We start from the raw sequence: 57,671 nt of genomic DNA, 5'->3' as shown, positions 1-57,671 counted from the left end.
GTTGCGCTCGTGCAGCACCTTGTTGTGCTTGAGGTTGTGCAGCAGCGCGTGCGGCACCACGCCCTTGTCGGCGGTGAGGAAGATCGCCGTGCCCGGCACGCGCGTGGGCGGCGCCAGCAGCAGTCCGGGCAGGAACGTGTCCAGATGGATGCCTTCCTTCTGGATCTCCTCGTGCAGCAACTGGCGGCCGCGCCGCCAGGTGCGCATCAGCGTGAACGCGGTGATGCCGATGAACAGCGGCACCCAGGCGCCGATGCCGCTGAACAGCTTGGCGCCGTTGGCGAACAGGAAGGCGCAGTCGATCAGGAAGAACAACGCGCACAGCGGCAGCACCCAGCGCCGCGCCTGCGGCCAGCGCGTGTAGGCCACGACCGCCAGCAGCAGGGTGTCGATCAGCATGGTGCCGGTGACCGACAGCCCGTAGGCGGTCGCCAGCGCGGTCGTGCTCTGGAACGCGAGCACCAGGATCACCACCGCGCCGAACAGCATCCAGTTGATCGACGGCACGTAGATCTGGCCGATGGTCTCGCGCGAGGTGTAGCGGATCGCCAGCCGCGGCAGGTAGCCGAGCTGGATCGCCTGCCGCGTCACCGAGAACGCGCCGGTGATCACCGCTTGCGACGCTACCGCCGCCGCGGTGGTGGCCAGCACCAGCATCGGCAACTGCGCCCAGCCGGGAATGGACATGTAGAACGGGTTGGCCACCGCGGACGGATCGCGCAGCAGGATCGCACCCTGGCCGTAGTAGTTCAGCACCAGCGCCGGCAGCACGAAACCGAACCAGCCCCAGCGGATCGGCGTCTTGCCGAAATGGCCGAGGTCGGCGTACAGCGCCTCGCCGCCGGTGACCGTCAGCACCACCGCCCCCAGGATCAGCACCGCGTGCCAACTGTGCGTGGCGAAGAAGTGCCAGGCCCAGTACGGGTTCATGGCCTTCAGCACGATCGGGTTGTGGGCGATGTTGTAGATGCCGAACACGGCCAGGACCACGAACCAGGCGATCATGATCGGCCCGAACGCCTTGCCGACCTTCGCCGTGCCGAAGCGCTGGAATGCGAACAGGCCGCCGAGGATCACCAGGCTGATCGGCACCACCCACTGCTTGAACAGCGGCGAGATCACCTCCAGACCCTCGACCGCGCCCAGCACGGTGATCGGCGGGGTGATCATGCCGTCGCCGAAGAACAGCGCCGCGCCGAAGATGCCGAGGATGCCGACCACGTAACTCAGCCGCGAACCCTTCTGCAGGCTGCGCTGGGCGAGCGCGGTCAGCGCCATGATGCCGCCCTCGCCCTCGTTGTCGGCGCGCATGATGACGATCACGTATTTCAGCGTGACCACCAGGATCAGCGACCAGAACCCGAGCGACAGCAGCCCCTTCACCGTGGCCGCATCGGGCGTCAGTCCGAAATGCGGGTGGAACATCTCCTTGATGGTGTACAGCGGGCTGGTGCCGATGTCGCCGAACACCACGCCGATCGCGCCCACCACCAGGCCGGCCAGACCGGCCTGCGCATGCCCGGGGCCGGAGTGCGCGCCGGAAGCGGAAACGGATGAGGATGAGCCCATGGCGCCCATGCGAGTCGTCGGGAAAGGGATCAGCGAAGCGCGGATTTCAGCGCTTTGCGGATGATGGCGGCGGCATCGTCGCCGGCCGCGGCGGCGTCGCGCACCATGCGCTGCGCCTCCGCGGGCTTGTAGCCGAGCTGCTGGAGCGCGACGAGCGCCTCGCTCTGCGGATCGGCCGGAACGCCGGCGCCGATCACGGCGACGCCGCCGCCGGCCAGATCGGCGGCGCGGTCGCGCAGCTCGACCACCATGCGTTCGGCGGTCTTCTTGCCGATGCCGGGAATGCGCGTGAGCGCGGTCACGTCGCCGGCCTGCACCAGACGCGCGAACTCGTCGACCGGGACGCCCGAGAGCACCGCCAGCGCGATCTTGGCACCGATGCCGCTGACCTTCTGCAGATCGCGGAACAGACGCCGCTCGGACTCGCGCAGGAAGCCGTACAGCGCGACGCTGTCCTCCTTCTGCGCGTAGTGGGTGAACAGCACTACCTCGCGCCCGACCTCGGGCAGGTCGTAGAACGTGCTCATCGGCGCTTCCAGCTCGTAGCCGACGCCGTGCACGTCGATCATCAGCCACGGCGGCTGCTTGTAGACCAGGATGCCCTTGAGACGGCCGATCATGCGCGCAGCTCCGTGCTCGGCGCTCGCGGCCATCGCCGCGACGGGGACGTGCCGGGCGCCGCGTGGGCGACCGGCCGCTCGGGACGCCGCATTCCGTCGTTCCCGCGAAAGCGGGATCCCTTGAACGTTGACTGCCGCCTGTGCGACGTCCATGGATCCCCGCTTGCGCAGGGATGACGCCGCGGGAAACGCGTCGCGGATGCGGAGGAACGATCGGTCACGCGATGCAGCGCCAGGCGCACCATCACCGCCTCCTCAACGCCGCCACCGCCACTCCCGCGCGCTGCGCGGTGGCGGACATGTGGGCGTGGGTGAGCGCGATCGCCAGCGCATCGGCGGCGTCGGCCTGCAGCTTGGCCTCCGGCATGTTCAGCAGCAGCCGCACCATGTGCTGCACCTGCGGCTTCTCCGCCGCGCCGCGGCCGACCAGCGACTGCTTGACCACGCGCGGCGCGTACTCGCTCACCGGCAGGCCGCGCCTCACCACGGTGGCGATCGCCGCGCCGCGCGCGTGACCGAGCTTCAGGGCGGACGTCGCCGACTTGTCCATGAACACGCTCTCGATCGCCACCTGCTGCGGCTGCCAGGCATCCAGCAGCGCGTCCAGCCGCTCGCACAGCAGGCCGAGCCGGCGGCAGAAATCCTCCGCGTCGAGCAGCTTCAGCGCCTCGGCATGCACGAAGGCGCAGCGGCCGTCCACGGCGACGTCGATGATGCCCACGCCGGTGCGCTGCGAGCCGGGGTCGATGCCGAGGATGCGGGTCATCGGGCGGGAATCGGGAATCGGGAATCGGGAATCGACAAAGCAGAAGCGGAAACGGGAACCGCGCATGCGCGATTCCCGATTCCCCGTTCCCGGTTCCCCGCCTTACGCATACGCCTCTTCCGGCAGATCGGCGTTGGAGTACACGTTCTGTACGTCGTCGAGGTCTTCCAGCCAGTCGAGCAGCTTGGCGACCTGCTGCGCGGTCTCGCCGGTCACGGCCACGGTGTTGTCGGCGCGGAACGTGACCTCGGCCTCGTCGGGCTTCAGGCCGGCGGCCTCCATTGCCTTGCGGACCGCCTCGAACGCGTCCGGGGCGGTCAGCACCTCGATCGAGCCGTCGTCCGGATGCACCTGGATGTCGTCGGCGCCGGCCTCGATCGCGGCCTCGGTGATGCGGTCCTCGTCGGCGCCGGGCGCATAGCTCAGCACGCCGAGTTTCCTGAACATGAAGGCCACCGAGCCGTCGGTGCCGAGGTTGCCGCCGAACTTGCTGAAGGCGTGGCGCACGTCGGCCACGGTGCGCACGCGGTTGTCGGTCAGGCAGTCGACGATCACCGCCACCCCGCCGGGCGCGTAGCCCTCGTAGCGCACTTCCTCGTAGGCCACGCCTTCCAGCTCGCCGGTCGCCTTCTTGATCGCGCGCTCGATGCTGTCCTTGGTCATGTTGGCGGACAGCGCCTTGTCGATCGCCGCACGCAGGCGCGGGTTGCCGGCCGGATCGCCGCCGCCCTGGCGCGCGGCGACCGAGATCTCACGCACGAGCTTGGTGAAGATCTTGCCCCGCTTCGCGTCCTGCGCGTTCTTGCGGTGCTGGATGTTGGCCCATTTGGAATGGCCGGCCATAGGCGTCGAACACGGGTTTTGCTGCGGCGCGCAAGTATACGCCCGCGCCGCGCTCAGGGTCGGAACCGTCCATTGCGCAGGAACCGGACGGTCAGCGCGGCGGCTTCGGGCGAGAGCACCAGCCCGCTGTGGCTGGCCGGCACGGTGGCGTGGTCGGCCAACCCCGCCAGGCGCGTCTCGGCCACGGCCACGGTGCCGTCGTGCGGGCCGTCGAACGCCGCGAACCAGCGGCCGAGCCCGAGCGGACGGGTGCCGGCGATCGATCCCACCTGCGCGCGCCCGCGCCACGGCCGGCAGCCGCGCTGCAGCGGCTCGGCGGCGCGGCCGAGCAGGCGCCGGGTCGGCCCGTGGCGCGCCAGCCCGCGCGCGGCGACGCTGCCGCACAGCGGCGAGCCGAGGCAGACCACGCGCGCGACCGGCAGCTCGGGATGGGCTTCCAGCACGCCGAGCGCGACCAGCCCGCCGAGGCTATGCGCGACCACGTGCGCCGGTCGCTGCAAGCGTGCGGCCAGCCGCGGCAGCGCGTCCTCCAGGCCGCCGCGCGCGCCGAAGTAGCCGCAGATCTCCGGCGCGAAGCCGGCGGCGCGCAAGCGGCGCGCCAGCGGCGTCATCACCGCGCCCGGCATCCACAGGCCGTGCAGCAGCAGGACGCGTTCGGCGACGGCGGACGGCATCGGCGGATCCCGCGGCCGTCCGCTCAGGACGCGCGCGGCGGGCGGCGCAGGATGAACTCCAGATCGCGCACCCGTCCCACCGGGAACAGGTACTCGCCCGCCTTCTCGAACCCGTAGCGCGCGTAGAAGCGCTGCGCGCCGAAGTTCTCGCTCCACACGCCGATCCACAGCGTGCGCGGGCCGTCGCGTTCGAGCCAGTCGAGCGCGGTCTGGAACAGCCGCGCGCCCCAGCCGCCGTTCTGGCACTCGCGCAGCACGTACAGGCGTTTGAGCTCGCCGTCGCCGGCGGCGACGTCGGGATGCGGCAGGCCGCACGGACCGGTGGCGGCGTGGCCGACCGCCTCGCCGTCGCGCTCCAGCAGCCACACTGCGTAGTCGGGATGCGCGAGGATGGCGCGCTGCTTGTCGATCGCGTAGGCGTCCTCGAGGAACGCCTGCAGATCTTCCGGCGGATACAGATGGCCGAAGGTTTCGGTGAACGTGCGCGCGCACAGGCGCGACAGCGTCTCGGCGTCGGCGGGCGTGGCGCGGCGGATGGTCAGGAGCATGGCGCTGGACACGAGACGGTACGGCGGGTTCTGTTTCGCAAACCGCTCACGTCTTCGGCCGCACCTGCACGTGCACTTCGGCGAGCTGCTCGTCCGGGATCGGCGACGGCGCGCCGGTCATCAGGCATTGTGCGGTGGTGGTCTTGGGGAAGGCGATGACGTCGCGGATCGACTCGGTGCCGGCCATCAGCGCGGCAATGCGGTCGATGCCGAAGGCGATACCGCCGTGCGGCGGCGCGCCGTAGCGCAGCGCTTCCAGCAGGAAGCCGAATTTGAGCTCGGCCTCCTCGCGGCCGATGCCGAGCAGGTCGAACACCGCGCTCTGCATGTCCGACCGGTGGATGCGGATCGAGCCGCCGCCGATCTCGTTGCCGTTGAGCACCATGTCGTAGCCGCGCGACACCGCCGTCGCCGCGTTCGCGCGCAGGTCGTCGATGTCGTCCACCGCCGGCGCGGTGAACGGATGGTGCAGCGCCACGAAGCGGCCGGCTTCCTCGTCCCATTCGAACATCGGGAAGTCGGTCACCCACAGCGGCTTCCAGCCGTCCTCGACCAGGCCGAGGTCCTTGCCGAGCTTCAGGCGCAGCGCGCCCATGAAGTCGCTGGCCACCTTGTAGCTGGCCGCACCGAAGAAAATCGCATCGCCGGTGTTGGCGTGGGTGGCGCGCAGGATGGCATCGAGCGTGGCGTCGTCCAGGAACTTGGCGATCGGCGAGCTGATGCCCTCGCGGCCCTTGGCGGCATCCTCGACCTTCATCCACGCCAGGCCCTTGGCGCCGAACCTGGCGGCGTACGCGGCGTAATCGTCGATCTGCTTGCGCGAGAACTGCGCACCGCCCGGCGCGCGCAGCGCGACCACGCGGCCGTCGGCGGCATTGGCCCAGTCGGCGAACACCTTGAACTCGCAGCCCTTCACCAGCTCGGCGATGTCGGTGAGCTCCAGCACGATGCGCAGGTCCGGCTTGTCGGAACCGAAGCGGCGCATCGCCTCGGCGTAGGTCATGCGCGGGAACGGGTCGGCGAGTTCGACCCCGATCACCTCGCGGAACACGTCGCGGATCATCGCCTCGACCGTGTCCTGCACGTCGCGCTCGCTCACCCACGCGAACTCCATGTCGAGCTGGGTGAATTCGAGCTGGCGGTCGGCGCGCAGCGCCTCGTCGCGGAAGCAGCGCGCGATCTGGTAGTAGCGGTCGAAGCCCGCCATCATCAGGATCTGCTTGAACAGCTGCGGGCTCTGCGGTAGCGCGTAGAACTCGCCCGGATGCATGCGCGCCGGCACCAGGAAGTCGCGCGCGCCCTCGGGCGTCGCCTTGGTGAGGATCGGCGTCTCGATGTCCTGGAAGCCGCGCGCGTCCAGCCAGCGGCGCAGCGCCTGCACCAGCCGGATGCGGGTACGCATCATCCGCTGCATCTCCGGACGGCGCAGGTCGAGATAGCGGTACTTGAGGCGGATGTCCTCGCCCGGGTTCTCGTGGGCGTGGAACGGCAGCGGCTCGGCCTTGTTCAGCACCTCGATGCGGGTGGCGACCACTTCGACCTTGCCGGTGCGGATCCGGTCGTTGATCGCATGGCGCGCGCGCACCACGCCGGTGACGCGCAGGCAGTCCTCGTAATGCAGATGCGCGGCGGTGGCGAGCACCTCGGCGTTGCCTTCGGCGTCCGACGGCTCGGCGACGATCTGCACGATGCCTTCGTGGTCGCGCAGGTCGACGAAGCACAGGCCGCCGAGGTTGCGGGCGACATCCACCCAGCCGCACAGGGTGACGGTCTGGCCGATCAGCGCCTCGTCGACGAGGCCGCAGTAATGGGTGCGCATCAGGGGAAACTCCGTGGGATCGCGGACGCCGCCGGGCGGCGACGGGCCGCCCGGGGATCGCGGGGAAGCGCGTATGGTAGCCGCTCGCGTCGTCGCGGCGGGCTCAGGCCGCGGCCGCCTCCAACTGCTGCCATTCGCTTTCGCCCAGTCGATCGACCAGGTCCAGCGCGGCCAGGTTCTGCAGCAGTTGCTCGACCCGGCTGGCGCCGAGGATGACGCTGGAGACGTGCGGGTTGCGCAGGCACCAGGCGATCGCCAGCGGCGCCGGCTCGTGGCCGAGCGCGCGGGCGGTCTCGGCGAAGCGCTGCGCGCGCCCGAGGCGGTCGGCGTCTTCGTCGCCCACCACGATCCGCCGCAACCAGCCCATGCCCTCGCGGTTCAGGCGCGAATCGGCCTCCGCCGCGCGCCCCTCCGGCCGGCTGTACTTGCCGGTGAGCAGGCCGGAGGCGAGCGGGGAGTACGTGGTGGTGCCGAGTCCGACCTCGGCGTACAACGGCGCGTACTCCAGCTCGACGCGCTCGCGGTGCAGCAGGTTGTACTGCGGCTGCTCCATGGTCGGCGCGTGCAGGTGGTGGGCGCGTGCGATGCGGTGCGCCTCGCGGATCTGCGCCGCGCTCCATTCCGAGGTGCCCCAGTACAGCACCTTGCCCTGGCGGATCAGCGCGTCCATCGCCCACACCGTCTCCTCCACCGGCGTGGCCGGATCGGGACGGTGGCAGAAGTAGAGATCGAGATACTCGACCCGCAACCGCTTCAGCGCCGCGTGGCAGGCATCGGTGACGTGCTTGCGCGACAGCCCGCGCTGGGTCGGCCGCGGATCGGCCGCCGAGCCGAAGAACACCTTGCTCGAGACGCAGAAGCCGTCGCGCGGCAAGCGCAGGTCGGCGATCACATCGCCCATCACCCGCTCGGCCTCGCCGTTGGCGTAACCCTCGGCGTTGTCGAAGAAGGTGATGCCGTGGTCCCAGGCGGCGGCGATCAGCTCGCGCGCGGTCGAGCGGCCGATCTGGTTGCCGAAGGTGACCCAGGCGCCGAACGACAGCGCGGACACGTGCAGGCCGGACGAACCGAGGCGGCGGTAGTGCATGGCGGCTCCGGGGGTGGGATGGGAACGGGGAACGGGGAACGGGGTGCGGGGAACGGGGAACGGGAACGGGAACGGGGAACGGGGAACGGGGAACGGGGAACGGGGAACGGGGAACGGGGTGCGGGGTGGGGTGTGCGGGGTGCGGGGTGCGGGGTGCGGGAAATGGCGCATGCTAGCCCGCGGCGCGTCGCTTGCACGGCGCGCGCTCGTGTTCCCTGTTCCCTGCTCCCGCTACAATGCCGCCCCTTCCTCCGGGGAGTAGCCCGCCGTCGCACGACGGTGCCGCGCGTCAACACACTTGGCCGGCCGGCCATGGCGCGCGGGAGTGTCAGCTCGGGCGAGACCGAAGGCGGACGCCGCGTCCCGGGCCGGGCCGCGCGCGTGCGCCTTCGCGTCCACGCGAACGCCCGGCCCCGGAGTTGCGATGAACACGTTCCTGCTCGCCACCGGCACGGTGGCGCTGGCCGAGATCGGCGACAAAACCCAGTTGCTCGCGCTGCTGCTGGCGGCGCGCTACCGCCGGCCGTGGCCGATCGTCGCCGGCATCCTGCTCGCCACCCTGCTCAACCACGCATTGGCCGGCTGGCTGGGGACGCTGGCCGCGCGCTGGCTGCAGCCGCCGCTGCTGGACTGGCTCGTCGCGCTCAGCTTCCTGCTGGTGGCGGTCTGGACGCTCAAGCCCGACGCGCTGGACGACGACGCGCGGCTGCCCGCACGCGGCGCGTTCCTCGCCGCCACGATCGCCTTCTTCCTTGCCGAGATCGGCGACAAGACCCAGGTCGCCACCGTGCTGCTCGGCGCCCAGGTGCAGCCGCTGTGGCAGGTGGTGGTCGGCACCACGCTCGGCATGCTGGTGGCCAACGTGCCGGTGGTGGTGCTGGGCAGCCGCTTCGCCGCGCGCCTGCCGCTGAAGGCGGCGCGGACCGGCGCCGCGCTGCTGTTCCTGCTGCTCGCGCTGTGGGCCGGCGGGCGCGCGCTGAACGGCTGAACCGGGCGTGGCGCTTGCTGGTCGTCGGGCCGCTGCTCTAGGCTGCGGCGACTTTCGGGGATGCCTTGGGGCGAGATGATGGAAGCGATCGGCCGCATCGGGTTCGGCCTGTTCGGTCTTGCGGTGCTGGTCGGCATCGCCTGGCTGTTCTCCAACAACAAGCGTGCGGTCGACTGGCGTCTGGTGCTGACCGGCATCGCGCTGCAGGTCGGCTTCGCGGCGCTGGTGCTGCTGGTGCCGGGCGGCAAGGACGTGTTCGACGCGATCGGCCGCGGCTTCGTGAAGATCCTCAGCTTCGTCGGCGAAGGCTCGAACTTCATCTTCGGCAGCCTGATGGACACCTCGAAGTTCGGCTTCATCTTCGCCTTCCAGGTGCTGCCGACGATCATCTTCTTCGCCGCCTTCATGGGCGTGCTGTACCACCTCGGCGTGATGCAGGCGGTCGTGCGCGGCATGGCCTGGGCGATCACCCGGGTGATGCGCGTCTCCGGCGCGGAGACCACCAGCGTCTGCGCCAGCGTGTTCATCGGCCAGACCGAGGCGCCGCTGACGGTGCGCCCGTACATTCCGCGCATGACCGAGTCCGAGCTGATCACGATGATGATCGGCGGCATGGCGCATATCGCCGGCGGCGTGCTGGCGGCCTACGTCGGCATGCTCGGCGGCGGAGATCCGGCGCAGCAGGCGTTCTACGCCAAGCACCTGCTGGCGGCTTCCATCATGGCCGCGCCGGCGACGCTGGTGATCGCCAAGATCCTGGTGCCCGAGACGCAGGAGCCGCTCACCCGCGGCACGGTGAAGATGGAGGTCGAGAAGACCACCGCCAACGTGATCGACGCCGCCGCCTCCGGCGCCGCCGACGGCCTCCGGCTCGCGCTCAACATCGCCGCGATGCTGCTCGCCTTCATCGCGCTGATCGCGCTGATCAACTGGCCGCTGACCTGGCTGGGCGAAGTCACCGGCATCGCCGAACGCATCGGCCGCCCGACCGACCTCGCCACCCTCTTCGGCTTCCTGCTGGCGCCGATCGCGTGGGTGATCGGCACGCCGTGGCAGGACGCGCAGGTGGTCGGCTCGCTGATCGGGCAGAAGGTGGTGATCAACGAATTCGTCGCCTACATGGAACTCGCCAAGGTCCTGCACGGCGAAGTGCCGGGCGTTTCGCTCAGCCGCGAGGGCGCGCTGATCGCCACCTACGCGCTGTGCGGCTTCGCCAATTTCAGCTCGATCGCGATCCAGATCGGCGGTATCGGCGGCCTGGCGCCGGAGCGGCGCGCGGATCTGGCGCGGTTCGGCCTGCGCGCGGTGCTGGGCGGCTCGATCGCCACCTTCATGACCGCCACCATCGCCGGCGTGCTGACCTGGTTCGGCGGCTGAGCGCATGGGCGGCCGGGTCGTCGTCGTCGGCAGCTTCAACGTCGACCACGTGTGGTCGGCGGCCAGCCTGCCGCTGCCCGGCCAGACGCTGAGCGGCGCGTACCGCAGCGGCCCGGGCGGCAAGGGCTTCAACCAGGCGATCGCCGCGGTCCGCGCCGGCGCCGAAACCGCGTTCGTATGCGCGCTCGGCGACGACGACGGCGCGCGGCTGGCGCGCACGCTGGCGCAGGCCGACGGCCTGCACCTGCATGCACTGACGGCGGCGGCGCCGACCGGCACCGCCGGCATCTTCGTCGATGCCGAGGGCCGCAACAGCATCGTGATCGGCCCGGGCGCCAATGCGGCGCTCGGCGCGGACTGCGTCTCGGATGCGTCCGTCTGGAACGAGGTGGCGGTGACGGTGACGCAACTGGAAACGCCCGCCGAAGCCGCGCTGGCCGCGTTCGCGCAGGCGCGCGCACACGCTGCGCTCACCCTGCTCAATCCCGCACCGGCCAACGCGCGCGTGCCGCAGGCGCTGTGGCCGCTGACCGACCTCGCCACGCCGAACGAGACCGAGTTCGCCGCGCAACTGGCGGCGCTCGGGGTGGAGGTCGATGCCGCCGCGGTGGCGACGCTGGACGACGACACCCTGCACGCGCTCTGCCGCCGCCTGCTGCCGCACGGCACGGTGGTGGTGACGCTGGGCGCGGCCGGCGTGTTCGTCTCCCATGCCGATCCGCGCCGCTACGCCGACGAGGCCGGCGCCTACCGCCTGGCCGCGGCGCCGGTGTCGGCGGTGGACACCACCGGCGCCGGCGACGCGTTCAACGGCGCACTGGCCGCGTCGCTCGCCCGCGTGCCGGCGCGGCCGCTGCGCGAGCATGCGCTGTTCGCGGTGCGCTATGCCGGCCTGTCGACCGAGCGCGCGGGCGCGGCCGCCGCCATGCCGCGCGCCGACGACGTGGTGGCCCGCTTCGGCGCCTGAGCGGCGCCCCGTGAGAATGCGAAACCTTCTCAAATGAGATTGCTTCGCATTAAACTGTGCGGGACGTCTCCTTCCGGCCCCCCGCATGCCCCGCCTCGTCCCCCTGGCCGCCGCGCTGGCGGCCCTGCTCGCTCTGCCCGTCGACGGACGCGCCGCCGATGACGCCGTCGAGCTGGACCGCGTCACGGTGTCGGCCAGCACCTCGCGCGTGCCGTTCTCCGAATCCGCGCTGCCGAACACGATCACCGTGATCGACCGCGAACAGCTCGAGCAGCAGCTCGCGCTGACGCAGGACCTCTCGCAGGTGCTGGCGAACCTGATCCCCTCGTTCACGCCGTCGCGGCAGAAGCTGACCAACGCCGGCGAGACCCTGCGCGGGCGCAAGCCGCTGTACCTCGTCGATGGCGTGCCGCAGTCGACGCCGCTGCGCGAAGGCGGCCGCGACGGCCACACGATCGATCCGGCGATGATCGAGCGCATCGAGGTGATCCACGGCGCCAACGCGCTGCAGGGCCTCGGCGCCTCGGGCGGCATCATCAACATCATCACCAAGCGCGCGCCGCGCCAGGACGGCGCGGTGTTCCAGGAGGTCGCGCTCGGCGCCAGCAGCGCGCTGCCGCGCGAGGACGACGGCGCCGGCTGGCGCGCGTCGTACCTGCTCGGCACGCGGCGCGGCGCGTTCGACTTCGTCGGCGGCGCGTCGTACGCCAAGGAAGGGCTGTACTACGACGGCGACGGCCGCGCGATCGCGGTCAACGACGTGCAGGGCGACCTGATGGACGCCGCCAGCCACGACCTGTTCGCCAAGGCGGGCTGGACCTTCGCCGACGGCCGCCGGTTGCAGCTCACCGCCAACCGCTACGAGCTGCAGGGCGACAACGACTACGCCACCGTCGATGGCGACATCCGCACCGGCCGGCTCGCGACCTCGGTGCGCGGGCCCAAGCCCGGCGAAGGCCCGCGCAACCGTTCGACCTCGCTCACGCTCGACTACAGCGACGCCGACCTCGCCGGCGGCAGCCTGTCGGCGCAGCTCTACTGGGTCGATTTCAAGGCGTTGTACGGCGGCAGCTACTGGGGCGACTTCTGGCGCGACGGCCGCGATCCGAACTGGTTCGACCAGTCGCAGAACATCTCCGAGAAGCTCGGCGGCAAGTTCGCCTGGTCGCGCGGCGAGCTGTTCGGCCTGCGCCTGCGCGCGACGCTCGGCCTCGACCTGGCGCGCGACACCACCCGCCAGGAGCTGGTGCGCGCCGGCCTCGACTGGGTGCCGGAAACCACCTACGAATCCGCCTCGCCGTTCGTGCAGGCGGAGTGGTGGCCGAGCGATTCGGTGATGCTGACCGGCGGCCTGCGCTACGAGCGCGGGCGGCTCGAGGTGGACGACTACGTCACCATTCCCGCCAACGCCGGCGGCAGCCGCTTCGTGCAGGGCGGCTCGCCCGAGACCAGCGAAGTGCTGCCGAACCTCGGCGTGGTGTGGGAAGCCACGCCCGCGCTGAAGCTGTACGCCTCCTACGCCGAGGGCTACACGGTCGCCGACATCGGCCGCGTGCTGCGCGGCATCACCGCGCCCAACCAGCGCGTGGACGACCTGGTCGACCTGTCGCCGGTGATCGCCGACAACCGGGAGGTCGGGCTCGACTACGACGACGGCACCTGGCTCGCGCACGTCGCGTACTACCGCTCGGAGTCCGAACTCGGCTCGCGACTGGCGTTCGACTCCGCCACGCGCTCGTACAACGTCGTGCGCGAACGCACCGAGATCGAGGGCATCGAAGCGAACCTCGCCTGGCGCTTCTCCGCCGCGGGCCGCGTCGGCGTGGCCTACGCCGGCACGCATGCGCGCTACGACAGCAATGGCGACGACCGGGTCGACAGCGACCTGCCGGGCATCAACGTCAGCCCCGACCGCGTCACCGCGTTCTGGACCCAGGCGTGGACGCCGACGCTCAGCACGCGCCTGCAGGCCAGCCGCGCGCTCGACCGCGAGTTCGACCTGCGCGGCACGCGGGTGGCCTCCTTCGACGGCTACACCACGGTCGACCTGCAGGCGCGCATCGGCCTGCCGCTCGGCGTGCTGACGGTGGGCGTGGAGAACCTGCTCGGCGAGCAGTACGTCACCTACTACTCGCAGAGCACGCCGCGCAACGACACCTATGTCGCCGGCCGCGGGCGCGTGCTGACGCTGGCCTGGTCGCACCGCTTCTGATGGCCGCCGTCGCCGCGCCCGCCCGCCGTGCCGCCGCCGATCGCGTGCGGCGGCGCGTGCGCGCGGCGCTGGCGTGGCTGCATCTGTGGGTCGGGCTCGCGGCCGGGACGCTGTTCGCCGTGCTGGGGCTGTCGGGCAGCGTGCTGGTGTTCCATGCCGAGCTGCTGCGACTGCAGCATCCGGCGCTGGCGGCGCAGCCGGTGCACGCCGATGCCCGCGTGCTGGAGCGCATCCTTGCCGAATGGGAAGCGCGCGGGCTGCGCGCGATCGACCTGCCGCGCGAGGCGATGCCGGCGTGGCAGGCGTTCTTCGAGGACGGCAGCCGCCGCTACTTCGCCACCGGCGACGGCGCGCTGCTGCTGACGCGCACGACCGGCAGCGATCCGCTGCTGTGGCTGCACGAACTGCACACGCATTTGCTCGCCGGCGAGGCGGGCGAGCAGGCGGTGGGCGTGGTGGGCTGGATCGCGCTGTTCCTGCTGCTGTCCGGGCTGTACCTGTGGTGGCCGCGGCTGGCGCGCGTGCTGTCGCACCTGCGCGTGCACGCCGGGCCGCCGACGCGGCGCTGGCTCACCTGGCACCGCAGTTCCGGCGTGCTGCTGTGGCCGTTGCTGGTGCTGGCGGTGCTGACCGGGCTCGGGATGGTCTATCACGACCTTGCACGTGCGGTGCTCACCGGCCTGTTCGGCGGCGGCCCGGTGCCGAAGGCACAGCCGGCGTCGGCGGTCGAAACCGACTGGCCGCGCCTGCTCGCCAGCGCACGCGCGGCCTGGCCGCAGGCCGAGCTGGTGCGCGTCGCGCCGCCGCGCGAAGGCGTGGTCACGGTGCGCGTGCGCGCTCCGGGCGAATGGCATCCGAACGGCCGCAGCCTGCTGTTCGTGCAGGCCGACGGGCGCCTGCAGGGCCGCTTCGACGCCACCGCGCAGGCGCCGGGCGGGCGCATGGACGCGGCGATCTACCCGCTGCACATCGGCGCGGTCGGCGGCTGGCCGCTGCGCATCGCCACCGCGCTCGCCGGCCTGCTCCCCGCGTTCCTGCTCGTCACCGGCTTCCTGTTCTGGCGCCGCCGCCGCGGGCGCTGAAACCGGCCCGCTAGAATGCGCGCCATGCGCATCGGGCCCCACCTCATCGAACCGCGCGTGATCCTCGCCCCGATGGCGGGCGTCACCGACAAGCCGTTCCGGGTGCTGTGCAAGCGCCTGGGCGCGGGCCTGTGCGTGTCGGAGATGACCACCAGCGATCCGCGCTTCTGGAACACCGCCAAGTCGCGCCACCGGATGGACCACGACGGCGAGCCGGCGCCGATCAGCGTGCAGATCGCCGGCACCGTGCCGGAGGCGATGGCCGAGGCCGCGCGCCACAACGTCGCCCACGGCGCGCAGATCATCGACATCAACATGGGCTGCCCGGCGAAGAAGGTCTGCAACGCCTGGGCCGGTTCGGCGCTGATGCGCGATCCGCCGCTGGTGGCGCGCATTCTCGAAGCGGTGGTGCGTGCGGTCGAGGTGCCGGTGACGCTCAAGATCCGCACCGGCTGGGCCGCGGGCCACCGCAACGCGCTTCAGATCGCGCGCATCGCCGAGGCCAGCGGCATCCGGGCGCTCGCCATCCACGGCCGCACGCGCGATCAGATGTACACCGGCCAGGCCGAGTACGACACGATTGCCGAAGTGAAGGCGGCGCTGCGCATTCCGGTGATCGCCAACGGCGACGTCGATTCGCCGGACAAGGCCGCCCACGTGCTGCGCGCGACCGGCGCGGATGCGGTGATGGTCGGCCGCGCCGCGCAGGGCCGGCCGTGGATCTTCCGCGAGATCGCGCACTTCCTCGCCACCGGCGAGCGCCTGCCGGAACCGACGCTGGCCGAGGTGCGCGACCTGCTGCTCGACCACCTGCAGGCGCTGCACGCGTTCTACGGCGAGCCCTCGGGCGTGCGCATCGCGCGCAAGCATCTGGGCTGGTACGCCAAGGACCGGCCGGAGAACGCCGCGTTCCGGCACGTGGTCGTGCGCGCGGAGACCGCCGAGGAACAGTTGCGGCTGACCCGCGACTACTTCGACGCGCTGATCGCCGGCGTGCGTCCCGATCTGCCCGCGGCGGCCTGAGCCGCGCGCCTGAACGCCGCCCGGCCAGCGAGACCGCGCCGGCCGGTATACTTCGCGCATCCCCGATCCCCTCCGCACCGGCGCCCATCGCGCCGCGCCGCCATGTCCGACGTTTCCACCGAAGCCCAGCGCCGGCGCACGTTCGCCATCATCTCGCACCCCGACGCCGGCAAGACCACGCTGACCGAGAAGCTGCTGCTGTTCGGCGGCGCGATCCAGATGGCAGGCAGCGTCAAGGGCCGCAAGGCCGCGCGCCACGCCACCTCCGACTGGATGGCGCTGGAGAAGGAGCGCGGCATCTCGGTGACCAGCTCGGTGATGCAGTTCCCGTATGCCGGGCGCATCGTCAACCTGCTCGACACCCCCGGCCACGCCGACTTCGGCGAGGACACCTACCGCGTGCTGACCGCGGTCGACTCGGCGCTGATGGTGATCGACGTCGCCAAGGGCGTGGAGGAGCGCACGATCAAGCTGATGGAGGTCTGCCGGCTGCGCGATACGCCGATCATGACCTTCATCAACAAGCTCGACCGCGAGGGCAAGAACCCGATCGAGCTGCTCGACGAGGTCGAGTCGGTGCTGAAGATCCAGTGCGCGCCGGTGACCTGGCCGATCGGCATGGGCCAGCGCCTGAAGGGCGTGGTGCACCTGCTCACCGGCGAGGTGCATCTGTACGAGCCCGGCCGCAACTTCACCCGGCAGGATTCGACCATCTTCCCCTCGATCGACGATCCGCAGCTCGAGGCGCGCATCGGCGCGCAGATGCTGGCCGAGCTGCGCGAGGAACTGGAACTGGTCGAAGGCGCCTCGCACCCGTTCGACCTCGGCAAGTACCTGCGTGGCGAGCAGACCCCGGTGTTCTTCGGCTCGGCGGTCAACAACTTCGGCGTGCAGCTTCTGCTGGACTTCTTCGTCGAGCACGCCCCCGCACCGCGCCCGCGCGCGACCACCACCCGCGAGGTGCAGCCGCACGAGGACAAGCTGACCGGCTTCGTGTTCAAGATCCAGGCCAACATGGACCCGCAGCACCGCGACCGGGTCGCGTTCATGCGCATCTGCTCGGGCCGCTTCACCGCCGGCATGAAGGCGTTCCACGTGCGCAGCGGCAAGGAGATCAAGCTCGCCAACGCGCTCACCTTCATGGCCAGCGACCGCGAGATCGCCGAGAACGCGTATCCGGGCGACGTGATCGGCATCCACAACCACGGCACGATCTCGATCGGCGACAGCTTCACCGAAGGCGAGCCGCTCGGCTTCACCGGCATCCCCAACTTCGCGCCGGAGCTGTTCCGCCGCGCGCGCCTGCGCGACCCGCTCAAGCTCAAGCAATTGCAGAAGGGCCTGGCGCAGCTATCCGAGGAGGGCGCGACCCAGTTCTTCCGTCCGCTGATGAGCAACGACCTGATCCTCGGCGCGGTCGGCACGCTGCAGTTCGACGTGGTCGCCTACCGGTTGAAGGACGAGTACGGCGTCGATGCGAGCTTCGAGCCGGTGAACGTGGCCACCGCGCGCTGGATCCGCTGCGACGACGCGAAGAAGCTCGAGGAGTTCCGCGAGAAGAACGCGATGAACCTCGCGCTCGACGCCGCCGGCGAGCTGGTCTACCTCGCGCCGACGCGCGTCAACCTGCAGCTCGCCCAGGAGCGCGCGCCCGAGGTGCGTTTCCTCGCCACCCGCGAGCACGCGCACGCGGTGACGTTCGACTGATTCAGGCGCCGGGCGCGCTCCGGAGCAGCGGCGCGAGCCACGCGGGCTCGGGTTGGTCGAGGTCGTAGTACTCGAAGATCAGGTGGATGCGGTCGGTGTCGCCGGCGTTGTGCACCGCGTGCACGCCCATGTTGTTGACCTCGACCGCCTCGCCCTCGGCGAAGTGGTAGCCGATGCCGTCGACGAAGAACGTCACCTTGTCGTTGGTCAGCAGCGGCACGTGGATCTTGTGCGGCCATTTCGCCGCCGGATTGGCATCGCGGTGCGGCTTGATGATGCCGCCGGGCGCCATCCGCGCCAGCATCACCCGCGGGAACGCCGCGCGCGCGTAGCCGTAGGGTGCGGTGGCCTGCGCCAGCACCGGCTCGAGCAGGGCGCGCCATTGCGCCCACAGCGGACGTTCGTACGACTGCCGCCAGTCGACGAAGTTGCTGACGAAGCGGAACACGATGTGGCGGGTGCGATCGAGCGCCTCGAAGCGGTTCGGCTTGTCGGCGTTCTCGGCGTCCCACACCTCTTCGGGAATACGCAGCACGGCCTCGCGCAACGCGTCGATGTCCACCCGTCCCAGCCGGCGCACGGTGGTCGTCTTGCGGGGGTTCGCGCCCGGTGCGTGCATGGCCGCCCTCAGAAGTCGTAGCCGAACAGGTCCAGATCGCGCGCGTAGAGCGCGCGCACCCCGGCGATCAGCCTGTCGTCGTAATACTGACGGTAGTCGCCGCGGCGCGAGCTGTTGACGCGCTCCAGCGGCCGCGACGGAATGCCGATCCGGCGACACGCCTCGTCGAAGCTGTCCTGCATCGTCTCCACGCGGCCGACGTAGTCCGCCATCAGCCCGCCGGCCTCGTCCACCAGCAGCGTGTGCTGCGGCTGGAACAGGATGTGCTGCAGCGGCCGCACGGTGAACAGGATGTGGTGCATCACCGCGGTCGGGTTGCGCTCGAACGCGCCGTTCTGGCGGGTCATGAACGAGCAGTAGGAGACGAAGCGGTCGAACGGGTTGCGCACGAAGGCGAATTTGAAATACGAGCGCATCGCCTCTTCGCCGAGGAACGGCGCCACCTGCCGCAGACTCAGATGGCCGTGCCGGATCGCGGCGAGCTCGGGCCAGGGGAAGCGCCTGTCGACGAACAGGCCCACCTGCTCGAGATCGCCGTCGGCCATGCGCTCGCGCAGCGCCTGGCGCACCGAATGCGTCCCGGTCTTGGGGATGGCGACGAAGATGAAGCGGTGGGCGTGCGAGACGATCATGCGGGCTCCCCGGACGTTTGCAGTGTAGCCGCCGCCGACGCCGGTCGAGCAATTGCTCGATGCCCGCTTGCCACGCTCGCGGCCATGCCTGCCCCTGCGCGCGAAGAACTCTGGAACGCCTTGACCCACGGCGTCGGCGCGGCGGCCGCGCTGGCCGGGGGATCGGTGCTGATCACGCTGGCCGCGCTGTACGGCGATGGCTGGCAGCTCGCCGGGGCGATCGTGTTCGGCGCCTGCCTGCTGCTGCTCTATCTGGCGTCCACGCTGTACCACGCGATCCAGCATCCGGTGCTGAAAGGGCGCCTGCAGGTGTTCGACCACTGCGCCATCTACCTGCTGATCGCCGGCACCTACACTCCCTACACGCTGGTCGGCCTGCGCGGCCCGTGGGGCTGGACGCTGTTCGCGGCGATCTGGACGCTCGCGCTCGCCGGGGTGGTGTTCAAGCTGTTCCATACCGGCCGCTTCGAGCGGCTCTCGACCCTGCTCTACATCGCGATGGGCTGGCTGGTGCTGATCGCGATCCGGCCGCTGCTGGCGGCGCTCGACGGCTGGACGCTGGGCTGGCTGCTCGCCGGCGGTCTCTGTTACACGCTGGGCACCGTGTTCTATCACCGGCCGCGCATGCGTTACGGCCATGCGGTCTGGCATCTGTTCGTGATCGGCGGCAGCGTCTGCCACTACGTCTCGGTGCTGGCGCAGGTGCTGCGCTGACGGCGCGCGCACGCCGCTGAATCCCTCACAACCGGTTCACCGGCGCTTGACCGGCCGCGCCCGAAGGTCGGGCCGATGGCCGATCCGACGCCCGCCCGTGGTCCCGTCACGCCCGCCGCGATGCGCCGGCATCCGTGGCGCACGCTGCTGGCCCTGCTGGCGCTGGCGCTGGTGGTGCTGGTTCTGCTGTGGGACTGGAACTGGTTCCGGCGCCCGCTCGAGCGCGCGGTGGAGGCGCGCACCGGGCGCACGTTCGACATCCTCGGCGATCTCGACGTCGATCTCGGCTGGACCACCACGACGGTCCGGCTCGACCGCATCCGCTTCGGCAACGCCGGATGGTCCAGGCAGCCGCTGATGGCGCAGGCCGAGCGCGTGGAGCTGGACCTCGCGATCCGGCCGCTGTTCGCACGGCGCGTGGTGATTCCCGAGCTTCGGCTGACCCGGCCGCAACTCCTGCTCGAGGCGCACCCCTCCGGCAAGGGCGGCAACTGGCAGTTCGGCGAACCCGGCGAAGCGGCGACCGAGTTCCGCCGCCTGCTGGTGGAACGCGGCCACCTGCGGTACCTCAGCGCACGCGATCGCACCGACGTGCGCATCGGCGTGCACAGCATCGCGCCCGCCGCGGGACGCGACGCGGCGATCGCCCTGGTCGGCGGCGGCCGCTTCCGCGGCAACGCGTTCCGCATCGAAGGCCGCGCCGCGCCGCCGCTGCAGTTGCGCGACACCGAGCGTCCGTACCGGATCGACGTGCGCGCGGTCGCCGGCGCGACCCGCGCGCATGCGCGCGGCACCCTGCTCGATCCGGTCCGCCTGCGCGACTTCGACCTGCGCCTGGCCCTGTCCGGCAAGAACCTGGAGGATCTCTACCCGCTGCTGGGCCTGTCGATGCCACCGACGCCGCCGTACTCGGTCGACGGCCGCCTCGGCCGCGACATCCGCGGCGCGCTGACCACGTGGCGATACCACGACTTCACCGGCCGCGTCGGCGACAGCGACCTCGCCGGCGACGTCGACGTCACCACCGGCGGACCGCGGCCGTTCTTCAAGGGCGATCTGCATTCGCGCCGGCTCGACTTCGACGACCTCGCCGGCTTCGTGGGCGGCGCGCCGCGGCCGGAGGAGACCACCAATCCCGAGCTGGCCGCGCTCGCCGCGCAGCGCCGGGCCAGCCCGCGGCTGCTGCCCGACACGCCGTACCGGCTCGACAAACTGCGCGCGATGGACGCCGACGTCCGCCTGCGCGCGCAACGCATCGACGCGCCGAAGCTGCCGCTGGAGCGGATGGACGCGCACCTGACCCTCAAGGCCGGCCTGCTGCGGCTGGACCCGCTCGACTTCGGCATGGCCGACGGCCGCATCCGCTCCACCGTCACCCTCGACGCGCGCCGCAGTCCGATCCGCACCCACGCCGACATCGACGCCACGCGCCTGACGCTCGCCAAGCTGCTGCCGAACGTGAAGCTCGCCAGCGACGCGGTGGGCCGCGTCGGCGGCCACGTCGACCTGACCGGCAGCGGCAACTCGATCGCCGCCATGCTCGGCAGCAGCGACGGCAGCGTCGCGCTCGGCATGGGCAAGGGGCAGATCAGCAACCTGCTGATGGAGTTCGCCGGCATCGACGTGGCCGAGATCGTCAAGTTCAAACTGACCGACGACCGCAAGGTCCCGGTGCGCTGCGCGTTCGCCGACTTCGAGGTGCGGGACGGCGTGATGAAGACGCGCGCGCTGGCGTTCGACACCACCGACACCATCGTGGTCGGCTCGGGCACCATCGATCTCGGCGAGGAGCGGCTCGACCTCACCCTGCGTCCGCGCCCCAAGGACCGCAGCCTGCTGGCGCTGCGCACGCCGCTGTACGTGGAAGGCGCGTTCAAGCAGCCGCGCGTGCGGCCCGACTACGGCCGCCTCGGCCTGCGCGGCGCGATCGCGCTGGCGCTGGGCACCATCACGCCGCCGGCCGCCTTGCTGGCGACGCTCGAACTGGGCCCCGGCGAGAACGCCGACTGCGGCGGGCGGTATGCGAAATGAGGGCGCGGGTTTCGGCCGCGGATTTTCACGGATGAACACGGATCGAGCCGGATTCGATCCGCGCAGGCCGCGCTGAGCGCCACGAAGCGCCACGTGGCGTCAAAGCCGTTGGGCTTCGCCTCCGGCGCAGCCCCACCTACGGTTTCCCCGACACTCCCCGTAGGTTGGGCTGAGCGAAGCGAAGCCCAACATCGCACCGCCAGCCCGACGTCATGCCGCGCGAACGTTGCGCTTCGCCTCCGGCTCAGCCCAACCTACGGCTGCGCGCAGAGGCAGCGACGGTGCAAGCATCCGCCACGGAATCCGGCGACCAACCGCGGATCCGCACCAGGACCGCGTTTTGATCGGCGTTTATCCGTGCCAATCCGTGGCCAAGACGCGTAACGCCGATATGCACGCTCACGCCGCGCCGGCGATGTACCGCTGCAACTGGTCCAGTTCGACCTGCTGGTCCTCGATCACCGCCTTCACCAGGTCGCCGATCGACACCACGCCGACCACGCGCCCCTGCTCCATCACCGGCAGATGGCGGATGCGGCGCTCGGTGACGATCTGCATGCAGCGCTCGACGGTGTCGTTGGGCGTCACCGTGATCACGTCGGCGGTCATGATCGCGCGCACCGGCGTGTCGGCCGACGAGCGGCCCTGCAGCACGACCTTGCGCGCGTAGTCGCGCTCGGACAGGATGCCGACCAGCCGCGCGCCCTCCATCACCAGCGTCGCGCCGATCGACTTCTCCGCCATCAGCCGGATCGCCTCGATCACCGGCGCGTCCGGCCCGATCGCGAAGATGTCAGCGGGCTTGGCCTCCAACAGCTGCTTCACGGTGCGCATCGCCGTGGCCTCCTTCGGGTGAGCCTGGCGCCGAGGATACTCCCCTTGCGGGCCGCCAGGTGTCGACCAGGTAGAGCGGGCGCTGCTTCGACTCCTCGTACAGCCGTCCGAGGTACTCGCCGATCAGGCCGAGCGCGATCAGTTGCACCCCGCCCAGGAACAGGATCACCGCCATCATCGTCGGCCAACCGGCGACCGGATCGCCCCACAGCAGCGCCTTGACCACCACCCACGTGCCGTAGGCGAAGGCGAGCATCGCCGTCGCCAGTCCCAGATAGGTCGCCAGCCGCAGCGGCGCGGTCGAGAAACTGGTGATGCCCTCCAGCGCGAAGTTCCACAGCCGCCAGTAGTCGAACTTGCTGCGGCCGGCCGCGCGCGGCGCGCGCTGGTACGGAATCGACACCCGCCGGTAGCCGATCCAGCCGAACAGCCCCTTCATGAAGCGGTGGCGTTCGCGCAACTGGCGCAGGGCGGCCAGCGCGCGCGGCGACAGCAGACGGAAGTCGCCGGTGTCGGCCGGGATCGGCGTTTTCGACAGCCGCCCGATCACGCGGTAGAACGCGTGCGCGGTGACGCGCTTGAACCAGCTCTCGCCCTCGCGCTCGGTGCGCGTGCCGTAGACGTCGTCGTAGCCCTCGCGCCATTTGGCGACGAACTGCGGGATCAGCTCCGGCGGATCCTGGCCGTCGGCGTCGAGGATCACCACCGCACCGTCGTCCGCCGCGTCCAGCCCGGCGGTGAGCGCGGCCTCCTTGCCGAAGTTGCGCGACAGCCGCAGCAGCGCCACGCGCGGGTCGGCGCCGGCCAATCCGCACAGCACCTCCCAGGTGCGGTCGCGGCTGCCGTCGTCGACGTACAGCACGCGCGCCTCGATGCCGTGCTCGCGCTCGGCCGCCTCCAGCGCCGCGACGATGCGCGGATGCAGCAGCGGCAGGCTGTCGGCTTCGTTGAAAGCGGCGACGACGGCGGTCAGCAGGGGCCGGTTCATGCGCGCAGCATAGCCGCCGGCGGCTTCAGTCGAGCTGCTTGAGATAGCCGGTGCCGCCGATGTAGCGCATCTGCCGCTGGATCGCGCGCGTGCGCCGCTGCACGTAGGGCCCCGGCCGCACGATGCTGTAGCGGCGCGGGCTCGGCAGCACGGCCGCCATGCGCGCGGCCTCGGCCGGCGACAGCCGCGCGGCGTCCTTGCGGAAGTAGCTTCGCGCCGCGGCCTGCGCGCCGTACACGCCGTCGCCGAACTCGGCGACGTTGGCGTAGACCTCGAGGATACGCCGCTTCGGCCACAGCGTCTCGAGCAGCAGGGTGTACCAGGCCTCGATGCCCTTGCGCACCCAGCTTCGTCCGCTCCACAGGAACAGGTTCTTGGCGGTCTGCTGGCTGATCGTGCTGCCGCCACGGATGCGGCGTCCGCGGGCGTTCTGGCGCGCCGCCTTCTCGATCGCCTTCAGGTCGAAGCCGTGGTGGCGCGCGAAGTTCTGGTCCTCGGCGGCCACCAGCGCCACCGGCAGATGCGGCGAGATGTCCTCCAGATCGCGCCAGTCGTAGGCGATCCGGTAGCCGAAATCGCCCTCGGCCCAGGCCTCGGTCATCCGCCAGGTCATGAATGCGGAGAACGGCGGATCGACGAAGCGCAGCACCAGCACCTGCAGCGACGTCAGCAGTACGAACAGCAGCGGCAGGCGCCACATCCAGCGCCACAGCCGCCGCGCGAACGATCCGGTTTTTTTCCCCGCTTGCACGCGCCCGCCCCCGTCCCCATGTCCGCGGACTTCCGATTCATCCGCAGCCCGGCATTATCCGGTACCGCCGCAACCCGCCGCATCCGCATGACCGACACCCCGTCCGCCACCGGCGACCGCCTCACCCGTTTCCTCATCCAGCGCGCCGGCGTGCGCGGGGTGCACGTGCGGCTGCACGACACCTGGCAGCAGATCCGCGAGCGCGCCGACTATCCGCCGACGGTGGTCGAGCTGCTCGGCGAGGCCGCCGCCGCCTCGGCCCTGTTCACCGGGCACGCCAAGGTCGACGGCCGCCTGTCGGTGCAACTGCGGGGCGAGCGCGCCCTGCGCACACTGTTCGCCGAGTGCACCGCCGCCGGCACGCTGCGCGGCATCGCCCAACTGGAGGGGCCCGGCGAGGTCTCGCGCGACCTGCGCGCGCTCGGGCCGTCCGCGGTGCTGGCGATCACCATCGAGAACCACGGCACCGGGCAGCGCGAACCGGTCCGCTACCAGGGGCTGGTGCCGCTGGAGGCCGCATCGCTCGCCGGAGCGTTCGAGGACTACTTCCGCCAGTCCGAGCAGTTGCCCACGCGGCTGCTGCTGGCCGCCGACGGCGAGGCCGCCGCCGGCCTCATGGTGCAGAAACTGCCCGGCGACGCCGGCGACGAGGACGGCTGGACCCGGGTCGGCGCGCTGTTCGACACCCTGCGCGAGGCGGAGCTGCTGGCCTGCCCGGTCGGCGAGCTGCTGCACCGCCTCTTCCACGAGGACGGGGTGGCGGTGATGGGCGACAAGCCCCTGCGCTTCGGCTGCTCGTGCTCGCGCGAGCGGGTCGAGGGCATGCTGGTCTCGCTCGGGACCGAGGAGGCGCGCGCCGCGGTGATCGACGGACAGGCGGAAGTGCGTTGCGAATTCTGCGGCCAGACCTACCGGTTCGACGCCGCCCAGGTCGAATCGATGCTGCATCGTCACGCCAGCGAGCACGAGGCGCCACCGGGCCTGCAGTGAGCGCGGCCGCCTTCACGTTTCCTGCGCACGGGCGCGGATCGCCCGATTGTTAAATAAACATAAACGGGCTATAGTGGCCCCGAACGTCTCACGGGGAACTTCGCCGGCTCCGTGCCGGTCCGTACGCGAGCCATGCACGCGCGCCTGCTCTCGCTTCCGCTTTCGCTCCTGCTCGCCTTCGGCGCGGCAGTGCCGGCGCACGCGCAATCGAAGGCCGACCCGGCCGTGCTGCCCGTGTGGGACAAGGCGAGCGGTCGCCTGCAAGGCGTGCTGCTGCTGCAGCCGACCGGAACCCCGGTCGCCGGCCGGCGCTGGGGCTTCGGCAAGGCATCGCTCGATGCGGCTTTCGGGCTGGACTCCAACGACTCGCTCGGCCTGGTCTGCGACCGCGGCGCCGGCCTGAGCGCGATCGGCAGCCTCGCCAACCACTGCATGCTGGCCGCGTTCGACGGCGACGCCACGCGGCGCGGCAGCGCGGGCGTGAGCCTGACCCAGGGCAGCAACCGCGTCGGCCTGACGGTCGGCAGCGGCCGCGACAACCTCCCCGCCTGGCTCAGCCCGAGCGGTCAGAACAGCCAGGTCGACCAGAACGCGCTGATGCTGATCGGCCAGCGCAACATCGGCCGCGAGGCCACCGTGTCGATCGGCGGTAGCATCGCCCGCGCGCGCCTGTATCCGGCGGGCGAGATCCCCGCCCAGTACGCCGACCGCTGGACCACCAAGAGCCTCAGCGTCGGCGGCTCGGTCGGCCGCTTCGGCGCCAGCGTGATCGGCCGCGTGGTCGAAGTGCCCGGCCAGGCCGGCCAGTGGGAAAGCGCCGGACTTGGCCTGACCTGGCGCACGCCGTGGAGCGGCCAGCTCACCGTGGGCGCGGAGAACATCGTCACCCGCGGCAAGAACCCGTTCTCGCCGGGCAACGCCGACAAGGACGAAGGCACCGTGCCCTACGTCCGCTACGAACAGGATCTCTGAGCCGCCACACGCGCGGCGCGGGCCCCGCGCCTCGTCGTTCGCGCCTTCGTCGCCCTCGCCCGGGTCGCACCCGCCGTGTCGGGCCCGCCTTTCGGTGCGGCGCCTCCTCGCGCTCCGCGCATCCCCTGGAAGCCTCTCTCCCGCCGGCGGGGTGCGGAGGTGCGCCTGCAAGCCGCAAGGCTTGCGCACCGACGAACGCCCGCCACGCCCGGCGGGCCGGACGAGGGGCTGGGGTGAGGGACTCCGCAGACCAATGGCAAGGCCGAGCGCTTCATCCAGACGGCCCTGCGCGAGTGGGCCCATGCCGCGACCTACCAGAGCTCGGCCCAGCGCCGCGACGCCCCGCAGGACTGGCTGCACCACCACAACGGCCACCGGCCACACAGCGCCCGTGGCGGCCGCCCGCCCCTCAGTCGTTTGCCGTTCGGGCGAAACAACCTATCGAAGCTCCACAGCTAGGCGCCCGCCTCGTCCGCGCACAGCGTGCAGCCCGCGCTCCAGACGCTGTCGCCCTCCCGGTAATGCTCCTGCTTCCAGATCGGGGCGCGATGCTTCACCGCCTCGATCGCGTGGCGGCAGGCGTCGAACGCCTCGGCGCGATGCGGCGTCCCGGCGGCGACGATCACCGCGGTGTCGCCGACGCTCAGCCGCCCGTGCGCGTGCGCCACGAACAGCTTCAGTCGCCCGCCGCAGCGCGCGCGCGTTTCCTCGCAGATGCGTTCGAACGTCGCCAGCGCGAGCGGGGCGTGGATGTCATAGCTCACGCCGAGCACGGCGCGCCCGTGGTTGAGATCGCGCACCTTGCCGACGAACAGCGCGTGGCCGCCGAATCCGGGATCGGAGACGAAGCGCAGCGCTTCGGCGATGTCGAGCGCGCCTGCGGCGATGTCGCGTATCGCCAGCGCCCGCCAGTCGTTCGCGTGTTCCACCTCAGCCTCCGCTGACCGGCGGCAGGACGGCGACCTCGTCCAGGCCCGCCACGCTGTCGGACGCGCGCAGCACCTCGCGCTCGCTGGCGAACGCCGACGCCGCCAGCAGCGCCGGGTCGAAGCGCGCGCCCCAGCGCGCGCGCGCCTGCTGCTCGAACGCGCGCCGCACGTCGGCGACCGTGGCCGCCTCGTCGATCTCGATGCGCCACGCGCCCGAGGGTTCGAGCTCGCGGAACGCGCCGAACATCCGCACCGTCAGATGTCGCATCCCTCCTCCACCAGGCGCCATGTGCCGGGCGCCTGTCCGTACACCTCGACCATCGTGCCGGCGGCGAGCACGTCCGCGGCTTCCGGCAACACCGCCCACGCGTTGGCGCGCGCCAGCGGCAGGATGCGGAACGATTCCTGCCCCGGCAGCGGGCGCACGCCCAGCCGCCCCTGCGCGTCCGCAGCGAGCCGCGCCTTCTGGAGATGGCACAGCCCGACCTTCTTGCGCACGTCCACCGCCAGCGGCACCCGCAGCGGGCGCTCGGGCGGCTGGTCGCGCATCGCACGCAGCGCCGGATCGACGAAGAAACGCAGGCCGACCGCCGCCGACACCGGGTTGCCGGGCAATCCGAAGAACAGCGCGCCGGTAGGCAGCACGGCGAACAGCAGGGGCTTGCCGGGACGGATGCGCACCTTGTGGAACACGATGCGCGCCTGCAGTGCGTCGAGCGCGGCCGGCACGAAGTCGAACTCGCCCATGGACACCGCGCCGGTGCTGATCACCAGATCGCAGCCCAGCGCCATCGCCTGCCGCAACGCCTCGGCGTAGTGCGCCGGGTCGTCGGCGATCGTCGCCTGCAGCACGATATCCGCATCGCGCGTGCGGAATTCCTCGGCCAGATAGGGGCCGTTGCTGTTGCGGATGCGGCCGGGCGCGAGCGGCTGCGCCGGGTCGTCGACCAGCTCGCGGCCCGTGCTGACCAGCGCCACCCGCGGCGCGCGGCGCACCGCCACGGTCGACACGCCCAGCGCGGCGAGCAGCATTTGTTCGACGGCGCCGACGCGCGTTCCGGCGTCGAGCACGCGCATGCCGGGGCCGACGTCCTCGCCGGCGCGGCGCACGTGCTGGCCGCGCGCCGCATCCGCGGTCAGCCGGATGCGCTCCGGCTCGCCGCCTCCGCCGCGCGCGAGCACGTCCACCTGCTCCACCGGCACGACGGTGTCGGTTCCGGGCGGCAGCGCCGCGCCGGTCATGATCCTCCACGCTCCGTGCACCGCATGCGCGCGGGCATCGCCCGCCGCCTGCACGCCGGCGACCTCCCACACGCCGCCGGCCGGCAGATGCGTCCCATCGCAGGCGAGCGCGAAGCCGTCCATCGCCGCGTTGTCGAACGGCGGCAGTGCGACCTGCGCGCACAGGTCCTCGGCCAGCACCCGCCCCGGCGCGCGCGCCGCAGGCACGCGCTCGACTTCGAGCCTCCCGCATTCCGCGAGCACGAGCGCGCGCGCTTCGTCGATGGCGATCATGCGGGCCTCCCGACCCGTCGCCGCGGCATCGCCCATCTCAGCCCCCGATCGACGCCAGATGCGGCGTGAGCCCGGTGCGCCCCGCGTGCAGCGCATGGCTCGCCGCCTTGCCGGCGAGCAGCTCCTGCACACGCCCGATCAGCGCCTCGCGCTGGTCGTCGGCCTGCAGCAGCGGACGCAGGGAGACCCCGAATTCGCCGAACAGGCACAGCCGCAGTTCGCCGCGCGCGGTGACGCGCAAGCGGTTGCAGCCGGCGCAGAAATCCCGGCCGTAGGGCGCGATCAGGCCGATGGTGCCGGCGTACTCTGGATGCGCGTACTCGCGCGCGGGACCGGCGCCCGGCACGCGCGGACGCAGCGTCCAGCCGGCCTCGCGCAATTGCTCCTCCCACAGGTCGATGCGCAGGTGATGGCGGTCGAAACAGTCGCCGTTGTCGCCCGTGCGCATCAGCTCGATGAAGCGCACCGACAGCGCGCGCGTGCGCACGTAGTCCAGCCACGCCGGCAGCTCGTCGTCGTTCAGCCCGCGCAGCAGCACCGCATTGAGCTTCAGCGACTCCAGCCCCGCCGCGAGCGCCCGCTCGATGCCTTCCAGCAGCTCGCCATGGCGGTCGTGTCCGGTGATGCGCCGGAAGCGCCCGGCGTCGAGGCTGTCGATGCTGACGTTGAGCGCGGTCAACCCGGCCGCCTGCCAGCGCGGCAGGTGCCGCGCCAGCAACGCGCCGTTGGTGGTCATCGCCACCCGGCGCACGCCCGGCGTGGCGGCGACGGTCGCGATGATGTCGGTCAGATCGCGTCGCAGGGTCGGCTCGCCGCCGGTCAGCCGGATCTTCCACATGCCCGCGGCCGCGAACGCGCCCACCAGCCGGCGGATTTCCTCCAGCGTCAGAAAGCCCGCCCCGCCCTCGGCGCGCCAGCCGTCCGGCAGGCAATAGCCGCAACGGAAGTTGCAGGCCTCCGTCAGCGACAACCGCAGATAGGGGAAGGTGCGACCGTGTCGGTCGGCCAAGGGGGACATCGCGACTCCATACCAGGGGAAACGCCGGACCGGCCCGGGGGCCCGCGACCGCCTTCCGATCCGCTCCGGACCGGATCGGAGGCTCGGTAGGCATGGGCCGCACGGCGTATGCGGCCTACAGGTTACGCGCTGCCGACCGCGCCGGGACGCCGAAGCCATGCCCGGATGCGCGCGAACCCGGATCGGCACGCCCCCGTTCAGCGCGCTCGCCCCGTTGCCGCGGCTTGCCGTTCCATACCCGCCCGCATCTCTTAACGACACTTTAATTTCCGTCAGGATGCCTCTACCATCGGCCTCACCTTTGCCGGACTTGGCGTTTCCTTTGACGCTACCGGGGAGGCTCACAGAGGCATACAAACTTTTCGGAGAGAGAAATGGCCTTCAAGACCAATCCGCTGCGTGACGCGATCACGTACGCGCTCCTGGTCGGCACCTTCACCGGTACCGCCATGGCCCAGGAGAGCGCTACCGGCGATCAGGAGGAAGCGAAGACCCTCGACCGCATCGAGGTCACGGGTACCCGCATCCGCCAGGTCGACGTCGAAACCGCCCAGCCGGTCACCTTCATCACCCGCCAGGACATCGAGCGCCAGGGCTTCCAGTCGGTCGCCGACATCCTGCAGAACATCTCCGCGACCGGTACCCCGCCGATCACCCGCGCGCAGCCGCTCTCGGCCGGTGAGGCCGTCGGCGGCGTCTACATCAGCCTGCGCAACCTCGGTGCTGCGCGCACCCTGATCCTGCTCAACGGCCGCCGCCTGGGCATCACCACGTCGGGCCTCGCGGATCTGGCGACCATTCCGGCCTCGGCGGTCGAGCGTATCGAAGTCCTCAAGGACGGCGCCTCGTCGATCTACGGCTCCGACGCCATCGCGGGCGTGGTCAACGTCATCACCCGCACCAACTACGAAGGCGCGCAGGCGAGCGCCTACTACGGCCAGTACGACGAAGGCGACGGCGCGATCACCCGCGGCGACTTCGTCATGGGCTTCGGCGGCGACCGCGGTTCGCTGACGCTGGCGGCCGAGTGGACGAAGGAAGACCCGGTCTTCGCGCGCGACCGTCCGTTCTCGGCGTTCCCGCGTTCGGACATCCATCCGACCGACCAGTGGACGGCGGTGAGCCAGTACGGCGGTTTCGTGACCACGGCGACTGCCGGCATCCCGGGCATTCCGACCGGATCGCGCGTGATGCTGCGTCCGGGCGGCAATCCGCGCAATCCGGCGGATTACATCGTGCAGAACACCAATACCGGCTCCTGCCCGTCCAACACGCCGGCCGCGCCGGGCCCGGGTACGTGCATCCCCGGCTCGGTCGATGGCAAGTCCAACACCAACGAGCAGACCGACCTGCGTAACCCGCTGGAGTCGAAGTCGCTCTTCGTCGACGGCATCTTCGACATCACCGACGCCATCCGGTTCCGCACCAACCTGATGTACAGCAACCGTCAGGCCAGCCGCGGCATCGCCGGCTATCCGATGCAGGCGACCACCCCGACGCCCTCGCAGGGCGGCGCGGTCGTGCTGTCGGGCCAGAGCTACTTCAATCCCACCGGAGCCGACATCAGCACCTGGTGGCGCCGCACCTGGGAAGTGCCGCGTATCAGCGAGAGCGATCTGACGACCTACCGCTTCACCGGTGTGTTCGAAGGCAGCTTCGACCTGGGCGAGCGCACGTTCGACTGGGATGTGAGCTACCTGTGGAACCAGAACCGCCTGATCCAGGAAACCTACGGCAACCTCAACATTCCGCGTCTGCGCCTGGCGATGGGGCCGTCGTTCCTCAACGCGCAGGGCCGCGTGCAGTGCGGAACCGCCGCCAATCCCCTCTCGTTCGACGCCTGCGTGCCGTTCAATCCGTTCCTGCCTGCCGGCCGCGCCGGCGAAGGCGGCCTGACCGACAACGCGGCGCTGCGGAACTACCTGTTCCAGGCGGAGAAGGCGACCGGCGAAACGGAAACCACGGTCATCTCGGCGAACATCGCCGGCATCCTCGCCACCCTGCCGGCGGGCGACCTGGGCTTCGCCTTCGGCCTCGAGAACCGTAAGGAAGAGGGCGGCTTCACGCCGGACGCGCTGGCCGTCGCCGGTCAGTCCACCAACCTGGCGTCGCTGCCGACCCGTGGCTCGTACAGCGTCGATGAGGCGTACGTCGAGTTCCAGATCCCGATCCTCGCGGATCTGCCGTTCGCCCAGGAGCTGTCGCTGAACGTGGCCAGCCGCTTCTCCGACTACGACACCTTCGGCGAGACGGTGAACAACAAGTTCGCGCTGAAGTGGAAGCCGATCGATTCGCTGATGCTGCGCGCCACCTATGCCGACGGCTTCCGCGCGCCGACGATCGCCGACCTGTACGGCGGCGGCTCGCAGACCTTCTCGTTCTTCACCGACCCCTGCGACACCTCGTTCGGCAGCTCGGCCAACAACCCGACCACCCGTGCCAACTGCACCAACGGCGTGGGTGGCAACGGTGCGCTGGGCGCGCTGGCGGCGACCTACCGTCAGCTGGCCCAAGGCGGCGCGAACGCGGGCGCGCCGAACTCGCAGACGCCGGTTCCGTTCACTTCGGGCTCGAATCCGAACCTGCAGCCGGAAATCTCCAAGTCCCAGACGATCGGCTTCGTGTGGAGCCCCGACTTCGTCGAGGGTCTCGGCGTCGCGCTCGACTGGTGGAAGATCCGCATCGCCGACACCATCGTCGCCGACAGCCCGACGCAGATCCTCAACGACTGCTACGTGCTGGGTGTCGCGGCGCGTTGCACGCCCAACATCTTCACGCGTGACCCGGTGCGCGGCAACGTCAACTTCCTCCAGTTCGCCGGCATCAACGCCGGTTTCCGCAAGGCAGAAGGCTTCGACTTCGACGTCACCTACCGCCTGAAGACGGAGCGGTTCGGCGACTTCATGATCGCGTCGAACAGCACCTACACCGTCCGCGACTACCTGGTGACGGCGACGGCGCCACAGCGTCCGCTCTCCAACGTCGGCCTCGCGGGCTCCGCGTCGACGACGTTCCGCCTGCGCTCGAACCTCAACGTCTCCTGGCAGATGGGCTCGTTCGGCGTCAGCTGGATCGCTCGCTACTACTCGGGCATGAAGGAGAGCTGCACCTACTTCACGCCGACCTCCGCCGCGAACGCCAACCTGGGTGTGCAGCCGGTCACGGTGGATCACCTCGAGTGCGACGACATCGGCTTCAAGCCCAACGGCGCCCTTACCGGCACCACGAGCCAGCTGACCCGCCGTCGCAGCGTGGGTTCGAACACCTTCAACGACGTGCAGTTCCGTTGGGAAGCCCCCTGGAACGCGACGATCGCCGTCGGTGCGAACAACGTGTTCGAGAAGATCGGTCCGGTGATGTACACCCAACCGAGCGCCAACGTGTCCTACTACGGCGGCTTCGACATCGGTCGCTTCTGGTACCTCAAGTACACGCAGCGCTTCTGATCGACGACAGTTCCGCCTGTTTCGACGGCCCCGCAAGGGGCCGTCTTTTTTGGCGAGGCGATGCCTGGTGCGCGTTCGCGGAACCCAGGAGCACGCCTGCCGCACGACAACGAAAGAGAGCGTTCGGGCACCTTCTGCCGGCCGCTGCGCTGGCTCCGCGCGGCGTCGGCGTGGCTTCGCCTGGCCCGGCCGTCCCACTTAACGCCACTTTAATTCTCGACCCGAAGGGGGGTACTATCGGGCCACCTTGCTGACTTTGGCGCGACCGTTTGCGTTTCCGGCGAGGTTCCCATGGGACTACCAAGACCACCCACTTGGAGAGAGAGATGACGTACAAGACCAGCAAGCTACGGGACGCGATTACCTTCGCGCTCGCCGTGGGCGCCACCACGGTGGCGGGCACGGGCCTGGCCCTTGCGCAGGAAGCGCAGGAGGATCCGGCCACCCTCGACCGCGTGGAAGTGACGGGTTCGCGCATCAAGCGTGTCGACACCGAGACCTCGCAGCCGATCCTGAGCCTCGACCGCCAGGCGATCGAGAGCACCGGCGTGACCTCCGTCGGCGACGTGCTGCAGCAGATTTCCACCAGCGGTGCCGCGCTCAACACGACGTTCAACAACGGCGGCAACGGCCAGACCCAGATCGACCTGCGCAACCTCGGCTCGAACCGCACCCTGGTGCTGGTCAACGGCCGGCGCTGGGTGACCGGCCTGGGCGGTGCGGTCGACCTCAACACGATCCCGATCGCCGCGGTCGAGCGCATCGAAGTCCTGAAGGACGGCGCCTCGGCGATCTACGGCTCGGATGCGATCGCGGGCGTGGTCAACATCATCACGCGCCAGAACTTCGAAGGCGCCTCGGCCTCGGCGTTCATCGGCACCACCAACGAAGGCGACGGCACGCAGCAGGCGTACGACTTCATCGTCGGCGGCGGCTCGGACCGCTTCAACGCGATGCTGGGCGCCAACTACGTCAAGCAGGAGCCGGTGTTCGCCGGCGACCGTGAGATCTCGGCGGTGCCGGCGTTCGGCCTGCCGGGCACCAACGTGCTCGCCGGCGCCTCCTCGACCAGCCGCTTCGGCCGCTTCGACTACCCGACGCAGGGCCCCGGTCAGTTCACGCTGATTCCCGGCGCGGCCGGCTGCCCGAACAACCAGGTGTGCGATCCGTCGGTCGTCTCGCAGTTCCGGGCGTTCAGTATCACTTCGGACGGCTTCAACTTCGCGCCCGAGAACTACCTCTCCACCCCGCAGGAACGCATCGGCATCTTCGGCCAGGCGCGCTTCGATCTGACCGACTCGATCGCGGTCAAGGCCGAGGTGATGTACAACGAACGCCGCTCCGAGCAGTACCTCGCGCCCCAGCCGCTGAGCTTCGGCGAGACGCTGCCGCCCGGCTTCAACGCGCCGACCTCGCTGTCGTACACGTTCAACCTGTCGGCGGACAGCATCTACAACCCGTTCGGCGTGGACATCACCCGTGTCCAGATCCGCATGCCGAGCTTCGCGCCCCGCCGCTTCCACCAGGACGTCGACACGTTCCGCTTCGCCGGCGCGATCGAAGGCAGCTTCGAGCTCGGCGAGAAGTACTTCGCTTGGGATGTCGGCACGAGCTACACCGACAACAACGAGACCGATGTCACCTACGGCCTGCAGAACCTCGCGCGCGTGCGCGATGCGGTGGGCCCGTCGATGATCGTCAACGGCGTGCCGGTGTGCGTGCGCACGCCGGGCGACCCGACCACCATCATCGAAGGGTGCGTCCCGCTCAATGTCATGGGCAATGCCGAGGACATGACGCGGGAGATGGTGAATTACATCAACTACGTTGACCACGCCACGATCTACGACGAGCAGAAGTCGTACTTCGCCAACCTGTCGGGCGAAATCGCCGAGCTGCCCGGCGGCATGCTGGCCTTCGCGACCGGCTACGAGCATCGCGAAGTCAACGGCTCGTTCAATCCGGACGCGCTGGCGTCGTCGGGCCTGACTTCGGGCAGCCAGTCGACGTCCACCGCGGGCGGCTACACCGTGGACGAGTTCTTCGCCGAGCTCAGCATCCCGCTGCTGAAGGACGTGGCCGGCGCCGATCTCCTCGAGTTCTCGGTGGCCGCGCGCTACTCGGATTACTCGACCTTCGGCGACACCATGAACCCGAAGTTCGGCTTCAAGTGGAAGCCGTTCGAGGACCTGCTGGTCCGCGGTAACTGGAGCAAGGGCTTCCGCGCGCCGTCGATCAACGAGCTGTTCGCCGGTACCGCCGACAACTTCCCGACCCTGTACGATCCCTGCGACGCGATCAACCTGTACGCGGCGGCCGCGACCGGCCAGTTGAGTTCGGCCGCCCTCGCGGCCGTCACCGCCAACTGCGTCGCCGACGGCGTTCCGGCCAACTACTCGCAGCCCAACCCGCAGATCCGCACCACGGTCGGCGGCAACCCGAACCTGCAGCCGGAGACCTCGACCTCGCGCACGTTGGGCCTGGTCTGGAGCCCCGGTTTCGCGCCGGGCCTGAGCATGAGCCTCGACTGGTGGAAGATCGAGATCGAGGATCCGATCCAGGCGATCGGCATCCAGCAGGCGATCGACGACTGCTATCTGGCGCTGCCGACCGAGCGCGACGCGTTCGCGTGCTCGCTGATCACCCGCGACCCGACCACCGGCGACGTGGCCGACGTGAACGCCACCCTGACCAACCAGGGTAGCGCCGACATCGAAGGCTACGACTTCACCGTCGACTACACCTTCGAAACCGGCTTCGGCAAGTTCTCGGTCAACTGGGATAACGCGTACATCAGCAAGTACGAGACCCGCATCTCCGACGCCTCCGCCCCGGTCTCGCGCGTGGGCAACTACAGCACCAACTTCCCGGTGTGGCGCCTGCGTTCGAACCTGAGCGTGAACTGGGAGCGCGGCGACTGGGATGCCTCGCTCAAGGGCCGCTGGTACTCGGCGCTCGACGAGGATTGCAGCGGCGTGGCGGTGGTCGCGCTGTACACGCAGACGCCGGAGTTCGAGAACCTGTGTTCGGATCCGAACGTGCCGAGCGAGGACTTCACCGGCTCGCCCGTCCGCCGGATCGAGAACACGCTCGAAGCGACGATGTACTGGGACGCCCAGGTCGGCGTGAAGCTGCCCTGGAACGCCCGCGTCGCCCTCGGCGTCAACAACCTGTTCGACGAGGATCCGCCGGTGTCGTACCAGGCCTTCGCCAACAGCTTCGACCCGCAGTACGAGCTGCCCGGGCAGTTCTACTACCTGCGCTACGACCAGAAGTTCTGATCCTGCGCTGGCGTGTCGACGAAGGCCCCGCAAGGGGCCTTCGTTTTTTGACACGGCCTCCTGGCCGGACGCCGCGTTTTGCTAGGCTTGCAGCCCCGGAGAGAGTGACGAATGAGCGCAGTCGCCCTGCTGCAGACGGCACGAAAGTTGATGGAGCAGCGCCAGGTCGCGCAGTCGCTCGACGCCTACCGCACATTGACCGCACAGTACCCGCGCTATGCGGAAGGGTGGTTCCATCGCAGCGGGACCGAGAGCGGCCTCGGCCAGGCGCTCACTGCGGTGGCGTCGGCGAAGGAGGCGGTCGCGCTCGAGCCGAACAACCTGCTCTACCGCGCGCACCTGGCGCAGATGCAGGTGAACTACGGCCTGTGGGGCGATGCGATCGGAACGCTCGCGCCGCTTCGCAGCATCGCGCCGGAGCGCGTCGAGGCGCGCATCGCCAACACTATCGGCTCGGTGTTCTCGCTGACCGGCGAGCACGAACGTGCGCAGCCCTGGTTCGCGCGCGCCGCGGCGGCCGCGCCGGGCAGCGCCACCTATCGTTACAACGAGGCGCAGGGCCTGCTCTACTGCGGCGAAACCGACGCCGCCCGCGAGCGATTCCACACCCTGATCGGCAAGTTCCCCCACTTCGCCAAGGCGCTCTGGTCGCTGAGCACCTTCGAGGGCGCGGCCGGCGGCGAAGCCCGCGTGCGGCAGCTCCGCGAGGCGCTGGTCAACGCCGGCAACCCCATGGACGAGGTGCTCTGCTGCTACGCGCTGTTCAACACGCTCGACGCGCTGGATCGCCGTACCGAGGCGTTCTTCGAACTCGAGAGCGGAATGCGGTTGCAGCGCGCGCGCATCCGCTACGACGGCCAGGACCTCGCCCAGCTCGCCCGCCTTCCGGCGGCGGCGGACGCGCTCTCCGCGCCCGATCGTGCGGATGCCGATGCCCCGGTCCCGATCTTCATCGTTGGCCTTCCGCGCTCGGGCACGACGCTGGTGGAGCGGGTCGTCGGCAACAACGACGACGTCGCGCAGGGTGGCGAGCTGTTCTGCTTTGCCGCGGCGTTGCACGAACACCTGGGCGTGCAGTCGCCGGCCGGTGCGATGCTTTCGATGGCGCCTGCCGAGCTGCTGCAGGACCGCGCCGTCGATTGGCCGGCGGTCGGGCGTCGCTATCTCGAGCTCACCGCATACAGGCGAGGCGGACGACGCTTCCACACCGACAAGTTCCCGTTCAATTTCCTGCTGCTGCCGTGGATCGCCGCGGCGCTGCCGCAGGCGCGGATCGTCCATGTCCGCCGCGATCCGTTGGACACCTGCTTCAGCAACCTCAAGCACCTGTTCGCCCGCAGCTACGGCGCGTCGTATGCGCAGGACGACATGGCGCGGTACTACCGCGGGTATCACGGGCTGATGCGGGGATGGCACGACCGGCTGCGGAACCGCATCCTGGACATCCGGCTGGAAACGCTGGTGGCCGATCCGGAAACGACGACGCGGCGCATGCTCGAGTTCTGCGGTCTGCCGCCCAACCCCGATGCCTGGCGTATCGAACGCAACACCCAGCCGGTGTCGACCGCCTCCGCCGTGCAGGTGCGCCAGCCGATCAACGACCGCGGCATCGGCGCCTGGCGGCGCTACGAGGCGCAGTTGCAGCCGCTGGCGCGCTTCTTCGCCGCCCATCCCGAGCTGACGTGAGGCGAGGCCGATGACGTTCAAGTTGTTCCCGATGTTCGCGGTGCCGATGGCGCAGGCCGTGCATCCGGATGCCAACGCCCTCAACGCCGAACTGAAAGCGCTGCTGCTGGCGCGAGAAGCCGAAGGCGAGCGCTATGCCAACCCGCATCCGTCGCTGAAACTCCAGCCGGGCGTGTTCGAGAGCGACTTCAACCTGTTTTCCTGGCCCGAGCCGTGCGTGCAGCGTCTGCGCCAGTTCTGCTGGGCCATGCTCGGACGTGTCGTGCAGCAGGTGAACGGCTATACGCCGGAGGAGATGGCGCGTCTGCAGATCTACTCGCACACCTGGTTCCACGTGACGCGCCACGGCGGTTTCACCATCCTGCATACCCACCCGATGGCGTCGTGGTCCGGCGTCTACTGCGTCGCACCGGGCGAAATGCCGCCCGACCGCCCGGAGTCGGGCGTGCTGCGCTTCCACAACCCGCACCACTACGCCAACTACTTCCTCGACCCCGGCAATTTGCGCTTCCAAGCCCCGTACGGCCACGGCACCTGGAACATCCGCTTCCAACCCGGCCAGCTGGTGCTGTTCCCCTCCTGGCTGCAGCACGAGGTGCTGCCCTTCTACGGCCAGGACGAGCGCATCACGATCGCCTTCAACTGCTGGTTCGCGATGAAGGAAGATGGCGGCGCCGGTTGATCTTTCCGACCCGGCGTGGTTCCTCCGCGATTACCGCCCGGAGCAGGATGGCTTCGTCTTCTCGCACGTCGCGCTCGAGGACCTGACGCGGCCGGCGTTCCTCGACCAGCGCATGGGTCTTGATGCGGAGGCGGTGCAGATCGCGGCCGCCGACGTGCTCGATGCCACCCGGCCGGCGGCGACGCCGGGGCTGCTGTTCCACACCGCGTTCTGCGGCTCGACGCTGCTGTCGCGCGCATTGGAAGCGCCGCCGCGCGCGGTTTCGCTGAAGGAGCCGCTGGTGCTGCATGCGCTGGCGCGCGTCCAGTTGGCCGGACGCTGGAACGCCGCGGCGCAGGATCGCCTGCGCGCCGCGCTTGCCTTGCTGGCGCGCCCTTGGGCGCCCGGCGGACGCGTGCTGGTGAAGCCGGCCAACCAGGCCAACGGCCTGCTGCCGCAGATCCTCGCCGCCGCCCCGCAGGCGCCGGCGGTGCTGCTCTACAGCGACCTGCGCGAGTTTCTCGTCTCCTGTCTCAAGAAGGGGCCCGAGGCCGAGGTCCCGATCCGGTGGATGGCGCAGGCGCTGCTGCCCTTCACCCGCCTTCCGGCGCGGCTCGGGATCGATCCGCGCGCGCCGTTCAATCTGATCGAGGCCTGCGTGCTGGCCTGGTACGCGCAGATGGAGCTGTACGCGCAGGCGCTCGAGCACGACCACGCCGATCGCCTGCGCACGCTGGACTTTGCAACGGTACTGGCCGCGCCGGTGCCGACCGTCGAGCGTTGCGCGCGGTGGCTCGGCCTCGGGAGCGAAGGCGTCGGAGCGCGCGTTGCGTCGACGTTCGGACGCGAGTCGAAGTCGCAGACGCCGTACGACCCGACGCAGCGCGCCGCCGAGCGCGAGCAGGTGCTGCAGGCGCATGGCGCACTCGTCGAACGCGCCCTCGCCTGGGCCGAAGCGGCGGTGCAACCCGCCGCGATCACCCCGCGCGCCTGGAAGCCGCTGACGGCGCCCGCCTAGGCGATCGCCACCCGTTCGAACTTGATCGCCATCGTGTAGCGCGGCGTGTAGCAGATGCGGTGCGGCGGCCGTCCCGCGTGGCGGATGCGGCCGTCGAACACCACGAGCCGTCCCGGCCGCGGGCGCACGGCGCAGGCGATCTCCTCCTGCGCGTCGTAGAACACCGTCTCGCCGCCCCATTCGACGTCCCAGCGCTCGCACAGGTACCAGAGCGCGGTCAGGTCGTGCTGGTCGGGCAGGCAGTCGGTGTGGGTGAACAGCATGTCGCCGTAGCTCGCGACGTTGGTGTACGCGCGATACGGGCGGTAGCCGCGCCCGTCGGTCGCGAAACCGGCGACCGCGCGGCGCGTCAGTTCGAAGATCGGCTGCCGCACCAGCGCGTCGATCTTGATCTCGGTCGCCCAGTGCCGGTATTCCGCGGTTTCCGGCCGCGCGATCTCGGTGCGGGTGAACGCCGCGCGCGACAGCGCCGCCACGTACTGCTCGACGTTGGGCAGCAGTCCGTCGTAGATGCAGATGCGCCGCCCGTCGACCCGCACCTCGCGGTCGGGCGCGACGACGACGGGCGGCGCGGCGGCGACCATCAGCCGAGCAGCTCCCGGATCCGCCGCTGCTCGTCCTTCAGCGCCTGCGGCATGCGCGCGCCGAACTCGTCGAGGTAGGCGCCGAGGCTGTCGAACTCGGCGCGCCAGCCGTCGCGGTCGAACGTCAGCAGCGTCTGCAGTGCCGCGCCGTCGAGGTCGAGGCCGTCGAGGTTGAGGTCGTCCGCGCGCGGCAGGTGGCCGATCGGCGTTTCGACCGCCCCGGCGCGGCCTTCGGCGCGGTCGAGGATCCACTCCAGCACGCGCATGTTCTCGCCGAAGCCGGGCCACAGGAACCTGCCGTCGGCGCCTTTGCGGAACCAGTTGACGTGGAAGATCGGCGGCAGCTTCAGGCCCGGGCGGTCGAACGAGAGCCAGTGCGCGAAATAGTCGGCGAAGTTGTAGCCGCAGAACGGCTTCATCGCCATCGGATCGCGGCGCATCACGCCGACCTGGCCGGTGGCGGCGGCGGTGGTCTCCGACCCCATCGCCGCGCCCACGAGCACGCCGTGGCGCCAGTCGCGGGCCTGGAACACCAGGGGCACCAGCGAGGCGCGCCGGCCGCCGAACACGATGGCGCTGATCGGCACCCCCTGCGCGGCCTCGGCCGCCGGCGTCCAGCTCGGACACTGACGCGCGGACACGGTGAAGCGGGCGTTCGGATGGGCCGCCGGGCCGCGTTTGGAATCGTATGCATTGCCACGCCAATCAAAGGCGGGCACGCGGTCGTCGAGTCCCTCCCACCACGGCTGGCCGTCGGCGGTCAGGGCGACGTTGGTGAAAATCGTGTTGCGCCGGATCGTGGCGAGCGCGTTCGGATTCGACTTGCTGGAGGTGCCCGGCGCGACGCCGAAGAAGCCGGCTTCCGGATTGATCGCGTACAGGCGGCCGTCCGCGCCCGGACGCATCCAGCAGATGTCGTCGCCGACGGTCCACACCTTCCAGCCGTCGCGCCGGTAGCCCTCCGGCGGAATCAGCATGGCGAGGTTGGTCTTGCCGCAGGCCGACGGGAAGGCGGCCGCGATGTAGCGCGTTTCGCCCTTCGGATTCTCGATGCCGACGATCAGCATGTGCTCGGCCAGCCAGCCCTCCTCGCGCGCCTGCCAGGAGGCGATGCGCAGCGCGTGGCACTTCTTGCCGAGCAGGGCGTTGCCGCCGTAGCCGGAGCCGTACGACTTGATCGTCAGCTCTTCCGGGAAGTGCATGATGAAGCGGCGGTTCGGATCGAGCTCGCCGGTGGAGTGCAGGCCCTTGACGAAGGTGCCCTCGCGCTCGATGCGGGCGAGCGCCGCCGCGCCCATGCGGGTCATGATCCGCATGTTGGCGACCACGTACGGCGAATCGGTGATCTCCACGCCGCAGCGCGCCAGCGGCGAGTCGATCGGGCCCATGCAGTACGGGATGACGTACATCGTGCGCCCGCGCATGCAGCCGTCGAACAGCGCGTCCATCTTGGCGTGCGCTTCGTCGGGCGCCATCCAGGGGTTGTTCGGGCCGGCGTCGTCGCGGTTGCGGCTGCAGACGAAGGTCAGGTGCTCGACGCGGGCGACGTCGTCCGGATGCGAGCGGTGCAGGTAGCTGTCGGGGTGGGTGCGCTCGTTGAGCTTGAGCAGCGTGCCGTCGGTCAGCATCTTCGCGATCAGCGCCTCGTTTTCCTCGTCGCTGCCGTCGCACCAGTGGATCGCATCCGGCTGCGTCAGCGCGGCGACCTCGGCGACCCAGGCCTCGAGGGCCGGCAGCGTGGTCGCCGGTGCGCCGGTTTTTCGCGTCACCTCGGCGACTTCCTTGGACAGTGCGTTCATGGGCGCCTCCTGGGCGTAAGAAGAAAAGGGGGCGTGGTCCGGCCGGTCAGTAGGCCGGAATCAGCGTCGCCATCACGTGTTCGACGTAGGCCTCGAACTCGTCGTGCTGCAGGCGCGCCTGGTGCAACTGGAGGTTGAGCTGCAGGAAGCCGACATAGGCGGCATAGGTGAGCCGGGCGCGATTCTGCGCGTCCTGGCGGCTCATGCCCGCCTGCCGGAACGAAGCGGTCAGGTGATCGAGCCGGCGCTGCGACACCCGGCCGATCACCGGCTGGACCGCCGGATGGTCGAGCGCCTTCAGCAGCTCGGAATAGATGATGTGCGACTTGTACTCGTGCGCCACCAGCTCGAACAGCGAGCGCAGCCGTTCGCGCGGGTCGGCGATGGCCTCGAGCTTGCCGAAGACCTGCTCTTCCTCGAACTTCTCCCAGCGCTCGAGCGCGGCGATCAGCAGCGCATCGCGGGACGGGAAGTGCCAGTAGAAGCTGCCCTTGGTCACCCCCAGGCGGCGGGCGAGCGGCTCGACCGCCACCGCGGCCACGCCCTGCTCGGCGATCAGGTCGAGCGCCGCCTGCGCCCAGTCCTCGGCACTGAGGCGTCCGCTGCGTTCGGCTTTGCCCCCGTCGGGCTGGGTGTCGGCGAGCGTCATGGGGAAATTAAACCATACGCCACCGGCCAAGTCCGTATGCGGTGCAGCACGGCGGCCGTGGCGCGGGCGGCGGCGAGGCGCGGGCGCGGCTGAAGCCGACAGGCGCGGCCGGGCGCCCGCCGCTTGACAGCGGCTCGCCGCGATTTCCATACTCGCCCGTATGTTGAGCCGGCGGCCGTTCCGCCGCGCGTCGCCCTTACCGGCACGCCGCAGCGTCGCGTCCGCCCCTCGACCCCATCGGGAGCGCCGCCATGACCTTCGCCGTGCCATTCCTCGCCCTGCTGCTGATCGGGGCTTTCTGCGCCTACCACCGCCTGCGCCTGCCGGTCTGGGCCGGCCTGACCGCGGTCGCGCTGGCCGCCTGCTGGCTGCTCGGCGCGAACCCGACCGCGACGGCGGTGGCCGCGATCCTGGTCGCCGTCGTCGCCGTGCCGCTGATGATCGGGCCGGTGCGCCGCGCGCTGGTCACCCGTCCGCTGCTGGGCTTCTACACGAAGATCCTGCCGCCGCTGTCGGAGACCGAGCGGGTGGCGCTGGAGGCCGGCACGGTCGGCTTCGAGGGCGAGCTGTTCTCCGGCAAGCCGGACTGGAACCGCCTGCTGTCGCAGCCCAAGCCGACGCTCACCGCCGAGGAACAGGCGTTCCTGGACGGCCCGGTGGAGGAGGTCTGCCGGATGACCAACGACTGGGAGATCACCCACGTCGACGCCGACCTGCCCCCGCACATCTGGGAGTACGTCAAGAAGCACAAGTTCTTCGGGATGATCATTCCGAAGGAGTACGGCGGCCTCGGCTTCTCGGCGCTCGCCAACCACAAGGTGATCCAGAAGCTGGCGTCGGTGTCGAGCGTGCTCAGCTCCACCGTCGGCGTGCCGAACTCGCTCGGTCCGGGCGAGCTTCTGATGCATTACGGCACGCAGGAGCAGAAGGATTACTACCTGCCGCGGCTGGCCGACGGCCGCGAGGTGCCGTGCTTCGGCCTGACCGGTCCGTGGGCGGGCTCGGACGCGACCTCGATTCCCGACTACGGCATCGTCTGCGAGGGCGAGTGGAACGGCCAGCGCGTGCTCGGCGTCAAGCTCACCTTCGACAAGCGCTACATCACGCTCGCCCCGGTCGCGACCCTGATCGGTCTGGCGTTCCGCATGTACGACCCGGACGGCCTGCTCGGCGACAAGCGCGACATCGGCATCACGCTGGCGCTGGTGCCGCGCGACACGCCGGGCGTGGAGATCGGCCGCCGCCACTTCCCGCTCAACTCCCCGTTCCAGAACGGTCCGATCCACGGCCGCGAGGTGTTCATTCCGCTGAGCCAACTGATCGGCGGGCCCGCCTATGCCGGCAAGGGCTGGCAGATGCTGGTCGAATGCCTGTCGATCGGCCGCTCGATCACCCTGCCCTCCACCGCCAGCGGCGGCGGCAAGATGGGCGCGCTGGTGACCGGCGCGTACGCGCGCATCCGCAAGCAGTTCGGGTTGTCGGTCGGCCGCTTCGAAGGCGTGGAGGAAGCGCTGGCGCGGATCGGCGGCTACGCGTACGCGACCAGCGCGCTCGCCGAGGCGGCGGCCGCGGCGGTGACGCGCGGCGAGCTGCCGGCCGTGCCCTCGACCATCGCCAAGTACCACTGCACCGAGATGGGTCGCGAGATCGCCAAGGACGCGATGGACATCCACGGCGGCAAGGGCATCATCCTCGGCCCGCGCAATTACCTCGGCCGGAGCTGGCAGGCGGCGCCGATCATGATCACGGTGGAAGGCGCGAATATCATGACGCGCTCGCTGATGATCTTCGGCCAGGGCGCGATCCTGTGCCATCCGTGGGTGCTGAAGGAGATGAAGGCGGCGACGCTGCCGGATCCGCGCGAGCGCCTGCGCGAGTTCGACAAGAACCTGTTCGGCCACATCGGCTTTGCGATCTCCAACGCGGTGCGCAGTTGGTGGTACGGCCTGACCGGCAGCAAGCTCGGCGCCGCGCCCGGCGATGCCTACACCCGCCGCTTCTACCGCAAGCTCGATCGTTACTCGGCGGCGCTGGCGCTGTGCGCGGACACGTCGATGCTGCTGCTGGGCGGCAAGCTGAAGTTCAAGGAATCGCTGTCCGGCCGCCTCGGCGACGTGCTCAGCCATCTCTACATGGCCAGCGCCATCCTCAAGCGCTACGAGGACCAAGGCCGGCCGGAAGCCGATCGTCCGCTGCTGGCGTGGACGATGTTCCACAGCTTCCACAAGATCGAGGAGGCGTTCTCGGCGGCGCTGCGCAACTTCCCCGTGCGTCCGGCCGGCTGGCTGATGTGGCTGCTGGTGTTCCCGTGGGGCCGTCGTGCGGAAGCGCCGAGCGACCGTCTCGGCCACAAGGTGGCGTCCCTGCTGATGTCGCCGAACGAGGCGCGCGACCGCCTCGGCGAAGGCGTGTTCCTGACGCCGTGCGCCAACAACCCGGCCGGTCGCATCAACGGCTATCTGCAGAAGGTGATCCTGGCCGAGCCGGTGGAACGCAAGTTCCAGAAGGCGATCAAGTCGCGCGACATCGGCGCGCTCGACTTCAATGCGCAGCTCGATGAAGCCGTGCGCGAGGGCTGGATCACGGCGGACGAGCGCCGGCAGCTCGAGGAACTGCGCGCGATGACGCTCGACACCATCAGCGTGGACGATTTCGACAGCGAGGAACTGCGTTCGGCCGGCTACGTGCTGCAGCGGCTGGACGAGCGCCGCGCCCAGGCCGCCTGACGCTGCCGACGCGTACGGCCGGCGCGCGATGAGCGACACGGCGATCCTGGTCCTGTGCGGGCCGCACAGCGTCGGGTTCGCCTTGTTTCACATGGCGTTCCGGCGCCTGTTCCGCTGGCGCGAGGATCTTGCGCGCAGCTCGCCGGCCACGCGTGCGATCACGCGCGCTGTTCGGGATCGGCGCCGCCCTGTTCGCCTGGCCCCTGCTGCGTTGAGCCGCTCATGACCGAACCTGCCGTCCTGCGCCTGTACCGCAAGTGGGGCCCGTGGCTGTTCGCACGCGCGATCTGCTTCAAGGCGCCCTATTTCTCGACCATCCGCCCGCGGTTCGATGTGCTGGAACCCGGCCGCTGCGTGGCGAGCCTGCGCCATCGGCGACGGGTCACCAACCACCTCGGCACCGTGCATGCGATCGCGCTGTGCAATCTCGCCGAGCTCGCCGCCGGAGTGATGGCCGAAGCGACGCTGCCGGCCGGCATGCGCTGGATCCCGAAGGGCATGACCGTGGCCTACCTCAAGAAAGCCGTCGGCGAGATGCGCGCGGAAGCGGTGCCCGAAGCCGAGGCGCGCATGGCCGACACCGGCTACGACCTGCCGGTGCGCGTGGAGATCACCGACCGCGCCGGCGAAGCGGTGATGCGCGCACGGATCGCGCTGTGGGTGACGCCGAAGCGGTCGTAGGAACGAGTTCTGCGCGCAGCGCCGTGCTGCACGGCAGCACCTCACGGCCCGATTCCTTCACGCGTGCATAACGAGCGGTACTGCGCCCGCATGCAAAAGCCGTGAAACCGTGACGCACGTCCGCCGGGCCACAACGTCGCTTGACGGCCGCGATGCAGGCTTCCTACGGTCGCCCGCGTGCCAGGTCTGCCTCCGCGGCCAACTGACCACAGCTTCCTCGTCTTTCGTAGTTGCGCCATCCGGAAGGTGCATCGCGGCACGCTCGTCCATCCACCCTGCAGTGAAGGAGAACTGAAATGAGCAATGCCACGCAGAACGTCGAACTGACCGCCGACTGGCGCTCCGGCGCGGACGTCCATCATCCGGCCGGCCCGCTGTTCACCAGCGGCGAATTCGCCGAAGCCGACATCGTGTGCGAGACGTGGAACGGCAGCGGCCAGTGCGGAACGGCCTGCACGTGGTCGCGCACGCGTCAGTGCTGCTGATCGTCCATGGCGTCGGTATCCGACGCCGGCAGCTTTGACGTATCGCTGGGCTGCCTGTACTCGTCCTCGCTGGACGAGCTGGCAGCCCAGCTCTCATCCGTTGCCGGCCTGCACGATACGGAACGCGAGGTCGTCCTCGAAGCCACGCGCGAGTCGCTCGCGGGGGTGCTGCACGCCAAGCTGTGTCGGCTGCTCATCACCGAACTGCACGCCGCGCGCGCGGGTGGCCGGTTGGACGGCGTCTCCCCGCAGGAGCGCTGGACCTGCTTCCTCGCGCGCTCGGCGGAGCCCGGCTTCTGGCGCGCGATAGAGCCGCATTACCCGACGATGCGTGCGCGGGTCTCGCGCATCGTGGCCAACCGCTGCGCCGCTTCGGCGCGGTTCGCGCGGCACCTGGCCAACGATCGCGCGCGGCTGGCGACGCTGGGATTCGGCGCACGCCTTGCCGGACTGGGTTTCGGCGCGGGCGACAGCCATTGCGCGGGGAGGACGGTCGCGATCGTGGATGGCGAGGACGGCGCGCGTCTGGTGTACAAGCCGCGCTCGCTGCGCGTGGACGCGTCGCTCAAGGCCTTCGTCGCGACCATTGCGGGCGTTGCCGGACTCGCGACCGGCGCCTATGTCCCCGACGTGCTCGAAGGAACCGATCACGGCTGGTGCGAGTTCGTCCGTCACCGTTTCGCGGAGGCGCACGAGCTGCCGCTGTTCTACCGCAGCATCGGCCACTGGCTGGCGCTGATGCGCCTGCTCGGCGGCAGCGACCTCCATGCCGAGAACCTGATCGCCCGGGGCGCACAGGCGGTGGTGGTCGATTGCGAAACGCTGTTCACACCCGTGATCCCGCAGAAGCCGACCGGCTTGGGCGCGGCTCCGGATGCGGCAAGCGAGCGCCTGGCGCGCTCGGTCCTCACGGTCGGGTTGTTGCCGGGGCGCGGTCTGGGGCTCGGGTGGCGCGGAATCGACGGCTCGGCGCTCGGCATGCTGCCCGGCGAGCAACCCCGCGTCCCCGTTCCCACCATTCTCGATGCCGGCACCGACCAGGCGCGGATCGGCACTGCGCTCGTTCCGCTGCCGCCCGCGCTGAACCATCCCAGCCCGGCGCCCGCGTTGGCGAAGCATTGGCCCGAAGTCCTGCACGGCTTCGACGAGATGACGGCGGCGCTTCGCGCGCTCGACCGCAGCGGCCGTCTCGCGCCCATGCTGGAGCCGTTCGCCGACTGCCGCGTGCGCGTGGTCGTGCGCGCCACCGAGGTCTATGCGGAGCTGGGACGCATGCTCTGGCATCCGATCTCGCTGCACGACGAGGCCTCCGCGCGCGCGAAGGCGCGCGAGCTGCTCACTCAGATGGCCGGTAACGTCGCACTCGCACCCGCAGCGGCCGAGGTGATCGAAGCCGAGATCGACGAGCTGGAGACGGGCGACATCCCCTATTTCTCGTGCATCGCCGCGCACGGCCGGCTGGACGGGCCCGGCGGAACGCATTGGCTCGCCGCCGCCGACCGTGTCGAAGAAGCGTTGGCCTGCTGGCGCGCAGGCGACGAGGCGCTCGATCGCAAGGTCATCCGCGCTTCGCTGGTCAGCGCGTACCTCAACGACGGCTGGACGCCGACCGAAGAGCGCCTGCGCGCAGGCCCGCCGCGCACCGACGAGCACGAGCATCGCCGTCGCGGCGCGGCACTCGCGATCATGCGGTCGATCCTCGACGAGGCGATCCGCGGCGAGGACGGCACGGCCACCTGGATCGCGCCCTCGCTCAATCCCGCCGGCTGGTCGGTCCAGCCGCTGGACGCCGAGCTGTACAGCGGCATCTCCGGCATCGCCGTGCTGACCGCGGCCTATCTGCACGAGGGACGCGCCGGCCGTGCGGAGCCGCTTCCGCAACTGGAGTCGCTGCTGGACGGTTGTCTGCGCACGCTGCGCAACGCCCAGCGCAAGCTGCTCGACAACATGGCCGCACACGTCCGCATGCGGCCGCCGCAAGTGGGTGGATACATCGGTCTGGGCTCGCAGATCGCCAGCCTGCTGCTGCTCGAACGGCTCGGCGCGGCCACGCCCGAGGACATCGAACGCGCACGGCGTCTCGCATCGCTGGTTCCCGGCGTGCTCCGCCACGACCGCCACTTCGACGTCCTCGGCGGCGCCGCCGGCTGCATCGTGCCGCTGCTCGCCCTGTTCGAACGCACCGGCGATCATGGGCTCCTGCCGATCGCACGCATGCTCGCCGAGCACCTGCGCAACGCCGCGACGTTCGATGGGGACGCCGCGTACTGGCCTACGTCGCAGTGGCCGAACGGAGTCGGCGGCTTCGCCCACGGCACGACGGGCATCGGCTGGGCACTGACGCATCTGGCGCGCACGCTCGGCGACGCGGACGCGCTGACGCTCGCCGACGCGGCATTCCGTTTCGAGCAGCGGCTGTACGATGCCGACGAGCGCGCATGGCTGGACATGCGCAACGACGGCCCCGACGTGCCGCCGGATGCGCGCTACTCGGCGGCGTGGTGCCATGGCGCGGTGGGCATCGGGTTGGCCCGCCTCGATCTGGATCCCCGCCTGGACGATCCGACTACCGAGAAGATGCTGCAGGATGCCGTCGCGTGCACGCTCCGGCGCGGCCTCGGCTGGAACCACACGCTCTGCCACGGCGATCTCGGCGCGTGGGAGCTGCTGCGCGAAGCCGACCGTCGCGGACTGCTGCCTCCAGGACATACACGGGCTGCGCTGGAAGCCGACATCCTCACCAGCATCGAGGACCACGGTCCCTGCAGCGGCTTCGTGCGCGACGTACTGTCGCCCGGGCTGCTGCCGGGCGTGGGCGGGATCGCCTACCAGTTGCTGCGCATGCATCCGGACAGCGATCTGCCTTCGATGCTTGCTCCCGGGAGGTCGTCTGAGCGACTCGTCTGACACCGTCGGGCTGGAAACGCCCTATTGGCGTATCGAACCTGCCGACCGGCGCATGACGCTGATGCAGGTGATCCGCCGGCTGACGCTGGCCGCAGGTCCGATCGCCAGCGCGATCCGCCATGCGGCACCGCGCGCTTCGCTGCTGGTCGCACTCGGGCAGCTAGGGTCGGCGGCCGCGCTGGCGGCGATGCTCATGGGGGCGAACCGGGTGCTCTCGCAACTGCTCGCGGCTGCCGGCATCGCCGATGGCCTGCGCGGCGCCATGCCGGCCATCGCCACCGTGGCTGCGCTTTACGGGCTGCATATCGCGCTCGACGGCGTGACCAAAGCGGCGCAGGCCCACATTGTGCCGGCGGTCCGCCGGCACGCGGAGGAGCGTCTTTACGCGGCCGCGCTGCGCGCCGATCTGGCATGTTTCGAGGACGCCGGGTTCTACGACCGGCTGCACCGCGCGCGCGACCGCGGGATCATGCATTTCGAAGGCACCGCCTCGGCGTTGATGGACATGGCGGGCGCCTGCGCCGTGCTCGCCGGCGCGGTGGTCGCGCTGTTCCTGCTGCATCCCACGCTGCCGCTCGCCCTGTTCTTCGCCGCGCTGCCGGAAGGATGGGCGGCCTTCCACGCCGCGCGCCTGCAGTACGAGGCGATGCCGACCACGATCGCATTGATGCGACGTGTGCAGATGCTGGCCGAGCTGGCGACCCAGCGCGAAGCGGCCGCGGAGATCCGCGCCAACCGCACCCAGGACTACCTGATCGCGGAATACCGCACGAGCGCCGTCGCGCTCGAACGCCACATGGTCGCGCTCGGCCTGAGCGAAGCGCGCTTCACGATGGCCGGACGCTTCGCCACCGGCGTGGGCCTGGCGCTGACCTTCGCCTGGCTCGGACTGATGCTGGGCAAGGGATGGCTCGATCTGGCGCTCGCCGGCACCGCGGCGATCGCGCTGCGCACGACGTCCGCAGCGATGGCGCAACTGGTTCGAGCGGGCAACGAGATGATCGAGAAGGCGCTGTACATCAGCGACTACGCCGAGTTCGTACGCGATGCAGCGCAGCAGCGCGAACCCGACGGCGAGCCGGCGCCGCGCATGCCGGGGCGGATCGAACTCGAGCGCGTGTCGTTCCGTTACCCGGGCGCGACGCGGTGCGCGCTGGAAGAGGTATCGCTCGCCATCGAACCGGGCCAGACCGTGGCGCTGGTGGGCGAGAACGGCTCCGGCAAATCCACCCTGGCCAAGCTGATCGCCGGGCTCTACCGGGCCGATGGCGGACGCGTGCTGTGGGCGGGTACCGATGTCGCGCGGATCGATCCGGCCGCGCGCGCCGATCGGGTCGCCCTGGTCCAGCAGCACCCGATCCGGTGGCCGCGGAGCGCGGAACAGAACGTGCGCCTGGGCCGCCCGGAGCGTTGCGATCCCGAACGTACCGCGTTGCTGGCCGCGGCCGAGGAGTCGCGGGCCGCGGAAGTCGTCGAGATGCTGCCGCACGGCTGGGACACGCTGCTGTGCCGGGAATTCCAGGGCGGCCAGGATCTGTCCAGCGGCCAATGGCAGCGGCTGGCCGTCGCGCGCGGGCTGTACCGCGACGCCCCGCTGGTGATCTGGGACGAGCCGACCGCACCGCTCGATCCGAAGGCGGAGCATGCGGTGTACGAGAGCCTGCGCCGGCTCGCCCGGCAGCGGACGGTCATCCTGATCACCCACCGCCTGGCGAGCGTGCGCAACGCCGACCGCATCTTCATGCTCGACCGCGGCCGGCTGGTCGAGCAAGGCAGCCACGAGGAGCTGCTGCGCGCGAACGGCCGGTACGCCGAGCTCTACCGCCTGCAGGCACGGCTGCACGACCTCGCGTCGGAGTGCGCCGATGCCTGATTGGAGCATGCTCGCCCGCCGGCTGGCTGGCCGCGTGGTGCTGCCGGAGGAGGCGGACATCGCCCATGCGTTCAAGCAGTTCAGCGCCGACCAGACGCTGGCGGCGCCCGAAGCGCTGATCCGTTGCCGCAGCGAGGAGGACGTACGCGAGGCGATCGCGTTCGTTCGCGCGCATGGCGGCGACTTCGCCGTCCGCAGCGGAGGACACTGCTTCGCCGACTTCTCCCATTCCGCCCACGCCATCATCGACCTCGGCGCGATGCGCACGATCGAACCGTGCATGCGCGACGGGGAGCGCCGCGTGCGCCTGGGCCCGGGTGCGTGCGGTGAACATCTGGTGCCCGCGTTGTCGCCCTCGGGCCTTGCCGTTCCCACCGGAGGGTGCCCCACCGTGGCGATCGGCGGACTGTCGCTGGTCGGCGGGTTCGGAATGTTCGGACGGCGCAACGGCCTGGCGGCGGACCGCGTCCGAGGCTTTCGCGTCGTCCTGGCTGATGGCAGCGCCGTCGATGCGTCGGCGCATACGCATCCGGAGCTGTTCTGGGCGCTGCGCGGCGCAGGAGCCGCCGGCTTCGGCGTGGTTACCTCGCTGGAAATGGCCGTGCACGACGTGCCCGAAGCGACCGCATGCCTCGGCACGTGGCCGATCGGGCTTGCGGCCGAGCTGGTGCAGCGGTGGCAGCGCTTCGCGCCCGACGCTCCGGCTTGCGCCAACCTTGCGCTCGCGCTCGTTGCGCCTGACGATCCCGACGTCGCCTGCATCGCCCAGCTTCACGGACTGATCTTCCACGACGGTCCGCAGCGCGAGGTCCACGATGCGCTGATCGCGGCGCTGGGCCCGCTGTCGTCCCGCCTTCGAACGTGGCGCATGGGTGCGAACGACGTGGCGGCCTATGCCGCGGGGCTGCTCGACCACGCGGGCAAGCCCGCCTGGCAACCGAGCCGTCCGTTCCGTACGCATGGCTTCCAAGTGACGCGATCGCATTTCTTCGACCGTCTTGTCGAACGCCCCGCGCTCGATGCCTGCATCGATGCGCTCCGCTCGGCGCGTGCGTATGCGCTGCACCGCGAGATCGAACTGGTGCCGTGGGGCGGCGCCTACGCGACCGGATCCGACGGCGCGTTCATCCATCGCCACGCGCGCATGCTGGTCAGGCACACGGCGTACACGGGCGCGCGCGCCACTGAAGCGCTGCGCGCGGAGGCGCGCCGCTGGTGCGAGGCATCGCATGCCGCGCTTTCCGCTCACGCCAACGGTCACGCCTACCAAGGGTACGCCGAGCGCTCGCTGGCGACATGGCGACGCGCCTACTACGGCACGCATTACCCCCGGCTGCAGGCGATCAAGCAACGTTACGATCCGGATGGCGCGTTCCGACACCCGCAGTCCATCGAGACCGCCACCGCGCCGTCGCCGGCGAGCGAGGCGGCTGGCGTCTGAGCTGCGCTGGAATCAGGCCGCTCCGCCGCGCGCATGCCAGGCCTTGAGCACCTCGGCCTCGCGCCCGGGGGACAGGCCGGCCTTCGGTTTGGCGCGGCGCTCCGCCGGCAGCGAACGCCAGTACGCCAGGGTGGCGCGGACGGTCTCCTCCAGCGAGCGGTAACGCAGTCCCGCGGCCTGCGCCTTCGCGGTGCTGACACGGCCGAAGCCCGCGTAGTCGCCTCGCGCCGGAATCCAGATCGGCATGTCCTGCCACGGGGCCACCTTGTGCGCGTCGAGGAAATCGGCCGGCACCCAGGTGAGGGTGGAGGAAGCGCCGGCCGGTTGTTCGCAGGGCGCGCGCACGCACCGGATCGCGTTCATGTCGCGCGCGACCTTCCGGCACGTCTCCAGCACCGCGCCCATGCTCAGCGTGCCGGGTGCCGCATCGGCGTTGAACGTGCCGGTCGTGCGCGTCTCGATCAGGTGGACGAGGAATCCGGCGAGATCGCGAACGTCGATGAACTGGGTCGGATCCTGCGGCGTGCCGGGCGCGAGGATCTCGCCGCCGCGGTCGGCGCGCGCCGGCCAGTAGGTGAAGCGGTCGGTCGGATCGCCGGGACCGACGATCAGCCCGGGCCGGACGACGGTGGTGCGTCCGGGCAGTTCGGCCTCGGCGGCCTGCTCGCACAGCGCCTTGAGGCCGCCGTAGGTCTCGCCGGTCACCTGGGTGACGGTCGGGTCCGGCAGCACGATCAGCGGCGCCGATTCGTCCATGCCCGGCTTGTCGTTGCGGGCGTAGACCGAGATGGTCGAGATCAGCAGGTACTGGCCGACGCGCGGGGCCAGCAGGCGCGCCGAGCGCGTCACGTCCGCCGGGATGTAGGCGGAGGTGTCCAGCACCGCGTCCCACCGGCGCTTGCCTTCCAGCGCGGAGAGATCGGTCTTGCGGTCGCCGTGGAGCTGTTCGATGTCGCGGTAGTCCTCGCCCGCGAAACGGTCCGGGTTGGTCTTGCCGCGGTTGAACAGGGTGAGCGTGTGGCCGCGCGCGCGCGCCGCTTCCACGAACTGCGGCCCGAGGAAGCCGGTGCCGCCGAGCACCAGGATCTTCAGCCGCTTCGCCTTGCGCGCGCGGGCGACCGGCAGGGTGCCCAGGGACAGCAGCCCCGCCGCGGCGATTCCGGCGGCGAGCACGTCACGGCGGGTGGTCATGGCTCAGCTCCGTTCGACCGGCGAGGACGGCAGCGTGCGCTGCGCCCGCACCACGCGCCATGCGCCGAAGGTCATGCCGGCGGCGAGCAGCGTTCCGAACAGGAACACCGCCGAGGAGCCGAGCGCCGCGACCGCCTTGTGCGCCCACACGAACGTGAGATCGGCGCCGCGGTACACGGCGGTGTCGATCACCGCCTTCGCCTTGTAGCGCGACTCGCGGTCGACGCGGGTGTAGAGCGTCTCGCGCGCCGGCTTGTTGAGCGAGAACTCGCTGGAACGGGTGACGATCTGCACCACCGCCACCAGCACCGGCAAGGGCGATGCGGACAGCAGCGCGAAGCCGAGCAACACCGCGAAGCCCGGAATCAGCAGCAGCGGCCCCACGCCGAAGCGACGCAACAGCCAGCGCGTCAGCAGCACCTGCACCGTCAGCGTCAGCAGGTTGATGGCCAGATCGATGTTGGCGTAGTACGCCGTCCGCGCCTCGTCGTCGACGTAGAACCGGCGCGCGATGGCGGCCTGTTCGTTGTAGAGCATGGTGCCAACGCCAATGCCGAAGAACATCAGCAGCGCGATCGCGCGCAGCAGCGGGCGCTCCCACACCAGCCGCAATCCGGCAAGCACGGAGCCGCCCATCGCGCGCCCGTCGCGCGCATCGCCCGCTGCGCGCTCGCGGCGCAGCGCCCACGGCCGCAGGCGGACGATGCACACCAGGCACACGGCGAGGAACGACGCCGACACCAGCAGCAGGTTGCCCACGCCGATGCGCTCGACCAGCGTGCGCGTCAGCAGCGGCCCGAGCATGGCGCCGACCGTGCCGCCGGCGCCGATGTAGCCGTAGACCTTCTTGGCGTGTTCGTTGTCGAACACGTCGGCCATGTAGCTCCAGAACACGCTCACCGCGAACAGGTTGAACACCGCGATGAAGACGAAGAACGCGGCGCCGCGGCCGGTGACGTCGCGGTCGAACGCCCAGTAGAACGCGAGCAGGCAGGCGATGAACACGCCGTACACCGCCGGCAGGAACACCCGCCGCGGATGGCGCGACACCAGCCAGCCGTACACCGGCTGCAGCAGCAGCATCGACACGAAGGTTCCGGTGAACAGCAACTGCAGGGTGAAATCGCCCAGCTCGAACCCGCGCCGCTGCGCCCACTCCAGCCAGGCGCGCGGGAAGATCGCGGCGGCATCGGCGGAGGCGCCCATCGCGTCGCGCACCGGCCGCAGCACGTAGTAGCCGGTGAGCAGGGAGAAGAAGTACAGCGCCGCCCACCACAACGCGGCGTCGCCGAGATGCGCCTGCAATGCCGTCCAGGGCCGCGCGCTGCGGGAAAGTTCGGGCTGCGTGCTCATGCGGGCTCCGCGAGGGTGCGCGCACGTTAGCGGACGCGCCGTGCAGGTGCCAGCGCCGGACGTCGGCCCCCGAGCATTTGCTCTATCCCGCGGGCTTACGGTCCGCCGATGCCTTCCGCCCGCCCCGTGGTCTACGACTACATCATCGTCGGCGCCGGCTCGGCCGGCTGCGTGCTGGCCCACCGGCTCAGCGAGGACCCGGACGTCAACGTGCTGCTGCTGGAGGCGGGCCCGCGCGACTGGCATCCGTTCATCCACATGCCCGCCGGCCTCGCCAAGCTGGTCGGCAAGAAGGGCGTGAACTGGGACTACGTCACCGCGCCCGAACCGCAACTGGACAACCGCGTGCTGTGGTGGCCGCGCGGCAAGGTGCTGGGCGGCTCCAGCTCGATCAACGCGATGTGCTACATCCGCGGCGTGCCGCGCGACTACGACGCGTGGGCGCAGGCCGGCGCGCGCGGCTGGGACTGGGCGGGCGTGCTGCCGTATTTCATCCGCGCCGAGCGCAACCAGCGCGGCGCCGATGCGCTGCACGGCGCCGACGGCCCGCTGTACGTGTCGGACCTGCGCTACGTCAATCCGCTTTCGCACGTGTTCGTCGAGGCGGGCGAGCAGGCCGGCCTGCCGCGCAACGACGATTTCAACGGGCCGAACCAGCTCGGCGTCGGCCTCTATCAGGTGACGCAGAAGGACGGTGCGCGCTGTTCGGCGGCGGTGGCCTACCTGCAGCCGGCGCGCGGGCGCCGCAACCTCACCGTGCTTACCGGCGCGCACGCTTCGCGCATCACCTTCGAACGCGGACGCGCGACCGGCGTGGCCTACGTGCATCGCGGCCGCGCGTTCCACGCTCCGGCCGCGCGCGAGGTGCTGGTGTGCGGCGGCGCGATCAACTCGCCGCAACTGCTGATGCTGTCGGGCATCGGCCCGGCCGGCGAGCTGCGGCGGCTCGGCATCGAAACGGTGGTCGACGCGCCCGAGGTGGGCGCCAACCTGCAGGACCATCTGGACATCTGCACCGTGCGGCACGCGACGCGGCGGATCACCTACGACCGTCTCAGCGACACCGCGATCGCTTTCGACTACTACCTGCGCGGCCGTCGCGGACCGGGCACCAGCAACATCGCCGAGGCCGGCGGCTTCGCGCGATCGCCGCTCGCGCCCGACGAACGCGCGGACATCCAGTTCCATTTCGTGCCGGCGATGCTCGACGATCACGGCCGCCATCGCCTGCCCGGCGACGGCTTCACCGTCCACGCCTGCTTCCTGCGCCCGCGCAGCCGCGGCCGCATCCGGCTGGTCAGCGCCAGCGCCGGCGACAAGCCCCGCATCGAGGCGAACTACCTCGGCGATCCGGACGGCTTCGATCTGCGGATGATGCTGGAGTGCGCGCGGCTCTCGCAGACGCTGCTGGCGCAGAAGGCGTTCGAGCCCTTCCGCGGCGCGCCGATCTACCCGTCGCAGGAGCATCCGAGCGACGAGGAGTTGCTCGCCTTCATCCGCGCCAAGGCCGAAACCGTGTACCACCCGGTCGGCACCTGCCGGATGGGCGAGGACGCGCGCGCGGTGGTCGATGCGGAACTGCGCGTGCGCGGCGTGGAGGGCGTGCGCGTGGTCGACGCCTCGGTCATGCCGGCGCTGCCCGGCGGCAACACCAACGCGCCGACGATCATGATCGCCGAGCGCGCTGCCGATCTGATCCGCGGCCGCACGCCGCTGCGCGCTGCCGGCTGATCGGGCCGCCCGGCTGTAGGCGCGGCTGTCGGAGCGGCTGTAGGAGCGTTGCCGGCGCTACGCCGCCAGCAGCGGCGGCAGCGGACAGCCGAGCACGGCGCACACGGTGCGCAGCAGTTCGGACTCGGCAACGGTGATGCGGCCATCGTGCGACACCGCCTCGGCCAGCGCCTCCACCATCACCTGCTTGGCCAGCGGATCGAGCCGGTCGAGCGGTTCCCACACCGCATCCAGCGCGCGCACGCCCGCGGCGGGCGGCGCGTAGTCGAGGTGGTCGCGCGGCAGCACGCGGTTCAGGCCCGCCAGGTACGCGCGTCGCGCCTGCGCCTCGTCCGCGCTGCCGGCCTGCGCCAGCACCGCGAGCAGGGTGGCGAACTCGCGGCGCACGTCGCCGGGCTTGCGGCGGCCGATGCGCGCGTGCCGCGCCGGGTCGAGATAGGCGCGCACCTGCGTCGCCAGCAGGGTGCCGAGGCAGTACTCGAACAGCGATACCTCGCCGTCGGCATGCACCAGCGCTTCCACGGTGGCGATGAAGGCGTCCAGCTCCGGACGCGGACGGCGGCGCAGCGCCGGGAACGCCAGCTCCGCCAGCGGCAGGCGCAGCGACGGATGCAGGCCGGCGACCTCGGCGCGCAGGCGTTCGGCGGCGACGGCGGTCGGCGGCCCGAGGCGCCCGGCGATGAGCGCGCGCTGGCCTTCGGCGATGGACGCGTCCTCGTGCAGCAGCAACGCCAGCAGCACCGGCATCACCGCCTCCGGCTGCCGCGCGGGCGCGCGCACGGCCTCGGGCAGCGCGGCGATCAGCGCATCCGCGTGGCGCCAGGCGTCGGCGCCCGGCGTCGCGGTGCGGGCCGCCACCTGCGCCGGCGCCACGGGCGCGGCGC

At 70.5% G+C, this 57,671-nt stretch carries 45 protein-coding genes and 2 pseudogenes (1 of these 47 running past the window's edge); 24 read left to right on the top strand and 23 right to left on the bottom strand.

What is annotated here, in order from left to right:
* The 8 genes from FQY64_RS06855 to FQY64_RS06820 form a co-directional block, all read right to left on the bottom strand.
* Positions 1-1,569, bottom strand: partial view of a potassium transporter Kup gene (locus FQY64_RS06855; protein WP_146473235.1) — the 5' portion only. It extends 357 nt beyond the left edge of the window; only the first 1,569 of its 1,926 coding nucleotides appear in the window; the start codon lies at positions 1,567-1,569; its stop codon lies beyond the left edge, outside the window.
* Positions 1,570-1,598: 29 nt separating this feature from the next.
* Complete coding sequence (ruvA, locus tag FQY64_RS06850; RefSeq protein WP_146473233.1) at positions 1,599-2,189, bottom strand: Holliday junction branch migration protein RuvA; 591 nt, start codon at positions 2,187-2,189, stop codon at positions 1,599-1,601.
* A 244-nt stretch (positions 2,190-2,433) separates the two neighbouring features.
* Positions 2,434-2,955: a crossover junction endodeoxyribonuclease RuvC gene (gene ruvC, locus FQY64_RS06845; RefSeq protein WP_146473231.1), complete on the bottom strand. Its 522-nt coding sequence runs from the start codon at positions 2,953-2,955 to the stop codon at positions 2,434-2,436.
* 102 nt (positions 2,956-3,057) lie between these two features.
* Positions 3,058-3,798, bottom strand: coding sequence for a YebC/PmpR family DNA-binding transcriptional regulator (locus FQY64_RS06840; protein WP_146473229.1), 741 nt, complete (start codon positions 3,796-3,798; stop codon positions 3,058-3,060).
* Between the two features lie 53 nt (positions 3,799-3,851).
* Positions 3,852-4,472, bottom strand: coding sequence for an esterase/lipase family protein (locus FQY64_RS06835; protein ID WP_146473227.1), 621 nt, complete (start codon positions 4,470-4,472; stop codon positions 3,852-3,854).
* A 23-nt stretch (positions 4,473-4,495) separates the two neighbouring features.
* Positions 4,496-5,020, bottom strand: coding sequence for a GNAT family N-acetyltransferase (locus tag FQY64_RS06830; protein ID WP_146473225.1), 525 nt, complete (start codon positions 5,018-5,020; stop codon positions 4,496-4,498).
* Positions 5,021-5,066: 46 nt separating this feature from the next.
* Complete coding sequence (aspS, locus tag FQY64_RS06825; protein WP_146473223.1) at positions 5,067-6,839, bottom strand: aspartate--tRNA ligase; 1,773 nt, start codon at positions 6,837-6,839, stop codon at positions 5,067-5,069.
* A 103-nt stretch (positions 6,840-6,942) separates the two neighbouring features.
* The gene (locus tag FQY64_RS06820; protein ID WP_146473221.1) at positions 6,943-7,926 is read right to left on the bottom strand and encodes an aldo/keto reductase; all 984 of its coding nucleotides are present in this window, start codon (positions 7,924-7,926) and stop codon (positions 6,943-6,945) included.
* A 424-nt stretch (positions 7,927-8,350) separates the two neighbouring features.
* On the opposite strand from FQY64_RS06820, the gene FQY64_RS06815 reads away from it, so the two are divergent.
* The 7 genes from FQY64_RS06815 (at position 8,351) to FQY64_RS06785 (ending at position 17,282) form a co-directional block, all read left to right on the top strand.
* Entirely contained in the window at positions 8,351-8,914 is a 564-nt protein-coding gene (locus FQY64_RS06815; RefSeq protein ID WP_146473219.1) for a TMEM165/GDT1 family protein, read from the top strand.
* A gap of 75 nt (positions 8,915-8,989) precedes the next feature.
* Entirely contained in the window at positions 8,990-10,291 is a 1,302-nt protein-coding gene (locus FQY64_RS06810) for a NupC/NupG family nucleoside CNT transporter (protein ID WP_146473282.1), read from the top strand.
* A 4-nt stretch (positions 10,292-10,295) separates the two neighbouring features.
* Positions 10,296-11,258, top strand: coding sequence for a ribokinase (locus FQY64_RS06805; RefSeq protein WP_146473217.1), 963 nt, complete (start codon positions 10,296-10,298; stop codon positions 11,256-11,258).
* An 85-nt stretch (positions 11,259-11,343) separates the two neighbouring features.
* Positions 11,344-13,470 (top strand): TonB-dependent receptor, encoded by a 2,127-nt coding sequence (locus tag FQY64_RS06800; protein WP_146473215.1) that lies wholly within the window; start codon positions 11,344-11,346, stop codon positions 13,468-13,470.
* Entirely contained in the window at positions 13,470-14,552 is a 1,083-nt protein-coding gene (locus FQY64_RS06795; RefSeq protein WP_229814885.1) for a PepSY-associated TM helix domain-containing protein, read from the top strand. The genes FQY64_RS06800 and FQY64_RS06795 overlap by 1 nt, the downstream gene beginning before the upstream one ends.
* 24 nt (positions 14,553-14,576) lie before the next feature.
* Entirely contained in the window at positions 14,577-15,575 is a 999-nt protein-coding gene (dusB, locus tag FQY64_RS06790) for a tRNA dihydrouridine synthase DusB (RefSeq protein WP_146473213.1), read from the top strand.
* A 102-nt stretch (positions 15,576-15,677) separates the two neighbouring features.
* Positions 15,678-17,282 carry a peptide chain release factor 3 gene (locus FQY64_RS06785; RefSeq protein WP_146473211.1) on the top strand — a complete coding sequence of 535 codons (1,605 nt, stop codon included), beginning with the start codon at positions 15,678-15,680 and terminating at the stop codon, positions 17,280-17,282.
* 1 nt (position 17,283) lies between these two features.
* Here the strand turns inward: FQY64_RS06785 and FQY64_RS06780 are convergent, their stop codons facing one another.
* Both FQY64_RS06780 and FQY64_RS06775 read right to left on the bottom strand, forming a co-directional pair.
* Positions 17,284-17,901: an aspartyl/asparaginyl beta-hydroxylase domain-containing protein gene (locus FQY64_RS06780; RefSeq protein WP_146473209.1), complete on the bottom strand. Its 618-nt coding sequence runs from the start codon at positions 17,899-17,901 to the stop codon at positions 17,284-17,286.
* Between the two features lie 8 nt (positions 17,902-17,909).
* Positions 17,910-18,533, bottom strand: coding sequence for a sulfotransferase family 2 domain-containing protein (locus tag FQY64_RS06775; protein ID WP_146473207.1), 624 nt, complete (start codon positions 18,531-18,533; stop codon positions 17,910-17,912).
* An 84-nt stretch (positions 18,534-18,617) separates the two neighbouring features.
* Between FQY64_RS06775 and trhA the strand changes: the two genes are divergently transcribed.
* Positions 18,618-19,247 (top strand): PAQR family membrane homeostasis protein TrhA, encoded by a 630-nt coding sequence (trhA, locus tag FQY64_RS06770; protein WP_146473205.1) that lies wholly within the window; start codon positions 18,618-18,620, stop codon positions 19,245-19,247.
* Between the two features lie 75 nt (positions 19,248-19,322).
* The gene (locus tag FQY64_RS06765; protein ID WP_229814884.1) at positions 19,323-21,278 is read left to right on the top strand and encodes an AsmA family protein; all 1,956 of its coding nucleotides are present in this window, start codon (positions 19,323-19,325) and stop codon (positions 21,276-21,278) included.
* A gap of 399 nt (positions 21,279-21,677) precedes the next feature.
* Here FQY64_RS06765 and FQY64_RS06760 read toward each other — a convergent pair whose 3' ends face one another.
* From FQY64_RS06760 to mtgA, 3 genes are read right to left on the bottom strand one after another with little or no spacing between them, the layout of a single operon-like run.
* On the bottom strand, positions 21,678-22,112 hold the full coding sequence (locus FQY64_RS06760) for a CBS domain-containing protein (RefSeq protein ID WP_146473203.1): 435 nt from the start codon (positions 22,110-22,112) through the stop codon (positions 21,678-21,680).
* Complete coding sequence (locus FQY64_RS06755) at positions 22,072-23,100, bottom strand: glycosyltransferase family 2 protein (RefSeq protein ID WP_146473201.1); 1,029 nt, start codon at positions 23,098-23,100, stop codon at positions 22,072-22,074. The genes FQY64_RS06760 and FQY64_RS06755 overlap by 41 nt, the downstream gene beginning before the upstream one ends.
* Positions 23,101-23,125: 25 nt before the next feature.
* Positions 23,126-23,800, bottom strand: a complete 675-nt coding sequence (gene mtgA / locus FQY64_RS06750) for a monofunctional biosynthetic peptidoglycan transglycosylase (protein ID WP_146473199.1) — start codon at positions 23,798-23,800, stop codon at positions 23,126-23,128.
* Positions 23,801-23,938: 138 nt separating this feature from the next.
* Between mtgA and hslO the strand changes: the two genes are divergently transcribed.
* From hslO to FQY64_RS06735, 3 genes and pseudogenes are all read left to right on the top strand, one after another.
* Positions 23,939-24,841 (top strand): Hsp33 family molecular chaperone HslO, encoded by a 903-nt coding sequence (gene hslO, locus FQY64_RS06745; RefSeq protein WP_146473197.1) that lies wholly within the window; start codon positions 23,939-23,941, stop codon positions 24,839-24,841.
* 168 nt (positions 24,842-25,009) lie between these two features.
* Positions 25,010-25,813, top strand: coding sequence for an XOO1806 family protein (locus FQY64_RS06740; protein ID WP_186760883.1), 804 nt, complete (start codon positions 25,010-25,012; stop codon positions 25,811-25,813).
* A gap of 240 nt (positions 25,814-26,053) precedes the next feature.
* Positions 26,054-26,272 (top strand): annotated as a pseudogene (locus FQY64_RS06735) (integrase core domain-containing protein); the annotation flags it as partial.
* Here the strand turns inward: FQY64_RS06735 and FQY64_RS06730 are convergent.
* The 4 genes from FQY64_RS06730 to moaA are packed head-to-tail and all read right to left on the bottom strand — an operon-like array spanning position 26,269 to position 29,275.
* Positions 26,269-26,742 (bottom strand): molybdenum cofactor biosynthesis protein MoaE, encoded by a 474-nt coding sequence (locus FQY64_RS06730; RefSeq protein ID WP_229814883.1) that lies wholly within the window; start codon positions 26,740-26,742, stop codon positions 26,269-26,271. The pseudogene FQY64_RS06735 and the gene FQY64_RS06730 overlap by 4 nt on opposite strands.
* Position 26,743: 1 nt before the next feature.
* Positions 26,744-27,010: a MoaD/ThiS family protein gene (locus FQY64_RS06725; RefSeq protein ID WP_186760882.1), complete on the bottom strand. Its 267-nt coding sequence runs from the start codon at positions 27,008-27,010 to the stop codon at positions 26,744-26,746.
* Positions 26,998-28,257, bottom strand: a complete 1,260-nt coding sequence (locus FQY64_RS06720; protein WP_146473191.1) for a molybdopterin molybdotransferase MoeA — start codon at positions 28,255-28,257, stop codon at positions 26,998-27,000. The genes FQY64_RS06725 and FQY64_RS06720 overlap by 13 nt, the downstream gene beginning before the upstream one ends.
* Before the next feature lie 37 nt (positions 28,258-28,294).
* On the bottom strand, positions 28,295-29,275 hold the full coding sequence (gene moaA, locus FQY64_RS06715; RefSeq protein WP_146473189.1) for a GTP 3',8-cyclase MoaA: 981 nt from the start codon (positions 29,273-29,275) through the stop codon (positions 28,295-28,297).
* A gap of 374 nt (positions 29,276-29,649) precedes the next feature.
* Here moaA and FQY64_RS06710 point away from each other — a divergent pair, with 374 nt between their 5' ends.
* From FQY64_RS06710 to FQY64_RS06690, 5 genes are all read left to right on the top strand, one after another.
* Positions 29,650-32,721, top strand: coding sequence for a TonB-dependent receptor domain-containing protein (locus tag FQY64_RS06710; RefSeq protein WP_146473187.1), 3,072 nt, complete (start codon positions 29,650-29,652; stop codon positions 32,719-32,721).
* A gap of 326 nt (positions 32,722-33,047) precedes the next feature.
* On the top strand, positions 33,048-36,002 hold the full coding sequence (locus FQY64_RS06705; protein WP_146473185.1) for a TonB-dependent receptor plug domain-containing protein: 2,955 nt from the start codon (positions 33,048-33,050) through the stop codon (positions 36,000-36,002).
* 111 nt (positions 36,003-36,113) lie between these two features.
* Positions 36,114-37,688, top strand: a complete 1,575-nt coding sequence (locus tag FQY64_RS06700; RefSeq protein WP_146473183.1) for a tetratricopeptide repeat-containing sulfotransferase family protein — start codon at positions 36,114-36,116, stop codon at positions 37,686-37,688.
* A 10-nt stretch (positions 37,689-37,698) separates the two neighbouring features.
* Positions 37,699-38,370 carry a putative 2OG-Fe(II) oxygenase gene (locus tag FQY64_RS06695; protein ID WP_146473182.1) on the top strand — a complete coding sequence of 224 codons (672 nt, stop codon included), beginning with the start codon at positions 37,699-37,701 and terminating at the stop codon, positions 38,368-38,370.
* Positions 38,354-39,367 (top strand): hypothetical protein, encoded by a 1,014-nt coding sequence (locus tag FQY64_RS06690; protein ID WP_146473180.1) that lies wholly within the window; start codon positions 38,354-38,356, stop codon positions 39,365-39,367. Before FQY64_RS06695 ends, FQY64_RS06690 begins: the two co-directional genes overlap by 17 nt.
* On the opposite strand, the gene FQY64_RS06685 is transcribed toward FQY64_RS06690, so the two are convergent.
* Genes FQY64_RS06685 through FQY64_RS06675 form a run of 3 tightly spaced genes read right to left on the bottom strand, consistent with a single transcriptional unit; the run spans position 39,364 to position 42,399 of the window.
* Entirely contained in the window at positions 39,364-39,951 is a 588-nt protein-coding gene (locus FQY64_RS06685) for a 2OG-Fe(II) oxygenase (protein ID WP_146473178.1), read from the bottom strand. The two genes, FQY64_RS06690 and FQY64_RS06685, sit on opposite strands and share 4 nt — an antisense overlap.
* Positions 39,951-41,750 (bottom strand): phosphoenolpyruvate carboxykinase (GTP), encoded by a 1,800-nt coding sequence (locus tag FQY64_RS06680; RefSeq protein ID WP_146473176.1) that lies wholly within the window; start codon positions 41,748-41,750, stop codon positions 39,951-39,953. The genes FQY64_RS06685 and FQY64_RS06680 overlap by 1 nt, the downstream gene beginning before the upstream one ends.
* Positions 41,751-41,796: 46 nt before the next feature.
* Positions 41,797-42,399: a TetR/AcrR family transcriptional regulator gene (locus FQY64_RS06675; protein WP_146473174.1), complete on the bottom strand. Its 603-nt coding sequence runs from the start codon at positions 42,397-42,399 to the stop codon at positions 41,797-41,799.
* A gap of 251 nt (positions 42,400-42,650) precedes the next feature.
* On the opposite strand from FQY64_RS06675, the gene FQY64_RS06670 reads away from it, so the two are divergent.
* From FQY64_RS06670 to FQY64_RS06645, 6 genes are all read left to right on the top strand, one after another.
* Positions 42,651-45,125: an acyl-CoA dehydrogenase gene (locus FQY64_RS06670; RefSeq protein ID WP_146473172.1), complete on the top strand. Its 2,475-nt coding sequence runs from the start codon at positions 42,651-42,653 to the stop codon at positions 45,123-45,125.
* 222 nt (positions 45,126-45,347) lie between these two features.
* Complete coding sequence (locus FQY64_RS06665) at positions 45,348-45,806, top strand: hotdog fold domain-containing protein (protein ID WP_146473170.1); 459 nt, start codon at positions 45,348-45,350, stop codon at positions 45,804-45,806.
* 296 nt (positions 45,807-46,102) lie between these two features.
* The gene (locus tag FQY64_RS06660) at positions 46,103-46,291 is read left to right on the top strand and encodes a DUF6229 family protein (RefSeq protein ID WP_146473168.1); all 189 of its coding nucleotides are present in this window, start codon (positions 46,103-46,105) and stop codon (positions 46,289-46,291) included.
* A 6-nt stretch (positions 46,292-46,297) separates the two neighbouring features.
* The gene (locus FQY64_RS06655; protein WP_146473166.1) at positions 46,298-49,198 is read left to right on the top strand and encodes a type 2 lanthipeptide synthetase LanM family protein; all 2,901 of its coding nucleotides are present in this window, start codon (positions 46,298-46,300) and stop codon (positions 49,196-49,198) included.
* A 52-nt stretch (positions 49,199-49,250) separates the two neighbouring features.
* Positions 49,251-51,071, top strand: coding sequence for an ABC transporter ATP-binding protein (locus tag FQY64_RS06650; RefSeq protein ID WP_146473164.1), 1,821 nt, complete (start codon positions 49,251-49,253; stop codon positions 51,069-51,071).
* A gap of 7 nt (positions 51,072-51,078) precedes the next feature.
* Complete coding sequence (locus FQY64_RS06645; RefSeq protein ID WP_186760881.1) at positions 51,079-52,512, top strand: FAD-binding oxidoreductase; 1,434 nt, start codon at positions 51,079-51,081, stop codon at positions 52,510-52,512.
* Between the two features lie 12 nt (positions 52,513-52,524).
* On the opposite strand, the gene FQY64_RS06640 is transcribed toward FQY64_RS06645, so the two are convergent.
* Positions 52,525-53,703: an NAD-dependent epimerase/dehydratase family protein gene (locus tag FQY64_RS06640; RefSeq protein ID WP_146473160.1), complete on the bottom strand. Its 1,179-nt coding sequence runs from the start codon at positions 53,701-53,703 to the stop codon at positions 52,525-52,527.
* Positions 53,704-53,706: 3 nt separating this feature from the next.
* Positions 53,707-55,056, bottom strand: coding sequence for an NTP/NDP exchange transporter (locus FQY64_RS06635; protein WP_146473158.1), 1,350 nt, complete (start codon positions 55,054-55,056; stop codon positions 53,707-53,709).
* 108 nt (positions 55,057-55,164) lie between these two features.
* On the opposite strand from FQY64_RS06635, the gene FQY64_RS06630 reads away from it, so the two are divergent.
* Positions 55,165-56,787 carry a GMC family oxidoreductase gene (locus FQY64_RS06630; protein ID WP_146473157.1) on the top strand — a complete coding sequence of 541 codons (1,623 nt, stop codon included), beginning with the start codon at positions 55,165-55,167 and terminating at the stop codon, positions 56,785-56,787.
* A gap of 57 nt (positions 56,788-56,844) precedes the next feature.
* On the opposite strand, the pseudogene FQY64_RS14745 reads toward FQY64_RS06630, so the two are convergent.
* Positions 56,845-57,671, bottom strand: a pseudogene (locus FQY64_RS14745) (M48 family metallopeptidase); the annotation flags it as partial.

Source organism: Vulcaniibacterium thermophilum, from assembly GCF_007923255.1.
Taxonomy (GTDB): domain Bacteria; phylum Pseudomonadota; class Gammaproteobacteria; order Xanthomonadales; family Xanthomonadaceae; genus Lysobacter_F; species Lysobacter_F thermophilum.
Note: the sequence above shows the minus strand (reverse complement) of the source record. Positions and strands in the feature narration are given on the sequence as shown.

Coding starts and splice junctions, on each gene's coding strand:
- ruvA (WP_146473233.1), bottom strand. CDS start 2,189: ATGATCGGCCGTCTCAAGGGCATCCTGGTCTACAAGCAGCCGCCGTGG.
- ruvC (WP_146473231.1), bottom strand. CDS start 2,955: ATGACCCGCATCCTCGGCATCGACCCCGGCTCGCAGCGCACCGGCGTG.
- FQY64_RS06840 (WP_146473229.1), bottom strand. CDS start 3,798: ATGGCCGGCCATTCCAAATGGGCCAACATCCAGCACCGCAAGAACGCG.
- FQY64_RS06835 (WP_146473227.1), bottom strand. CDS start 4,472: ATGCCGTCCGCCGTCGCCGAACGCGTCCTGCTGCTGCACGGCCTGTGG.
- FQY64_RS06830 (WP_146473225.1), bottom strand. CDS start 5,020: ATGCTCCTGACCATCCGCCGCGCCACGCCCGCCGACGCCGAGACGCTG.
- aspS (WP_146473223.1), bottom strand. CDS start 6,839: ATGCGCACCCATTACTGCGGCCTCGTCGACGAGGCGCTGATCGGCCAG.
- FQY64_RS06820 (WP_146473221.1), bottom strand. CDS start 7,926: ATGCACTACCGCCGCCTCGGTTCGTCCGGCCTGCACGTGTCCGCGCTG.
- FQY64_RS06815 (WP_146473219.1), top strand. CDS start 8,351: ATGAACACGTTCCTGCTCGCCACCGGCACGGTGGCGCTGGCCGAGATC.
- FQY64_RS06810 (WP_146473282.1), top strand. CDS start 8,990: ATGATGGAAGCGATCGGCCGCATCGGGTTCGGCCTGTTCGGTCTTGCG.
- FQY64_RS06805 (WP_146473217.1), top strand. CDS start 10,296: ATGGGCGGCCGGGTCGTCGTCGTCGGCAGCTTCAACGTCGACCACGTG.
- FQY64_RS06800 (WP_146473215.1), top strand. CDS start 11,344: ATGCCCCGCCTCGTCCCCCTGGCCGCCGCGCTGGCGGCCCTGCTCGCT.
- FQY64_RS06795 (WP_229814885.1), top strand. CDS start 13,470: ATGGCCGCCGTCGCCGCGCCCGCCCGCCGTGCCGCCGCCGATCGCGTG.
- dusB (WP_146473213.1), top strand. CDS start 14,577: ATGCGCATCGGGCCCCACCTCATCGAACCGCGCGTGATCCTCGCCCCG.
- FQY64_RS06785 (WP_146473211.1), top strand. CDS start 15,678: ATGTCCGACGTTTCCACCGAAGCCCAGCGCCGGCGCACGTTCGCCATC.
- FQY64_RS06780 (WP_146473209.1), bottom strand. CDS start 17,901: ATGCACGCACCGGGCGCGAACCCCCGCAAGACGACCACCGTGCGCCGG.
- FQY64_RS06775 (WP_146473207.1), bottom strand. CDS start 18,533: ATGATCGTCTCGCACGCCCACCGCTTCATCTTCGTCGCCATCCCCAAG.
- trhA (WP_146473205.1), top strand. CDS start 18,618: ATGCCTGCCCCTGCGCGCGAAGAACTCTGGAACGCCTTGACCCACGGC.
- FQY64_RS06765 (WP_229814884.1), top strand. CDS start 19,323: ATGGCCGATCCGACGCCCGCCCGTGGTCCCGTCACGCCCGCCGCGATG.
- FQY64_RS06760 (WP_146473203.1), bottom strand. CDS start 22,112: ATGCGCACCGTGAAGCAGCTGTTGGAGGCCAAGCCCGCTGACATCTTC.
- FQY64_RS06755 (WP_146473201.1), bottom strand. CDS start 23,100: ATGAACCGGCCCCTGCTGACCGCCGTCGTCGCCGCTTTCAACGAAGCC.
- mtgA (WP_146473199.1), bottom strand. CDS start 23,800: ATGTGGCGCCTGCCGCTGCTGTTCGTACTGCTGACGTCGCTGCAGGTG.
- hslO (WP_146473197.1), top strand. CDS start 23,939: ATGACCGACACCCCGTCCGCCACCGGCGACCGCCTCACCCGTTTCCTC.
- FQY64_RS06725 (WP_186760882.1), bottom strand. CDS start 27,010: ATGCGACATCTGACGGTGCGGATGTTCGGCGCGTTCCGCGAGCTCGAA.
- FQY64_RS06720 (WP_146473191.1), bottom strand. CDS start 28,257: ATGATCGCCATCGACGAAGCGCGCGCGCTCGTGCTCGCGGAATGCGGG.
- moaA (WP_146473189.1), bottom strand. CDS start 29,275: ATGTCCCCCTTGGCCGACCGACACGGTCGCACCTTCCCCTATCTGCGG.
- FQY64_RS06710 (WP_146473187.1), top strand. CDS start 29,650: ATGGCCTTCAAGACCAATCCGCTGCGTGACGCGATCACGTACGCGCTC.
- FQY64_RS06705 (WP_146473185.1), top strand. CDS start 33,048: ATGACGTACAAGACCAGCAAGCTACGGGACGCGATTACCTTCGCGCTC.
- FQY64_RS06700 (WP_146473183.1), top strand. CDS start 36,114: ATGAGCGCAGTCGCCCTGCTGCAGACGGCACGAAAGTTGATGGAGCAG.
- FQY64_RS06695 (WP_146473182.1), top strand. CDS start 37,699: ATGACGTTCAAGTTGTTCCCGATGTTCGCGGTGCCGATGGCGCAGGCC.
- FQY64_RS06690 (WP_146473180.1), top strand. CDS start 38,354: ATGGCGGCGCCGGTTGATCTTTCCGACCCGGCGTGGTTCCTCCGCGAT.
- FQY64_RS06685 (WP_146473178.1), bottom strand. CDS start 39,951: ATGGTCGCCGCCGCGCCGCCCGTCGTCGTCGCGCCCGACCGCGAGGTG.
- FQY64_RS06680 (WP_146473176.1), bottom strand. CDS start 41,750: ATGAACGCACTGTCCAAGGAAGTCGCCGAGGTGACGCGAAAAACCGGC.
- FQY64_RS06675 (WP_146473174.1), bottom strand. CDS start 42,399: ATGACGCTCGCCGACACCCAGCCCGACGGGGGCAAAGCCGAACGCAGC.
- FQY64_RS06670 (WP_146473172.1), top strand. CDS start 42,651: ATGACCTTCGCCGTGCCATTCCTCGCCCTGCTGCTGATCGGGGCTTTC.
- FQY64_RS06665 (WP_146473170.1), top strand. CDS start 45,348: ATGACCGAACCTGCCGTCCTGCGCCTGTACCGCAAGTGGGGCCCGTGG.
- FQY64_RS06660 (WP_146473168.1), top strand. CDS start 46,103: ATGAGCAATGCCACGCAGAACGTCGAACTGACCGCCGACTGGCGCTCC.
- FQY64_RS06655 (WP_146473166.1), top strand. CDS start 46,298: ATGGCGTCGGTATCCGACGCCGGCAGCTTTGACGTATCGCTGGGCTGC.
- FQY64_RS06650 (WP_146473164.1), top strand. CDS start 49,251: ATGACGCTGATGCAGGTGATCCGCCGGCTGACGCTGGCCGCAGGTCCG.
- FQY64_RS06645 (WP_186760881.1), top strand. CDS start 51,079: ATGCTCGCCCGCCGGCTGGCTGGCCGCGTGGTGCTGCCGGAGGAGGCG.
- FQY64_RS06640 (WP_146473160.1), bottom strand. CDS start 53,703: ATGACCACCCGCCGTGACGTGCTCGCCGCCGGAATCGCCGCGGCGGGG.
- FQY64_RS06635 (WP_146473158.1), bottom strand. CDS start 55,056: ATGAGCACGCAGCCCGAACTTTCCCGCAGCGCGCGGCCCTGGACGGCA.
- FQY64_RS06630 (WP_146473157.1), top strand. CDS start 55,165: ATGCCTTCCGCCCGCCCCGTGGTCTACGACTACATCATCGTCGGCGCC.